The organism is Bacillus sp. 123MFChir2, from assembly GCF_000383235.1.
GTDB lineage: Bacteria > Bacillota > Bacilli > Bacillales > Bacillaceae_G > Bacillus_A.
Window position 1 is genome coordinate 1 of the sequence record NZ_KB910944.1, and the last position, 57671, is coordinate 57671.

The 57671-nt window shown below is 37.8% G+C and carries 59 protein-coding genes (1 of these 59 running past the window's edge); 56 read left to right on the forward strand and 3 right to left on the reverse strand.

All coding sequences use genetic code 11. From position 1 onward, the window contains the following. Positions 1 to 434: 434 nt before the first annotated feature. Positions 435 to 1043 carry a flavin reductase family protein gene (locus H280_RS0112280; protein WP_020061425.1) on the reverse strand — a complete coding sequence of 203 codons (609 nt, stop codon included), beginning with the start codon at positions 1041 to 1043 and terminating at the stop codon, positions 435 to 437. Between the two features lie 159 nt (positions 1044 to 1202). Continuing rightward, on the reverse strand, positions 1203 to 1589 hold the full coding sequence (locus H280_RS0112285; RefSeq protein ID WP_020061426.1) for a DoxX family protein: 387 nt from the start codon (positions 1587 to 1589) through the stop codon (positions 1203 to 1205). Positions 1590 to 1998: 409 nt separating this feature from the next. Here H280_RS0112285 and H280_RS0112290 point away from each other — a divergent pair, with 409 nt between their 5' ends. From H280_RS0112290 to H280_RS0112365, 17 genes are all read left to right on the forward strand, one after another. Next, entirely contained in the window at positions 1999 to 2496 is a 498-nt protein-coding gene (locus H280_RS0112290; RefSeq protein WP_020061427.1) for a PTS sugar transporter subunit IIA, read from the forward strand. 145 nt (positions 2497 to 2641) lie between these two features. Next, a complete protein-coding gene (locus tag H280_RS0112295; RefSeq protein WP_020061428.1) occupies positions 2642 to 3082 on the forward strand; it encodes a low molecular weight protein arginine phosphatase in 441 nt (146 codons plus the stop codon). A 99-nt stretch (positions 3083 to 3181) separates the two neighbouring features. Beyond that, a complete protein-coding gene (rpiB, locus tag H280_RS0112300; protein WP_020061429.1) occupies positions 3182 to 3625 on the forward strand; it encodes a ribose 5-phosphate isomerase B in 444 nt (147 codons plus the stop codon). Between the two features lie 66 nt (positions 3626 to 3691). Beyond that, positions 3692 to 4264 (forward strand): TIGR01440 family protein, encoded by a 573-nt coding sequence (locus tag H280_RS0112305; protein WP_020061430.1) that lies wholly within the window; start codon positions 3692 to 3694, stop codon positions 4262 to 4264. 178 nt (positions 4265 to 4442) lie between these two features. Beyond that, positions 4443 to 5684 (forward strand): serine hydroxymethyltransferase, encoded by a 1242-nt coding sequence (glyA, locus tag H280_RS0112310; RefSeq protein ID WP_020061431.1) that lies wholly within the window; start codon positions 4443 to 4445, stop codon positions 5682 to 5684. Between the two features lie 234 nt (positions 5685 to 5918). After that, a complete protein-coding gene (gene upp, locus H280_RS0112315; RefSeq protein ID WP_020061432.1) occupies positions 5919 to 6548 on the forward strand; it encodes a uracil phosphoribosyltransferase in 630 nt (209 codons plus the stop codon). Between the two features lie 398 nt (positions 6549 to 6946). Continuing rightward, positions 6947 to 6991, forward strand: a complete 45-nt coding sequence (locus H280_RS27015) for a DUF4024 domain-containing protein (protein ID WP_442852821.1) — start codon at positions 6947 to 6949, stop codon at positions 6989 to 6991. Positions 6992 to 7073: 82 nt separating this feature from the next. Then, positions 7074 to 7256 carry an AtpZ/AtpI family protein gene (locus H280_RS0112320; RefSeq protein ID WP_442852822.1) on the forward strand — a complete coding sequence of 61 codons (183 nt, stop codon included), beginning with the start codon at positions 7074 to 7076 and terminating at the stop codon, positions 7254 to 7256. Continuing rightward, a complete protein-coding gene (locus H280_RS0112325; protein WP_020061434.1) occupies positions 7256 to 7648 on the forward strand; it encodes an ATP synthase subunit I in 393 nt (130 codons plus the stop codon). The genes H280_RS0112320 and H280_RS0112325 overlap by 1 nt, the downstream gene beginning before the upstream one ends. Before the next feature lie 7 nt (positions 7649 to 7655). Then, a complete protein-coding gene (atpB, locus tag H280_RS0112330) occupies positions 7656 to 8375 on the forward strand; it encodes a F0F1 ATP synthase subunit A (protein ID WP_020061435.1) in 720 nt (239 codons plus the stop codon). A gap of 57 nt (positions 8376 to 8432) precedes the next feature. Next, positions 8433 to 8651, forward strand: a complete 219-nt coding sequence (gene atpE, locus H280_RS0112335) for a F0F1 ATP synthase subunit C (RefSeq protein WP_020061436.1) — start codon at positions 8433 to 8435, stop codon at positions 8649 to 8651. Positions 8652 to 8777: 126 nt separating this feature from the next. Next, on the forward strand, positions 8778 to 9287 hold the full coding sequence (atpF, locus tag H280_RS0112340) for a F0F1 ATP synthase subunit B (protein WP_020061437.1): 510 nt from the start codon (positions 8778 to 8780) through the stop codon (positions 9285 to 9287). Then, on the forward strand, positions 9284 to 9826 hold the full coding sequence (locus tag H280_RS0112345; RefSeq protein ID WP_020061438.1) for a F0F1 ATP synthase subunit delta: 543 nt from the start codon (positions 9284 to 9286) through the stop codon (positions 9824 to 9826). The genes atpF and H280_RS0112345 overlap by 4 nt, the downstream gene beginning before the upstream one ends. 11 nt (positions 9827 to 9837) lie before the next feature. Next, positions 9838 to 11346 carry a F0F1 ATP synthase subunit alpha gene (gene atpA / locus H280_RS0112350; protein ID WP_020061439.1) on the forward strand — a complete coding sequence of 503 codons (1509 nt, stop codon included), beginning with the start codon at positions 9838 to 9840 and terminating at the stop codon, positions 11344 to 11346. A gap of 328 nt (positions 11347 to 11674) precedes the next feature. After that, a complete protein-coding gene (atpG, locus tag H280_RS0112355) occupies positions 11675 to 12532 on the forward strand; it encodes an ATP synthase F1 subunit gamma (protein WP_020061440.1) in 858 nt (285 codons plus the stop codon). 229 nt (positions 12533 to 12761) lie between these two features. Beyond that, complete coding sequence (gene atpD, locus H280_RS0112360; RefSeq protein ID WP_020061441.1) at positions 12762 to 14156, forward strand: F0F1 ATP synthase subunit beta; 1395 nt, start codon at positions 12762 to 12764, stop codon at positions 14154 to 14156. 20 nt (positions 14157 to 14176) lie between these two features. Further along, positions 14177 to 14578: a F0F1 ATP synthase subunit epsilon gene (locus H280_RS0112365; RefSeq protein ID WP_020061442.1), complete on the forward strand. Its 402-nt coding sequence runs from the start codon at positions 14177 to 14179 to the stop codon at positions 14576 to 14578. A gap of 162 nt (positions 14579 to 14740) precedes the next feature. On the opposite strand, the gene H280_RS23575 is transcribed toward H280_RS0112365, so the two are convergent. Then, a complete protein-coding gene (locus H280_RS23575; RefSeq protein ID WP_034303800.1) occupies positions 14741 to 16642 on the reverse strand; it encodes a sensor domain-containing diguanylate cyclase in 1902 nt (633 codons plus the stop codon). Between the two features lie 841 nt (positions 16643 to 17483). On the opposite strand from H280_RS23575, the gene H280_RS0112375 reads away from it, so the two are divergent. The 39 genes from H280_RS0112375 to H280_RS0112565 all read left to right on the forward strand — a co-directional run. After that, positions 17484 to 18725, forward strand: coding sequence for a hypothetical protein (locus H280_RS0112375; protein ID WP_155895005.1), 1242 nt, complete (start codon positions 17484 to 17486; stop codon positions 18723 to 18725). Continuing rightward, positions 18718 to 19419, forward strand: coding sequence for an ABC transporter ATP-binding protein (locus H280_RS0112380; protein WP_020061445.1), 702 nt, complete (start codon positions 18718 to 18720; stop codon positions 19417 to 19419). Before H280_RS0112375 ends, H280_RS0112380 begins: the two co-directional genes overlap by 8 nt. Positions 19420 to 19773: 354 nt before the next feature. Next, the gene (locus H280_RS0112385; RefSeq protein WP_020061446.1) at positions 19774 to 20142 is read left to right on the forward strand and encodes an NADH-quinone oxidoreductase subunit A; all 369 of its coding nucleotides are present in this window, start codon (positions 19774 to 19776) and stop codon (positions 20140 to 20142) included. Continuing rightward, entirely contained in the window at positions 20133 to 20651 is a 519-nt protein-coding gene (gene nuoB / locus H280_RS0112390) for an NADH-quinone oxidoreductase subunit NuoB (RefSeq protein ID WP_020061447.1), read from the forward strand. Before H280_RS0112385 ends, nuoB begins: the two co-directional genes overlap by 10 nt. Beyond that, on the forward strand, positions 20648 to 21748 hold the full coding sequence (locus H280_RS0112395) for an NADH-quinone oxidoreductase subunit C (RefSeq protein ID WP_020061448.1): 1101 nt from the start codon (positions 20648 to 20650) through the stop codon (positions 21746 to 21748). The genes nuoB and H280_RS0112395 overlap by 4 nt, the downstream gene beginning before the upstream one ends. A 3-nt stretch (positions 21749 to 21751) precedes the next feature. Beyond that, positions 21752 to 22852, forward strand: a complete 1101-nt coding sequence (nuoD, locus tag H280_RS0112400; protein ID WP_020061449.1) for an NADH-quinone oxidoreductase subunit NuoD — start codon at positions 21752 to 21754, stop codon at positions 22850 to 22852. Continuing rightward, positions 22852 to 23853, forward strand: a complete 1002-nt coding sequence (gene nuoH, locus H280_RS0112405) for an NADH-quinone oxidoreductase subunit NuoH (RefSeq protein ID WP_020061450.1) — start codon at positions 22852 to 22854, stop codon at positions 23851 to 23853. Before nuoD ends, nuoH begins: the two co-directional genes overlap by 1 nt. Positions 23854 to 23875: 22 nt before the next feature. Next, entirely contained in the window at positions 23876 to 24295 is a 420-nt protein-coding gene (gene nuoI, locus H280_RS0112410) for an NADH-quinone oxidoreductase subunit NuoI (RefSeq protein WP_020061451.1), read from the forward strand. Beyond that, positions 24292 to 24816, forward strand: coding sequence for an NADH-quinone oxidoreductase subunit J (locus tag H280_RS0112415; protein WP_020061452.1), 525 nt, complete (start codon positions 24292 to 24294; stop codon positions 24814 to 24816). Before nuoI ends, H280_RS0112415 begins: the two co-directional genes overlap by 4 nt. Then, entirely contained in the window at positions 24809 to 25123 is a 315-nt protein-coding gene (nuoK, locus tag H280_RS0112420) for an NADH-quinone oxidoreductase subunit NuoK (protein WP_020061453.1), read from the forward strand. Before H280_RS0112415 ends, nuoK begins: the two co-directional genes overlap by 8 nt. Before the next feature lie 32 nt (positions 25124 to 25155). Then, a complete protein-coding gene (nuoL, locus tag H280_RS0112425; RefSeq protein WP_020061454.1) occupies positions 25156 to 27021 on the forward strand; it encodes an NADH-quinone oxidoreductase subunit L in 1866 nt (621 codons plus the stop codon). After that, entirely contained in the window at positions 27018 to 28520 is a 1503-nt protein-coding gene (locus H280_RS0112430) for an NADH-quinone oxidoreductase subunit M (RefSeq protein WP_020061455.1), read from the forward strand. The genes nuoL and H280_RS0112430 overlap by 4 nt, the downstream gene beginning before the upstream one ends. A 7-nt stretch (positions 28521 to 28527) precedes the next feature. Beyond that, positions 28528 to 30048 carry an NADH-quinone oxidoreductase subunit NuoN gene (gene nuoN / locus H280_RS0112435; protein ID WP_028411212.1) on the forward strand — a complete coding sequence of 507 codons (1521 nt, stop codon included), beginning with the start codon at positions 28528 to 28530 and terminating at the stop codon, positions 30046 to 30048. A gap of 125 nt (positions 30049 to 30173) precedes the next feature. Beyond that, positions 30174 to 30410: a DUF1146 family protein gene (locus H280_RS0112440; RefSeq protein WP_020061457.1), complete on the forward strand. Its 237-nt coding sequence runs from the start codon at positions 30174 to 30176 to the stop codon at positions 30408 to 30410. Between the two features lie 79 nt (positions 30411 to 30489). Continuing rightward, entirely contained in the window at positions 30490 to 31179 is a 690-nt protein-coding gene (locus H280_RS0112445) for a YwmB family TATA-box binding protein (RefSeq protein WP_442852823.1), read from the forward strand. A 34-nt stretch (positions 31180 to 31213) separates the two neighbouring features. Then, complete coding sequence (gene murA / locus H280_RS0112450) at positions 31214 to 32518, forward strand: UDP-N-acetylglucosamine 1-carboxyvinyltransferase (protein ID WP_020061459.1); 1305 nt, start codon at positions 31214 to 31216, stop codon at positions 32516 to 32518. A gap of 510 nt (positions 32519 to 33028) precedes the next feature. Beyond that, on the forward strand, positions 33029 to 34051 hold the full coding sequence (gene spoIID, locus H280_RS0112455; protein ID WP_020061460.1) for a stage II sporulation protein D: 1023 nt from the start codon (positions 33029 to 33031) through the stop codon (positions 34049 to 34051). A 208-nt stretch (positions 34052 to 34259) separates the two neighbouring features. Then, positions 34260 to 35870: a long-chain fatty acid--CoA ligase gene (locus H280_RS0112460; protein WP_020061461.1), complete on the forward strand. Its 1611-nt coding sequence runs from the start codon at positions 34260 to 34262 to the stop codon at positions 35868 to 35870. Positions 35871 to 36027: 157 nt separating this feature from the next. Continuing rightward, positions 36028 to 37029 carry a LytTR family transcriptional regulator DNA-binding domain-containing protein gene (locus tag H280_RS0112465; RefSeq protein WP_020061462.1) on the forward strand — a complete coding sequence of 334 codons (1002 nt, stop codon included), beginning with the start codon at positions 36028 to 36030 and terminating at the stop codon, positions 37027 to 37029. A gap of 297 nt (positions 37030 to 37326) precedes the next feature. Next, positions 37327 to 38169: an ABC transporter ATP-binding protein gene (locus tag H280_RS0112470; protein WP_020061463.1), complete on the forward strand. Its 843-nt coding sequence runs from the start codon at positions 37327 to 37329 to the stop codon at positions 38167 to 38169. Then, a complete protein-coding gene (locus H280_RS0112475; protein WP_020061464.1) occupies positions 38169 to 38876 on the forward strand; it encodes an ABC transporter permease in 708 nt (235 codons plus the stop codon). Before H280_RS0112470 ends, H280_RS0112475 begins: the two co-directional genes overlap by 1 nt. A gap of 162 nt (positions 38877 to 39038) precedes the next feature. After that, complete coding sequence (locus H280_RS0112480) at positions 39039 to 40091, forward strand: M23 family metallopeptidase (protein WP_020061465.1); 1053 nt, start codon at positions 39039 to 39041, stop codon at positions 40089 to 40091. Between the two features lie 141 nt (positions 40092 to 40232). Then, complete coding sequence (locus H280_RS0112485; RefSeq protein ID WP_020061466.1) at positions 40233 to 40367, forward strand: hypothetical protein; 135 nt, start codon at positions 40233 to 40235, stop codon at positions 40365 to 40367. Between the two features lie 315 nt (positions 40368 to 40682). Continuing rightward, on the forward strand, positions 40683 to 40955 hold the full coding sequence (gene spoIIID / locus H280_RS23580; protein WP_020061467.1) for a sporulation transcriptional regulator SpoIIID: 273 nt from the start codon (positions 40683 to 40685) through the stop codon (positions 40953 to 40955). A 159-nt stretch (positions 40956 to 41114) separates the two neighbouring features. After that, positions 41115 to 42116: a rod shape-determining protein gene (locus H280_RS0112495; protein WP_020061468.1), complete on the forward strand. Its 1002-nt coding sequence runs from the start codon at positions 41115 to 41117 to the stop codon at positions 42114 to 42116. 475 nt (positions 42117 to 42591) lie between these two features. Further along, positions 42592 to 43026 carry a 3-hydroxyacyl-ACP dehydratase FabZ gene (fabZ, locus tag H280_RS0112500; RefSeq protein ID WP_020061470.1) on the forward strand — a complete coding sequence of 145 codons (435 nt, stop codon included), beginning with the start codon at positions 42592 to 42594 and terminating at the stop codon, positions 43024 to 43026. A gap of 527 nt (positions 43027 to 43553) precedes the next feature. Next, positions 43554 to 44231, forward strand: a complete 678-nt coding sequence (locus H280_RS0112505; protein ID WP_020061471.1) for a CpsD/CapB family tyrosine-protein kinase — start codon at positions 43554 to 43556, stop codon at positions 44229 to 44231. A 283-nt stretch (positions 44232 to 44514) separates the two neighbouring features. Further along, the gene (locus H280_RS0112510; RefSeq protein WP_020061472.1) at positions 44515 to 45258 is read left to right on the forward strand and encodes a YveK family protein; all 744 of its coding nucleotides are present in this window, start codon (positions 44515 to 44517) and stop codon (positions 45256 to 45258) included. Next, positions 45248 to 45952, forward strand: coding sequence for a CpsD/CapB family tyrosine-protein kinase (locus H280_RS0112515; RefSeq protein ID WP_020061473.1), 705 nt, complete (start codon positions 45248 to 45250; stop codon positions 45950 to 45952). The genes H280_RS0112510 and H280_RS0112515 overlap by 11 nt, the downstream gene beginning before the upstream one ends. A gap of 65 nt (positions 45953 to 46017) precedes the next feature. Then, positions 46018 to 46785, forward strand: coding sequence for a tyrosine-protein phosphatase (locus H280_RS0112520; protein WP_020061474.1), 768 nt, complete (start codon positions 46018 to 46020; stop codon positions 46783 to 46785). A 266-nt stretch (positions 46786 to 47051) separates the two neighbouring features. Further along, the gene (gene galU / locus H280_RS0112525; RefSeq protein WP_020061475.1) at positions 47052 to 47933 is read left to right on the forward strand and encodes a UTP--glucose-1-phosphate uridylyltransferase GalU; all 882 of its coding nucleotides are present in this window, start codon (positions 47052 to 47054) and stop codon (positions 47931 to 47933) included. Between the two features lie 134 nt (positions 47934 to 48067). Then, positions 48068 to 49876: a polysaccharide biosynthesis protein gene (locus H280_RS0112530; RefSeq protein ID WP_020061476.1), complete on the forward strand. Its 1809-nt coding sequence runs from the start codon at positions 48068 to 48070 to the stop codon at positions 49874 to 49876. Between the two features lie 61 nt (positions 49877 to 49937). Continuing rightward, the gene (locus H280_RS0112535) at positions 49938 to 50540 is read left to right on the forward strand and encodes a sugar transferase (RefSeq protein WP_196810724.1); all 603 of its coding nucleotides are present in this window, start codon (positions 49938 to 49940) and stop codon (positions 50538 to 50540) included. A gap of 35 nt (positions 50541 to 50575) precedes the next feature. Then, a complete protein-coding gene (locus H280_RS0112540; RefSeq protein ID WP_020061478.1) occupies positions 50576 to 51793 on the forward strand; it encodes a glycosyltransferase family 4 protein in 1218 nt (405 codons plus the stop codon). Beyond that, entirely contained in the window at positions 51780 to 52817 is a 1038-nt protein-coding gene (locus H280_RS0112545) for a polysaccharide biosynthesis protein (protein ID WP_020061479.1), read from the forward strand. The genes H280_RS0112540 and H280_RS0112545 overlap by 14 nt, the downstream gene beginning before the upstream one ends. Before the next feature lie 16 nt (positions 52818 to 52833). Further along, a complete protein-coding gene (locus tag H280_RS0112550; RefSeq protein WP_020061480.1) occupies positions 52834 to 53943 on the forward strand; it encodes a capsular polysaccharide biosynthesis protein CapF in 1110 nt (369 codons plus the stop codon). 3 nt (positions 53944 to 53946) lie between these two features. After that, a complete protein-coding gene (gene wecB / locus H280_RS0112555; RefSeq protein WP_020061481.1) occupies positions 53947 to 55071 on the forward strand; it encodes a non-hydrolyzing UDP-N-acetylglucosamine 2-epimerase in 1125 nt (374 codons plus the stop codon). Positions 55072 to 55583: 512 nt separating this feature from the next. Then, positions 55584 to 56666: a glycosyltransferase gene (locus tag H280_RS0112560; protein WP_020061482.1), complete on the forward strand. Its 1083-nt coding sequence runs from the start codon at positions 55584 to 55586 to the stop codon at positions 56664 to 56666. Positions 56667 to 56741: 75 nt separating this feature from the next. Then, positions 56742 to 57671, forward strand: partial view of a glycosyltransferase gene (locus tag H280_RS0112565; RefSeq protein WP_020061483.1) — the 5' portion only. It continues 306 nt past the right edge of the window; the window shows 930 of its 1236 coding nt (coding positions 1–930); it begins with the start codon at positions 56742 to 56744; its stop codon lies off the right edge, out of view.

The following is a 57671-nucleotide window of genomic DNA, read 5'->3' on the forward strand; positions in this document are numbered from 1 at the left end:
AAGGTAAAAAGCACCTTCTGTGGGAAAGAACCTTAGCCAGCGGGGCTGAACAGTCGCCTCCGCTTTTAGTTATATCCAGCTCCAGCGGCTAGAACAGTCGGTGGCTTCGCGTCTTCCGCCGAGGCAAAAGCGCCTCTATGTCAGAAGCTCCATCCCCCTCTTGTTCTTGGCGAGCCGCTTCCGCTTTTAATTATATCTAGCTCCGGCTCCTAGCCCCTTCCGTCTAAGAACCTTCCCCATGAGAAGGTAAAAAGCACCTTCTGTGGGAAAGAACCTTAGCCAGCGGGGCTGAACGGTCGCCTCCGCTTTTAGTTATATCCAGCTCCAGCGGCTAGAACAGTCGGTGGCTTCGCGTCTTCCGCCGAGGCAAAGAGCGCCTCTATGTCAGAAGCTCCATCCCCCTCCTGTTCTGAGCGAGCCGCTTCCGCTTTTAATTATGGCCTTACAAGTTCAAATTGCTCTCCAAGTTTTGCGTAGTTATGCCCAGCTAATCGGCTTATTGGTTTTAGTTGTTCGGCATGAATGCGTCCATTTTCATATAGGTGCTGGGCGATATGGAATCGTACGATGCGACCGATTAATAGATCGCATGCCGGGGAATTTTCTGTTCCGCCTAATTGAATCGCGCGCTCTAATACACATTCCATACGAATACTTGCTTCTTTTACCCCTGGTACAGAAATGACATCGCTATCAATTGGTGTTAGTTTGGCAAGTTCAATTTCGCTTTCATTCGGAGGAAGATTGGCTGCGGTTTCGTTAATGGCTTCTGCATAAGATTCATCAGAAATGTGAACGACAAATTCTTCTTTTTCCATCGCATTTCGTGCTGTATCTTTTGGTTTTCCCTCTTTTCGTTGTACAGAAACGGAGATAAGAGGCGGATTCGCCGCAACAATATTAAAGTAGCTAAACGGGGCACCGTTTAGGACCCCTTCATTTGTAACAGTTGTGACGAATGCGACTGGACGCGGAATAATGCTTCCCGTTAGTAATTTGTAATTATCTTTTTCAGTTTGTTCATTTGGATTAATAGACAGCATATATGTAATCTCCCTTCTTAACATGTGTAGCACTTCTTTGTTTGTTTACAAGATAAAAGGGGGAAACTCCTGCTGGAAAAATATATTTTTGTAAAGGGGATGAAAAAATCCCCCACGGTTGTGAGGGATCGGGAAATATCTTGAATTCAAGATATTTAGTTAAATTAAAGTGTAAGCACCAGGTCCAATAAGCGCTACGCCAACTGCAACTGCAATTAAAATAAGGTTATACTCAAAGCCGTTTTGTGTAACCCAGTATCCGTTTTTACCGTGAACTGTGATGATGGCCACTAACATCGTGCTGACAATAAATAGAGCTCCTACCCAAGTGAAAATACCAGCAGCAAATAAGAAACCGCCTAGTAATTCAGTTGCTCCGGCCATAAATGCCATAAATACGCCTGGTCGTAAGCCGATTGATTCCATCCAGCCGCCAGTTCCTTTTAAACCGTAACCACCGAACCAGCCAAATAATTTTTGAGCGCCATGTCCCATGAAAGTAATCCCGATAATAAGACGAATAATAAGAAGACCGATGTTCATCATTTTATAAAACCTCCAAAAAGTTTATTTACTTATCTTATGTAAGTAATGATAAAATAGTTACTTACTTTAGTCAAGTTAATTATTTAAAAAGAGAAAATAAATTTTATAAATAATAAATGAAAAGATAATGATGTTGTTAGTGGATTTATACAATTTATGGAGAAAAATGAAGAAAGTTCACTTCTTTGTTAATCGAATTCAGACAGTCTGAATTGACTAGAATTTTCCAAGGCGATACAATAAAAGTCTGGTTGACAACTTCACTTTTATCCCGCATTCGGGGAATCAGAGGGGAAGAAAACTGCCCGTAAAAGCCCGATTGGTCGAGCTAACCATCACTGATGGAAGTTTCACTTTATGGAAACGTTTTTATACCGCTAAAGCGGTGAATGATAAGGAGGATTATCCTATGTTTAAAAAATTATTTGGTTTTGGCTCTAAAACAAATGTAGAAACAATCGTATCTCCATTAACTGGAGAAGTGAAAAATATCGAAGAAGTGCCAGATCCAGTATTCGCTGGTCGTATGATGGGAAACGGTGTTGCCATTGAGCCAACTGAAGGTGTAGTAGTATCTCCGGTAGATGGCGAGATTGTGCAATTATTCCATACAAAACATGCTGTAGGGATTAAATCGAAAAACGGCGCAGAAATCTTAATCCACGTTGGATTAGAGACTGTAAAAATGGAAGGTGAAGGTTTCGAAACGCATGTATCGGAAGGACAAGCTGTTAAAGCTGGCGATAAATTAATCTCTTTCGATTTAGAATTAATTCGTGAAAAAGCTAAAAGTACAATTACACCAATTGTTATTACAAACACAGATGCAACAGAATCTATTGAAACAACTGTAGGTGTAACAGCTACAAAAGGTTCAACTGGAGTAATGAAAGTAGCAATGAAATAATCGTTTGATAAACCCGGAATCCATTCCATAATTGAAATGGATTCTTTTTTTATGTCAGTTTTTCAACATATATGTACACTTCTTTTTTTCGCTACCATTGTGAGTTATGATGAAAATAGATATTCATCATAAGGAGTGGTGTTTGGTGAAGCGAGTATTATTCGTTTGTACAGGAAATACGTGCCGTAGTCCAATGGCAGAGGCGCTATTACGTCATCATGGTAAGGGGCAGTTTGATGTGCAATCTGCTGGTGTTTTTGCGGCGGTTGGCACTGATGCATCTCTTCATGCTAAAAATGCGCTAGAAGAAAAAGGTATCCTGGTTGCGCATTCTTCAAAACAAGTGACAGAAGAGTTGTTAGAGTGGTCGGATGTTGTATTGACGATGACCGCAGGACATCGTCAACTTTTATTAGCGCACCATCCAGAAGTAAGCGAAAAAGTGCATACATTATACGAATTTGTAGAAGGTACAAATAAGGATATTTCTGATCCTTTTGGCGGTTCGCTTGCTGTCTATCAAGCGACACTGGAAGAAATGCAACAACTTGTGCACACTTTGGTGAAAAAACACTCAGAAAGCTAATGTTTCGTGTATAATACGGTATTGGAGATTATGCCGATTTAATGGAAAGAAGAAATTTCCACTAATAGAAGTTTCATTTTATATTTGGAGGGGTTTAGAATGAAAGTAGTTGTAGCATCTGATCATGGCGGATTGAATATTCGTAAAGAAATCATAAGTCTATTAGAAGAATTGAACATGGAATATATTGATTTAGGTTGTGAGTGCGAAGCAGGTTCTGTAGATTATCCTGATTTTGCATTCCCAGCAGCAGAAATGGTTGCAAATGGTGAAGTAGATCGCGGTATTTTAATTTGCGGAACAGGCATTGGTATGTCAATTGCGGCAAATAAAGTACACGGTATTCGCTGCGCATTAGTGCATGATACATTTAGCGCAAAAGCAACTAGAGAACATAATGATACGAACATGTTAGCAATGGGTGAACGTGTAATTGGAGCTGGATTAGCACGCGATATCGCTAAAATTTGGTTAACAACGGATTATGAAGGCGGCCGTCATGAAAATCGTGTAGGAAAAATTAAAGCGTACGAAGCGAAGTAATTGTATTCTAACTTCTAGTAAGAAGTAATATAATTTGTTGAACCTACCTGCGAAAGGAAGAGCGTAATGAGTGAAATATCACAATTAAAAGAGCAGTTGCAAACAGCGCTTTTTGAGTTTCAAGAGCAAGCCACGCTGCGGAATGGGAACCTTTTTGTTGTGGGATGTAGTACAAGTGAAGTGCTTGGTGAAAGAATTGGAACATCGGGAACGATGGAAGTAGCAGAGGCGATTTTTTCTGAGTTAACACATTTTCAAGAGCAGTATGGCATTACCTTAGCATTTCAGTGCTGTGAACATTTAAACCGTGCTTTAGTGGTAGAAAGAGAAGTCGCAGAAAAGCATCAGTTCGAGATTGTAACTGTTACGCCTGTCAGATCAGCGGGTGGGGCTCTTGCAACATATGCATATCATAATATGAAAGACCCCGTTATCGTGGAATTCGTAAAAGCAGATGCAGGTATTGATATTGGAGATACATTTATTGGTATGCATTTAAAACATGTAGCTGTTCCGGTCCGTACACGAGTGAAAGAGATTGGGTATGCTCATGTAACGATGGCAAAAGCGCGTCCGAAGTTAATTGGCGGAGCGCGTGCAGTATATGCAATAAAAGAGGAAACGTTTACTTGTAGTTAAGTAAGAAAAAAAGACCGGATTCGGTCTTTTTTTCTTTTATCATGTGTGGAGTCGTGTTAGAATGTATTTGAAAATGTGAAGATTTAATAGAATTACAGCTAGAACTTTCGTTTTTTCTTAGGAAATGAAGGGGAAATATCGGAAATAGGTGTAGTTCGTTCAGAAAAGGGGGATTTTGGTGGAGCATTTAAAACGTCAAGATGAAAAGGTGTTTGCTGCGATTGAATTAGAATTAGGAAGACAGCGTTCAAAAATTGAGCTTATTGCATCTGAAAACTTCGTAAGCGAAGCAGTAATGGAAGCACAAGGTTCTGTATTAACGAACAAGTATGCAGAAGGATATCCTGGGAAACGTTATTACGGTGGTTGTGAGCATGTAGATATCGTAGAAGATATCGCACGTGATCGCGCAAAAGAAATTTTTGGCGCAGAGCATGTAAACGTTCAACCACACTCTGGTGCACAGGCAAATATGGCTGTATACTTCACAATTCTAGAGCAGGGTGACACTGTGCTTGGTATGAACTTATCTCACGGCGGTCACTTAACACACGGAAGTCCTGTTAACTTTAGTGGTGTGCAATACAACTTCATTGAATACGGTGTAGATCCTGATACACATCACATCAATTATGAGGACGTATTAGAAAAAGCGAAAGAGCATAAACCAAAATTAATTGTTGCCGGTGCTAGTGCATATCCTCGTGTGATTGATTTTAAGAAATTCCGTGAAATCGCTGATGAGGTTGGCGCATATTTAATGGTAGATATGGCACATATCGCAGGACTTGTAGCAGCAGGCTTACACCCAAACCCAGTACCATACGCTGATTTCGTAACAACAACAACTCATAAAACATTACGCGGACCACGCGGCGGCATGATTTTATGTAAAGAACAATTTGCAAAGCAAATTGATAAATCCATCTTCCCTGGTATTCAAGGCGGACCACTTATGCATGTAATCGCAGCAAAAGCAGTTGCATTTGGAGAAGCATTGCAGGGCGACTTCAAAACATATGCACAAAACATCATTAACAACGCAAATCGTTTAGCTGAAAGTCTGCAAAAAGAAGGGATTACTCTTGTTTCTGGCGGAACGGACAACCACTTAATTTTAATTGATGTTCGCAATTTAGACATTACAGGAAAAGTTGCAGAACATGTATTAGATGAAATTGGTATCACAGTAAACAAAAATACAATTCCATTTGATCCAGCTAGTCCATTTGTAACAAGTGGCGTTCGCATTGGAACTGCAGCTGTAACATCAAGAGGTTTCGGATTTGCTGAAATGGATGAAATCGCATCAATTATGGCTCACACATTAAAAAATCATGATAATGAAGCAGCGTTAGAAGAAGCGCGCGTGCGTGTAAATACCTTAACTGATAAATTCCCAATGTATAAAGAGCTATAAGATAGAGAAAAGAGATGGTGAGCGCACCATTTCTTTTTATTTTTGTAAGATAAGAAATTCTGTGGAGAAAAGGTATGGTGTTTGTCTAAATAAGAAAAATAAATAGAAATGATGGCTGTTTTACACCTATATTCCAAATTCGCCCTTGAATATTAGAAGCGTTTTCTTTACAATCGTACATAGTGTAAAAACAGGTGCTTTCACGCATCAATATCATCTGAAGGAGCGATTCACATGGGAAAACTGTATGTTTTTGATCACCCTTTAATTCAACATAAGATTACATATATCCGCGATAAGAATACAGGTACGAAAGAATTTCGTGAACTAGTAGATGAAGTAGCAAGTTTGATGGCGTTTGAAATTACACGCGATCTTCCGCTTGAAGAGATTGAAATTGAAACACCTGTAAGTAAAGCAAAAACAAAAGTGATTGCGGGTAAGAAGCTTGGTTTAATTCCAATTTTACGTGCAGGATTAGGAATGGTAGATGGAATTTTAAAATTAATTCCAGCAGCGAAAGTAGGTCATATCGGTTTATACCGTGATCCAGAAACATTACAGCCTGTAGAATATTATGTGAAGCTTCCAACTGATGTAGAAGAACGTGATTTTATCGTACTTGATCCAATGTTAGCGACAGGCGGCTCTGCATCAGAAGCGATTACTTCATTGAAGAAGCGCGGAGCGAAACATATTAAATTAATGTGTATTGTTGGTGCTCCAGAAGGCGTAAAAGTTATTCAAGAAGACCATCCTGATGTAGATATTTACGTGGCTGCGTTAGATGAAAAATTAAACGATCATGGATATGTTGTACCAGGTCTTGGAGATGCTGGCGACCGTTTATTTGGAACGAAGTAAGACAACAGACGAGAGGGCATCCTTCTCGTCTGTTTTTTTATGTAAACATAATATGAATTGAAATTGCATATAATATAGAAACTTCTTGATTGAGAAAGTTATATTAAATGTGAAAATTTATATATCAAGAAAGTATAATAGTGACAAACTTGTGAACAAATTTCTTCTATTATAAAGAGAAAAGGTCTAGAAGTTAGACGACTTTTAACATTTTTTTGAAGGAGAACGTTTTCAGTTATGGGAATAAATAACTAATACTCAAATTTTTTGATTTTTTTCGATTTGACGTTGACACTGTTTAACACCCTATTGTATGCTAACAACGGGGATAGATGGTAGGGTTTTCATTGACAAATTTTCGTCTATTCTTTGACAAAAAAAATAATTTTCTCATTTAAATAAGATTTATGCAAAAAAATGAGTTATTATTAACACATTCTTAAAACATAGTGAATGAGGCATTACATATGGAGGGATGAATCCTTGGAGGGAAACAAGCGTAATCCATTTAAGGCGTATGCTTTAATGACCGGAATTCTTGCTCAGCTCGTTGGTTCGATTTTAGTTGGGATTTTTGGTGGGCAATGGATTGATAGTAAGCTTGGAACGTTTCCGTTATTTCTAGTAATTGGTTTATTACTAGGGCTTGGAACAGGGGTTTATGCCATGATTCGACTCATTCGACAATTTTATTCGGGAGAGCAATGATGATAGAAGTACATGAACTTGTCCAAAGACAAAAGAAATATATGTACAACCTTCTCGCACTCTTTGTATTAGGATGGGGCTTTACCTCATACAAAGATGTCTTTTTAGGACTGATTATCGGAACGATTTTCGGTTTTCTTAGTTTGCGCATCGTTGCACATAAGACGGACAAGCTGTTAGATCGCGTTACACAAGGTGAAACAGTGAAGTATAAAGCGACTGCAGTGAGTACATATTCGAGATTAGCCGCGATAGGGCTATTAATTTTATTTGCAGCAAAATATCAACATTTAATGGCGATGTGGAGCTTAGCATTAGGATTGCTGACAGGATATCTTGTCATGATCATAGATTTTCTTTATCTACAGTATAAGAGCAGGGAAGAGAGGTGAATTACTAGTGGAACACGGTAAATTAGTTGAATTTCTAGGTTTAACGTTCGACTTGTCCTCTGTTATGATGACGACTGTTGCGGCAGTAATCGTATTTATCGTTGCTATGATTGGTACACGTAGCTTAGCTCTGCGTCCAACAGGAATGCAAAATTTCTTTGAATGGATTGTGGACTTCGTGAAGGGTATGATTAATAGTACGATGGATTGGCAAACAGGCGGACGCTTTTTAACGCTTGGAGTTACACTCATTATGTATATCTTTGTAGCAAACATGCTCGGTTTGCCGTTCATGATTGCGACGGCTGAAGGCGGAGAGCATATTGCATGGTGGAGATCTCCAACGTCTGACCCAGCAGTTACTCTAACATTAGCCGTGATGGTAGTTGCCCTCACTCATTATTATGGAGTTAAGATGAAGGGTACGAAAGAATATTTAAAAGGCTATATTCAACCAATGAAATTCTTATTCCCTTTAAAGGTAATTGAGGAATTTGCGAATACATTGACGTTAGGTCTGCGTTTATTTGGTAACATTTATGCGGGTGAGATTTTATTAACGTTACTTGCTCAATTAGGAGCAAGCGGTGCGTTTGGCGCATTAGGTGCTGTTCTGCCGATGTTAGCATGGATGGGCTTCAGTATTTTCGTAGGTGCTATCCAGGCGTTTATCTTTACAATGTTAACGATGGTATACATGGCTCATAAAGTAAGCCACGACCATTAATATATTTAAAGTAAGTACAAAATTTATTTTTTATTGATAAAAAGGAGGACTTTTAAAATGAGTTTAGGTGTAATCGCAGCTGCAATTGCAATTGGTTTATCTGCATTAGGTGCTGGTATTGGTAATGGTCTTATCGTATCTCGCACAGTTGAGGGTGTTGCTCGTCAACCAGAATTACGTGGTGTACTTCAAACAATCATGTTCATCGGGGTAGCGTTAGTTGAGGCGCTTCCAATCATCGGTGTAGTAATCGCGTTTATCGTATTAAACAAATAAGGGATAGCTCCCCTTACAATAAGTGGCGAAGATCGTTTTGGGACCTTCTTCGCCATTGCTTTATGAATGAAACATTACTTGTCTTTTCATTTGTTTAATTTAGATTTTTGAAGGGAGTGAATCCTTGTGCCAACTCTATTATTAGGAGCTGCTGCTGTACCATACGGAACAGTAATTTATACAATTGTTGTTTTCCTAATTCTATTAGCATTACTTCGTAAATATGCATTTGGACCTTTAATGGGAATTATGAAGGAACGTGAAGATCATATTTCTAGCGAAATCGACGCTGCGGAAAAGAATCATGCAGAGGCGAAAAAGTTAGTAGAAGAACAACGTGAAATGTTAAAACAATCACGTATTGAAGCGCAAGAATTAATCGAGAGAGCGAAAAAGCAAGCAGAAGATCAAAAAGAAAGTATTGTTGCTGCTGCTAAAGAAGAAGCGGTATCTATTAAAGATTCTGCTGTACAAGAAATTCAACGCGAAAAAGAGCAAGCAATTGCTGCTCTTCAAGAACAGGTTGCTTCTTTATCTGTCCAAATTGCTTCTAAAGTTATGCAAAAAGAACTTAAAGAAGAAGACCAAGTTCAATTAATTCGCGATTATATTAAAGAGGTAGGAGAAGCGCGATGAGCAATGAGATTGTAGCTAAACGTTATGCTGTCGCTCTTTTTCAAATCGCAAAAGAAAAACACGTACTAGAAATGTTTGAGGAAGAGCTGCGCCTTGTGCAAAGCGTTTTTGTAAGTAGTAAAGAACTACATACTTTTTTAGGACAACCAAACATTTCAGCAGAAAAGAAAAAACAATTTCTTTCTAACGTATTTTCTACTGTTTCTCAGCCGATTTTAAGCACGTTATATATTTTAATCGATAATCATCGCGAAACATTAGTACCTGAAATTGTAGATGTGTATGTTGCACTTGCCAATGAAGAGCGTAACGTAGCTGATGCAACGGTTTACTCTACTCGTTCTTTATCAGAAGATGAGAAACTTAGCATTGCAGAAGCATTTGCAAAGAAAACAGGAAAAGATGCAATTCGCGTTCAAAATGTTGTAGATGAAGATTTACTAGGCGGTATTAAAGTACGCATTGGAAACCGCATTTACGACGGCAGTTTACAAGGAAAGTTAGCACGTATTCAGCGTGAACTTATGAAGAATAGATAGGGGTGAAGCGCATGAGCATCAGAGCTGAAGAAATTAGCGCACTGATTAAGCAACAAATTGAAAACTATCAGTCTGAGATCGAAGTTAGCGATGTTGGTACAGTTATTCAAGTTGGTGACGGTATTGCACGTGCTCATGGTCTAGATAACGTTATGGCTGGTGAGCTTGTTGAGTTCGCTAACGGCGTTATGGGACTAGCACAAAACTTAGAGGAAAATAACGTAGGTATCATTATTTTAGGACCTTATACTGAAATTCGTGAAGGTGACGAAGTACGTCGTACAGGTCGCATCATGCAAGTGCCGGTAGGGGAAGAATTAATCGGTCGTGTTGTAAACCCACTAGGACAACCAGTAGACGGTTTAGGTCCAATTAACACAACAAAAACTCGTCCAATCGAAAGCCCAGCACCAGGTGTAATGGATCGTAAATCTGTTCATGAGCCACTTCAAACTGGTATTAAAGCGATTGACGCTCTTGTACCAATTGGTCGCGGACAACGTGAGTTAATCATCGGTGACCGCCAAACTGGTAAAACAGCTGTGGCACTGGATACAATCTTGAACCAAAAAGATCAAGATATGATTTGTATCTATGTAGCAATCGGACAAAAAGAATCTACAGTTCGTAATGTAGTTGAAACGTTACGTAAGCATGGTGCATTAGAGTACACAATCGTTGTAACTGCATCTGCTTCTCAGCCTGCTCCGTTATTATACCTAGCTGCATATGCTGGTGTAACTATGGGTGAGGAATTCATGTACAATGGCAAACACGTATTAGTTGTATATGATGACTTATCAAAACAAGCGGCTGCATACCGTGAATTATCATTACTATTACGTCGTCCTCCAGGTCGTGAAGCGTATCCAGGGGATGTATTCTACTTACACTCTCGCTTACTAGAGCGTGCGGCGAAATTAAGTGATGCAAAAGGCGCTGGTTCTTTAACAGCACTACCTTTCATCGAAACACAAGCAGGGGACGTATCAGCTTACATCCCAACAAACGTAATCTCTATTACAGATGGACAGATCTTCTTACAATCTGATCTATTCTTCTCTGGTGTACGTCCAGCGATCGACGCAGGTACTTCTGTATCTCGTGTTGGTGGTGCGGCTCAGATCAAAGCGATGAGCAAAGTATCTGGTACACTTCGTCTTGACCTTGCATCTTATCGTGAATTAGAAGCGTTCGCTGCGTTCGGTTCTGACCTTGATAAAGCAACACAAGCGAAATTAAACCGTGGTGCACGTACAGTAGAAGTATTAAAACAAGGCTTACATAAGCCATTAAAAGTAGAGAAGCAAGTTATGATTCTTTACGCATTAACACGCGGATTCTTAGATGATATCCCAGTAGTAGATATCACTCGTTTCGAAGACGAGTTGCATGCTTGGTTAGATACAAATGCTGCTGAATTATTAACTGAAATTCGTACAACAACAAAACTTCCTGAAGACGAAAAAATGGCAACTGCTATTAACGGCTTCAAAAAAGTTTTCGTGGCTTCTGAGTAATAATAAAAAGCGGAAGCGGCTCGTTCAGAAAGGGAGGGGATGGAGCTTTTGACGTAGAGGCGTTCTTTGCCTCGCAGGAAGAAGCGAAGCCACCGACCTTTCTAGTCGCTGGAGCTGGATTAATTAAAAAGCGGAAGCGGCTCGTTCAGCCGCTCCACTTCTATATAAACAGGGCTCTTACATAGAGTGCTAACGGATATGAAGAGGAAAAGAGTAGGTGCACCTATTCTTTTCCTTCAATCATGAACAAGTATAACGATTAGGAAGATCAACAAAATGGAGCTCTTTCTGATCATGCCAACTTCCGGAAAAAAGGTGGTGAAAACCTGTGGCATCTTTACGCGATATAAAAGCGAAAATTAACTCGACAAAGAAAACGAGTCAAATTACGAAAGCGATGGAGATGGTATCTGCATCGAAGTTAAACCGTGCAGAACAAAATGCTAAATCTTTCGTTCCGTATATGGATAAGATTCAAGAAGTAGTAGCGAGCATAGCGCAAGGTAGCGGGGTAAATCACCCAATGCTAACAGCGCGTCCTGTAAAGCGAACAGGATACATCGTTATTACATCGGATCGCGGACTAGCAGGTGGATATAACAGTAACGTTTTACGTGCAGTAAGTAACGTAGTGAAAGAGCGTCACAACATGGATGCAAATCAGTATGCAGTTATTGTGCTTGGACGTCTAGGTCGTGATTACTTAAAACGTCGTGGTTTTAATATCATTGATGAAGTACTTGGATTATCGGATCAACCAGTATTCGCTGATATTAAAGATATTGCTTCAAGAGCAATTTCTATGTTTACAGATGGCGCTTATGATGAATTGTATATTTACTACAATCATTATGTAAGTAAGATCTCACAAGAAGTAACGGAGAAGAAAATTTTACCGCTTACGGATGTGGCATCTGAAAAAGCAACAACTTCATATGAATTTGAACCATCTGAAGAAGAGATTTTAAAAGTATTATTGCCACAATACGCAGAGAGCTTAGTTTACGGTGCATTGCTAGACGGTAAAGCAAGTGAGCACGCAGCGCGTATGACAGCAATGAAAAGTGCTACAGACAACGCAATGGAAGTTATCGATACACTTACACTTTCTTTCAACCGCGCTCGTCAAGCAGCGATTACGCAAGAAATTACGGAAATCGTTGGTGGTGCAGCAGCGTTAGAGTAGAAAGAAAGGCGGAAGCGGCTCGTTCAGAAAGGGAGGGGGATGGAGCTTTTGACGTAGAGGCGTTGTTTGCCTCGCAGGAAGAAGCGAAGCCACCGACCGTTCTAGCCGCTGGAGCTGGATTAGAGAAAAAGCGGAAGCGATAGTCTTCATGTGAGATAAAATAAAAAAATGTAAAGCCGACTGTTCGCAGAAAAGCCGGTTAATTTAAAGAAAGCTAGGAGGGAACCCGATGAATAAAGGGCGCGTTACGCAAATCATGGGTCCGGTTGTAGACGTTAAGTTTGACGGCGGAAAGCTACCTGAAATCTACAATGCCCTTAGAATTAAAGAGAACGCAATGGACTTAACTTTAGAAGTTGCGATTCATCTTGGTGATAATACAGTTCGTACAGTAGCAATGTCTTCTACAGATGGACTTGTTCGTGGTACAGAAGTAGAAGATACTGGTAAACCAATTTCTGTTCCAGTTGGTGATGCAACACTTGGTCGTGTATTTAACGTATTAGGTGATGCAATTGACTTAGGTGAAGAAGTGGCAGCGGATGTACGCCGTGATCCAATTCACCGCCTTGCACCTGCATTCGAAGAGTTATCTACAAAAGTAGAAATTCTTGAAACTGGTATTAAAGTAGTAGACTTATTAGCTCCTTATATTAAAGGTGGTAAAATCGGTCTATTCGGTGGTGCCGGCGTAGGTAAAACGGTATTAATCCAAGAGTTAATTAACAACATCGCACAAGAGCACGGCGGTATCTCTGTATTCGCTGGTGTAGGTGAGCGTACTCGTGAGGGTAACGACTTATACCACGAAATGAGTGATTCTGGCGTAATCAAGAAAACAGCGATGGTATTCGGACAAATGAACGAGCCACCTGGAGCACGTCAACGTGTTGCGTTAACAGGTTTAACAATGGCTGAACATTTCCGTGATGAGCAAGGACAAGACGTACTTCTGTTCATCGATAATATCTTCCGTTTCACGCAAGCTGGTTCTGAAGTATCTGCCCTTCTTGGACGTATGCCATCTGCGGTAGGTTACCAACCAACACTTGCAACAGAAATGGGTCAATTACAAGAGCGTATTACATCAACAAATAAAGGGTCTATCACGTCTATCCAAGCGGTATATGTACCAGCCGATGACTACACTGACCCGGCACCAGCAACAACGTTCGCTCACTTAGATGCAACAACAAACTTAGAGCGTCGTTTAACGCAAATGGGTATTTACCCAGCGGTAGATCCATTAGCATCTACATCTCGTGCACTATCTCCAGAGATCGTTGGAGAAGAGCATTATGCAGTTGCTCGTCAAATTCAGCAAACTCTGCAACGTTACAAAGAACTTCAAGATATCATCGCCATCTTAGGTATGGATGAGTTATCTGAAGAAGATAAATTAGTTGTACATCGCGCTCGTCGCGTTCAGTTCTTCTTATCACAGAACTTCCACGTAGCAGAACAGTTTACAGGTCAAAAAGGATCTTACGTACCTGTAAAAGAAACAGTTCGTGGATTCAAAGAAATTCTAGAAGGAAAACATGATGACCTTCCAGAGGACGCATTCCGTCTTGTTGGTGGTATTGAAGAAGTTGTTGAAAACGCGAAGAAAATGATGGCATAAGGCCTTAGGAGGGACGAATTATGAAGACATTTCCAGTCAGTATTGTAACTCCTGATGGACCGGTTTACGAAAACGAAGTTGAAATGGTAAGCGTAAAAGCAGAGAGCGGGGAAATGGGGATCTTAGCAGGTCACATTCCGACTGTTGCACCACTTAAAATTAGTGCAATTCGCTTAAAAAATGGTGGGCATACAGATTACGTAGCAGTTAGCGGTGGCTTTATTGAAGTTCGCCCTGAGAAAGTAACAGTATTAGCACCATCTGCTGAAACAGCAAATCATATCGACGTTCATCGTGCAAACGAAGCGAAGCGCCGCGCTGAGCAACGTATGCAAGATAAACAAGCACATGTTGACTTCAAACGTGCAGAAATGGCACTTAAACGTGCGATTAACCGTTTAGACGTTTCAAATCTTAAGTAAAAAAAAGCCGTGAAGGGATGAACCTTTGCGGCTTTTTTTAAATGGTCGAGAGGGACTGGCGATGCATAGGAGCGGTCAAGGCCTGTTCCCTGCCACGTGCAAGGTTTAAAACAAAGAGAGAAAGCAAGTAGCGGTTCGCTAAAGTAATAACTTTGCATATATTCACAGCCGTGCTTTTGTGTAAATTGAAAAGCCGTTTTTTCCTTTATTTTTCGTTTCATACATTGCCATATCAGCATGCTGTAGAAGTGACATAGCGTCGTCTCCTGCGTCTGGATATATGGCGATTCCAATACTCGGTGTAATTTGTAACGTATGATTTTCTAATTCAATTGGTTTGTTCATGGTTCGTAAAATAGCATTTGCGATACTTTCAATTTCTGAAAGGGTTTCGTATTTTTCAATTAAAATGGTAAATTCATCGCCTGCGAACCGGGCGACCGTTCCGTTTTGTCCAACCGCAAGTTGCAAGCGCTTTGCAACTTCAATTAAGAGAACATCTCCGGTTTTATGCCCAAGTGTATCATTAATAATTTTGAACCGATCTAAATCGAGAAACATAATAGCGAGCTTTAAGTTTTCTTTCTTAGCGTGAAGAATGGCATGATTAAGTTGTTTCTCAAAGGCACGGCGATTGATGAGCTGTGTTAATGTATCGTGATACGCTAAGAAGCTAATTTGCTCTTGCTGTCGCTTTCCTTCTGTAATGTCTTTTACCATTAAGTAAATACCAGTGATGCGTGCTTGCAATATGATTGGCACTACCGTTACATGCAAATAATAAATATCTCGGTTTTGATGATACGCTCTTATTTCTAAAGTTGTAGAGTGTCCTTCCTTCACATAACGAAAAGCATGAATGGCTTTTTCTAAATCTTCCTCATATACAAGAGAGCGATAAGACTTATGTAAAAGGGCATCTGTTTGATAGCCAAGTAATATAATCCCAGCATTGTTTACATTTAAGAAATTTCCATGCAAATCTAATGTGAAAATGGGGTCGGGGTGATGCTCATACAATGATTTAAACATTTGTTGGCTCTTATATAATTCATTTGTTTGTTCTACTAAGTCTTCTGTACGTAGTTCAATTTGCTTTTCTAACTCTAAATTAAACCGTTGTTGCTTTTGTAATAACCGTTTATTTTGATGGCGTACTAACATATGGCGAATAAGTACGAAGAAAAATGTTAAAAATACGCCTTTTTCCAAAATAGGAGAAAAGTTTTTTTCATATAAGGTAAATAGAATTAATGCCGCAACTGCTAAATAAGGGAGTGATAATCGAACCTTTTCACCTATTTCAGGATTGGAAAAATGTTGTTCATTTTTGTTTTCTTCGTGCAGTAGACAAGCGATTGCAACTAGTCCTAAGACAATTTGGAAGAAAGGCGTTATCGTGAATAAAGAGTGGTCTGTCCGAAAATATTTAATATATCCATACATAGAATCAAGCAGTGCATATAAAATGAGTGAACCGCTTAGTAACGCAACAACGACTCGAGAAACAAATGATAAGGGACGAAACAATAAACGAATGCCCATGATTAAAAATAATAAATCTGTAATTGGATATACAAGTTGCATAAATTTATAAGTATTAGATATCGTGCTTGGATGGACAGTGTTTTTTAAGAACATATAGTAATGTAAGGTAAATGCAGCTGTAACAATGATACAAACATCGCATAACATAAAGATTTTTTCCCAATTTGTGCATTCATACATATTCTTATAGAAAAAAGCTAGCGTATAGAAAAGTAAAAACAATAAATAGAATAGATCTGAGGAATCTATAATTGCTTTGTAACTATGCAAAATGAGATGTTGATACATAACAATCGTGTCACCAATAAAGTAAAAGAATGAGCCAATTGTTAAGAGTATCCAAAATGTATAGGCATGTCCTTTTTTACGGGAAGTAGAATACAATAACGAGCCACATATAACTCCATTAAGAATGAAAGTTCCGATACTCATTTGTAATTGAAACGGAAATGAGTATGCATCCCATATTTGCAAAGCTATATAATGAAACGCGATGTAAATCAATAAAGAATACATAAGAAAAAACAAATGGGTTTGTTCATGTTTCACAATAATAAATCCCCCATGAAATAAGTTGTCATTTATAGTATGTCGTTTTTTAAAAGGAATAGTATTTTCAAAATATATCGGCCCACATAATAAAAAAAGTCCGATTCTTCCTTAGCGTAGGGAGAGCGGACTTTTTACTATGTTATTGATATTTGCGTCGTTTTATCATTTTGCTAAAACATCATTACGTTCAATTTGGCTCTTCGTAAAAGGGCGTAGAGGGAATTACTGAATTACTTTTGAACCTTCCTAAGTAAATCTAAAAGCTGTTTTTGATCCTCATGATTTAGATTGGAAAATTGTGTTACATGAAAGTGTTCTTAATTTGGAACGACTTCATGAAATAACTTTTTTCCTTCTTCAGTTAATGAAAGGTATTTTGTTCTCCATTATTCCTCTCATTGAATCTATGGCTAAACTGATGAAATGTCAATATTACATTTGTTTTCCTTTTTGTGTCTTTATTCATTTATACAAAATGTTTTATACTCTCTTAAGAATTATTTATGAGATAATTATAATATATAAATTCAAGTTGCTTTTTTAACATCTAAGTCGCTGCTATGCAGAATAAAATATGGCCGCTACTTGCGTTCTACCTTTGTTTTAAACCTTGCACGTGGCAGGAAAAGGAATTGACGGCCTCTATCCATGGCCAGTTTCCCTAGTCTCCTCCCCTAAAAAGTGGTTTTTATGTCACTTTTTCAATTTGTATTTATATATTAATATTTATGTATTTATTTAAAAAGGAGAAATATATATTGGGGTAACTAAAAATTTATCTATTACCATTGGCTTATTTAAAATTTTGTTAAGGGGAAGAATAAGAAGAGCATATAAAACATCTGATGTTCTTATTTTATTACTTGGAATTTTTATCACAGCATATGCTATAACTGGATTTTATCCATTTATTGAAGGCTTGCATCAATCTATTAATGTAGATTTTATTTGTTTATTGCTTGGTGCCATAATGGGGATAACTATTGCTTTAAGTCAATACAATAAAGAAGAAATACAGTTTTTATTTCTTCAGACTTATAATATACAGGTTATTTCTTGGTATCATATTTTAAAAATGCTCATCCCTTTATTAGGAGTGAGCGGTATATTATTTATCTCATTATTTTGGTGTCACAGTTCTTCTATTATTAATATGTTAGAACTTCATATCGAAATAATATCAGGATATTTCCTAGGAGTAAATTTGTCATTTCTTTTTAACTTAAGTAAACAACATAGGGTATTTAGCCTTATAAGTAATTTATTAATTTTAGTTCCGGGTTGTTTTAAAGAATCCTTGGTTATTAAAATGATTACAGGTTTATTGTTTATTTATTTTTTTCTAAAGTTCTCTAAATATAATTGGAAAGGATATCTTTATCATACACGTAACCTAAGACAACAAAAAAAGAGATCCTTTATTTCCAAACACCCTATATTAAAAAAAGAATTAGTAGTTATGTTCGGATTCCAAAGAATCTTTCTTTTACTAATCTTATTAGTATGTGGACAATTTTGTTTTTATGTTATACATGAATTGAAGCTTGATGCTTTTGTAGTTATAACAATGGTATTAATTGCGTTGATGCATGATACATGGACTCTGAATAGTATTGGTTTAGAGGAATCTACAATTAATTTATATATTTATTCTAGATTGCCTTTAAAAAAATTAGTTTTTACTAAATGGGTTATTTGTTTTTCACTGGTATCGTTTATTGGTATATGTGATTATATTTTTTGGAGTATATATTATAGTGATCATATAGTAAAAATGTTGCAAAATGTATTTGTTTTGCTCTTATTTAGCTTTTTAACAAGTATGTTATATATATTTATTAGCATTTGTTTTTCTGATTTTAATCGTCAAACATACTATCGTATAAATGTAAAGGGTATCGTAGTATCAGGAGTATGTGTGATAGTCGTGCTTTCTAGTTATTTAATTTCAGTAAATTTATTAATTGTAGAGGTGTTGTTAACAAGTTTCGCATTTATAAATTTATTAAATTCAGAAGAAAAATTAAGGAGTTTTTTTAATGCTTGATAAATTTAGTTTACAAATACGTAATCTATCTTACTCATATGATAATAAAATTGCTTTGAATAATATAAATTGGACTTTAAATTTTGGAAATATTTATGTTCTTTTGGGACCGAATGGAGCAGGAAAAACAACCTTTCTAAATTTATTAGCAAATGCTATTAAGCCTACTTCTGGTAGTATAACTTTGCTAAGTTCAGAAGGGAAAAATATTAATGAATTTTTACAAGGAAATATAGGATATTTAACAGAATTTCCATATTATTATCCTTTTTTAACTACAACGGAAATGATTCGATTGGTAGGACAATTAAAGGGGATAGAAGAAGATTTTTTAGAAGATCGGATTAATAAATGGATTGATTTGTTTAACTTACATGAATATCGAAATCAAACAATGGGGTCATTGTCACAGGGGACAAAAAAGCGAGTTGCTTTTATAAGTAGCATTATTCATCAGCCTAAAATTATATTGTTAGATGAGCCAACAAATGGCCTAGATCCAGAACAAATAGTCTTATTTAGAAATGTATTAAAAGAATTATCTAAAGCTGGTGCTTTAATTTTACTTTCAACACATATTATGGATTTAGCTGAAAAGTTAGCTGATAATATTGGGATTATCCGTAACAACAATTTGATTTATACGGGTGAGAATATCAAGGATTTAGAAGAATTGTATCTTAAGGTTCAATGAAAGAATAATTTCTTAGAATAAAGACGACTTTATATTGGTCGTCTTTTGTTTTTTCCATAGAAGATATGAAAATAAAGGTTATCTAAAAATTCATATTCAAGTTAGATGAGAAATGAGGGGGAGTGTATAGATATTTTTGTTTTGAAGGTAATTCAAAAGCTTAGGTTATTGGGCATGCGGCAGACTCTCTTATTTTCATTCCTTTTTTTCCAATGTATCGACATAAGAATTTGAAATTTGCTATAATATCTATAATCGCATTATTTAGAAAAATTAAAAAATAATAAATAATGCAATTGAATCATAACTTGTACTGAGTGAACTTGTTTTTATGAGGGGGGAGAGGGTTTCGCAATGGTAAATGTATATGAAAATAGTTATATGATTGTCGGTATTTTTTTGCTATTAGGTATATTGTTGCCGGTTGTCGCACTCACCTTGGGGAAATTACTACGTCCACATAAACCAAGTGCAGCGAAGAAAACAACATATGAAAGTGGAATTGAGCCGTTTCATGATGCAAACGTCCGCTTCCATGCCCGCTATTATATTTTTGCATTGCTTTTTGTCATCTTTGATGTGGAAACTGTGTTTTTATATCCGTGGGCGGTAGCGTATGACAAACTGGGGTTATTTGCATTAGTGGAAATGCTCATTTTTGTTATTATGCTACTTATTGGTCTTGCATATGCTTGGAAAAAGAAGGTGTTACAATGGCTATAAATTTTGAAGATATTCATCCACAGGAACGTGCTGAGTTAGAAAGAAATATATTTTTTACGACGCTCGAACAAGTAAAAGGGTGGGCACGCAGTAATTCATTATGGCCAATGACATTTGGATTGGCGTGCTGTGCAATTGAGATGATGGGAGTCGGTTCTTCACATTATGATTTAGATCGATTTGGTTCGTTTTTTCGTACATCTCCGCGTCAATCGGATGTCATGATCGTATCTGGAACGGTAACGAAGAAAATGGCTCCAATTGTTCGGCGGTTATATGATCAGATGCCAGAACCGAAGTGGGTCATTGCCATGGGATCTTGTGCAACGGCGGGTGGACCGTATGTAAATTCATATGCCGTTGTAAAAGGGGTAGATCAAATCGTACCAGTGGATGTATACATTCCTGGTTGTCCACCAAATCCAGCAGCTTTAATTTACGGGATTAATAAATTAAAAGAAAAGATTCGTTACGAAGCAAAGACAGGGAAGCAGGTGACGAATAAATGAGCAATCAAGATAAAAATATAGATGATCTGAAAAAAGAAGCAGCAAGACTTGCAAAGGAAGAGGCCAAAAAGCGGCTCGCGGCACGTCAGGAAAATGAGGGTCATCATGTAGAAGAAAAAGAGAAAGCGCTATCAAGTAAGGGTGAAATAGATATAGCAGAAGCAAAGCGCCGCGCAGCAGAGGAAGCGAAAGCGTCGGCGAAGGCGAAAGCAGCGGCAGCGGCAAAGGCAGCTGCACTAGCGAAGCAGAAAGAAAAGGAGAACGCGTCTGACACAGAAAATAATGAGAAAGAAAAAGGAATTGCAGCCGCGAAGGCAAAAGCAGCGGCGGCAGCAAAAGCAAAGGCGGCCGCACTAGCGAAGCAGAAAGAAAAGGAGAACGCGTCTGACACAGAAAATAATGAGAAAGAAAAAGCAATTGCAGCCGCGAAGGCAAAAGCAGCGGCAGTAGCAAAAGCAAAGGCGGCCGCGTTAGCGAAACAGAAAGTATTAGAAGGCGGAAGCGTAGACGCTGAGAAGGAAAAAGCAATTGCGGTTGCAAAAGCGAAAGCAGCAGCTGCAGCAAAGGCCCGCGCTGCTGGAGGGAAGAAAGAGGAAGAAGAAAAAGTAGAAAAACCTTCTCAAAATCAGCCGCATTTAGATGCGTATGTTCAGGCAGTGACAGCAAAGCTTGGCGAAGGTGTGCTAGAGGATTTCTATATTAATAGGTTGTCTAAGGATGTTCCAACGCTCGTTGTGAAAGTAGTCCATTACTATGATGTGATGGAGATTTTAAAGAAAGATCCTGAATTGGTATTTAATTATATGTCGGAGTTGCATGCAACAGATTTTGCTACGCATATGGAAGTGTATGTGCATTTATTTTCATACGGCAAGAAGCAATCCGTAGCGGTGAAAGTAAAACTTGACCGGGAAGAGCCAAGATTGTCTTCTATTGTACCGCTTTGGAGCGGGGCAGATTGGCCGGAGCGCGAGGCGTTTGATTTGCTTGGCGTTGTGTTTGAAGGGCATCCAAATTTAAAGCGGATTTTGATGCCAGACGATTGGATCGGCTATCCGCTGCGAAAAGATTATGAGCCTTTTGATGCGGGGGTGTAAAACATGATTCGTACAGAAGAAATGCTTTTAAATGTAGGGCCGCAGCATCCGAGTACGCATGGTGTATTTCGGCTCGTTATTAAAATTGATGGGGAAATCATTAAGGAAGCTACACCTGTAATTGGTTATTTGCACCGCGGCACGGAAAAAATTGCGGAAAGTTTGCAGTATACGCAAATTATTCCATACACAGACCGAATGGATTATTTAGCGGCCATGACAAATAATTATGTCATCTGCCACGCAGTGGAGACGATGATGGGGCTGGAAATACCAGAGCGCGCTGAATATTTGCGCATACTTGCAATGGAGCTTGGGCGCGTGGCAAGTCACCTTGTTTGGTGGGGGACTAATTTGCTTGATATTGGAGCGGTCAGTCCATTTCTATATGCATTTCGCGAACGCGAGATGATTATTAACTTACTGAACGAATTATGCGGAGCGCGTTTAACGTTTAATTATATGCGTGTTGGCGGGGTAAAGTGGGATGCGCCGGACGGTTGGATTGAAAAAGTGCAGGAGTTTGTTCCTTATATGAGAGAGCAGTTAGAGGGGTATCACGACCTTGTGAGCGGCAATGAAATTTTCTTAAACCGCGTAAAGGGAGTCGGTACTTACTCGGCAGAGGATGCCCTGCAATATTCGTTAAGCGGAGCAAACTTGCGCTGCACAGGTGTGAAATGGGATCTTCGGAAAGATGAGCCATACTCTATTTATGACCGTTTTGATTTTGATGTTCCTGTCGGTGAGGTGGGAGATGCCTGGGATCGTTACGTTTGCAGAATGGAGGAAATTGAAGAGTCGCTGAAAATTATTGAACAAGCGGTAGAGCAGTTTCCGAAAGAAGGAGCAATCTTAGCAAAGGTGCCAAAGATTATTAAACCACCAAAAGGTGAAGCATTCGTGCGAATTGAGTCACCGCGCGGCGAGATTGGCTGTTACATTGCAAGTGATGGAAAGAAAGAGCCGTATCGCTTAAAGTTCCGCCGCCCATCTTTTTATAATCTGCAAATCTTACCGAAGCTTTTGAAAGGTGAGAATATCGCAAACTTAATTACAATTTTAGGCGGCATTGATATTGTACTTGGGGAGGTTGATGGGTGATGATACAAAACCTCTTAGAGTCACCCGCAAGCTGGACGAATTTTCTTATCTTTTTCGGATTGGCGACGTTGTTGTTGTTTGTCGTTCTTGGCTTTGTTACATATGGGATTTTAGCAGAACGAAAAGTAATGGGATTTATGCAGGGACGTATCGGACCGAACCAAGTGGGCGGCCGGTTTGGACTGCTGCAAACAGTAGCAGACGTATTAAAACTTTTGCTAAAGGAAGATACGATTCCCAAAGCAGCCGATAAACCGCTCTTCATATTAGCACCGGTCATTGCGTTTGCTCCGGCATTCATGGTACTAGCGGTCATTCCGTTTACAGATAAGTTGCAGTTTGCCGACATTGGCGTTGGCCTACTGTATTACATTGCAGTCTCAGGGATTACGACAATTGGTGTTGTAACTGGGGGCTGGGCATCTAACAATAAATATTCATTACTTGGCGGAATGCGCGCCGCAGCACAAATGATCTCCTATGAAATTCCACTTGTGATGAGCGTAATTGGGGTCATCCTTCTAACAGGCAGCTTAAATTTAAATGATATTGTAGAGGCGCAAGAAGGGATTTGGTACATTTTCGTGCAGCCAATTGGTTTTATCGTCTTTTTAATCGCAGCTGTTGCGGAATTGAACCGAACGCCGTTTGATTTACCGGAAGCCGAATCAGAGCTCGTCTCTGGATATCACACGGAGTATTCGGGATTTCGCTGGGCGTTCTTTATGCTTTCTGAGTATGTGTATTTCTTCGGAATGGCATCGCTTATGACAGTATTATTTTTAGGAGGGTGGCAGCCAATTCCATTTCTAGCGTTTATTCCAGGGGCTGTTTGGTTCGCGCTCAAATTTAGTGCGGTTGTCTTTCTATTAATTTGGTTCCGCGTAACGTTCCCGCGTATACGAGGAGATCAATTAATGGAGTTTGGCTGGAAAGTATTACTGCCGGTAGCACTTGCGAATATTTTCTTAGCGGCATTGATAAAAGAATTGTTCTTCTAATCTAAAAGGGGGCAGGAGTACAATGAAGGGATTATTTAAAGGTTTAAAGTATACACTTAGCAATTTAAGTAAGAAAAAAGTAACGTACGACTATCCAAATCAGCCACTACCACTCCCAGATCGCTTTCGCGGTATTCAAAAATTTTATCCAGAAAAATGTATCGTGTGCAATCAATGCGCAAATATTTGTCCGACAGACTGCATTCAACTAACAGGGAAAAAGCACCCAGATCCAGAGAAGAAAGGGAAAATCATTGATACGTATGATATTAATTTCGAAATTTGTATTCTTTGCGATCTTTGTACGGAAGTTTGCCCGACAGAAGCCATTGTGATGACAAATAACTTTGAACTAGCCGAATATTCGCGAGATGATTTATTTAAAAACTTACAGTGGCTTGATGAAAATGATCAACATGTGAGAAGGGAGAATAAAGCATGAGCGGCGAGTTAGTAGCGTTTTTAGCATTAGCCCTGCTTGCGATCATGGGCGGTGTACTTATGCTGAACTTAACGAAAGTGATGCATATGATGCTCGCTCTAGTATTTACATTCCTTAGTATCGCCGGGATTTATTTCATGCTATCAGCAGAATTTGTCGGGGTTGTCCAAATTTTGATTTATTCCGGTGCGATTACGATTATTATGATTTTTGGCATTATGTTAACAAATCATAATGATCAAGAAGAATCACATTTTGGCTGGCGTAAACTCATTGTTTTTCTTGCTGTGGTCGTCTTCGGATCGGTGCTGTATTTTGGGGTGAATAACGTCGACTTTGAGAGTGGGCGTGTTCAAGATGGTCCGGTGCTTCATGAACAAAATACACGTCAGATTGGGGAATTGTTGTATTCGAAATATATAATACCGTTCGAATTAACGTCTGTTGTATTACTGGTTGCCCTTGTGGGAGCGATTGTACTTGCGAAGAAGGGCAAGAAAAAGGGGGATTCGCATGAATAGTATTCCAGCTTCTGCGTACCTGACGCTTGCGATTATACTGTTTTGCATCGGTTTATTTGGAGCATTAACGAAGCGTAATACAGTAATTGTATTCGTTTGTATTGAACTTATGTTAAATGCGGCGAACTTAAATTTAGTTGCCTTTAGTAAATTAGGGATGTTTCCAAATTTAAAGGGACAAATTTTTGCATTGTTCACAATGTCCGTTGCTGCAGCTGAAGCAGCGGTTGGTTTGGCGATTTTAATTGCTTTATATAGAAACCGAGCAACTGTTAATACAGATGAAATGGATTCGTTAAAGCATTAAGGTGATGACCGAAAAGGGGAGGGGATTTCGTGATGGGTGAGTATGCATGGCTAATACCGCTTTTCCCGCTTGTGTCTTTCGTTTTACTCGTGATGTTTGGTAAGAAGTTAAAAGAAGGAAGCAGCTGGATTGGCATATTGCTTACTTTTCTTTCATTTGCATCTGCGGTAGTTGTATTAATAGAACGGCTATCATCAGAAACGGTAAAGCAGCAATGGACTTGGCTCCAAATTGGGGATATGAACATTTCTTTTGGTTTTGAAGTCAATGCATTAAACGCATTAATGCTCTTTATTGTCTCACTTGTCAGTTTGCTTGTTCATTTGTATTCGAAAGGATATATGCACGGCGATGAAAGACTTCATATCTTTTATGCATACTTAGGATTGTTTACATTTGCAATGCTTGGGCTCGTCATCTCGACTAACTTATTACAGCTTTATATATTTTGGGAGTTAGTAGGACTCGGTTCTTTCTTATTGATTGGTTTCTATTTCTTTAAAGAAGGAGCAAAGGCGGCTGCGAAAAAAGCGTTTATTATGACGCGTATCGGTGATGCCCTATTGTTTATCGGGATGATTCTATTATTCTGGCAAGTTGGAAGTTTTGATTACGATGTCATTTTTCAAGCCGTACAAGCTGGAGAAATTTCACAGGCGATGATTACATTAACGGCGATTTTAATCTTCGTCGGCGCAATGGGGAAGTCAGGTCAGTTTCCGCTCCATACGTGGCTTCCAGATGCGATGGAAGGTCCGACGCCAGTATCAGCGCTGATCCACGCGGCGACGATGGTCGCTGCTGGGGTATATTTAGTTGCCACGATGTTCCCGCTTTTCGCAGCGAGCGAGGCAGCGATGCAAACTGTTGCAGTTGTTGGCGGTATTACGGCAATTTTTGCAGCATCTATTGGTATTGTGCAAACGGACATTAAACGTGTATTAGCCTACTCTACGGTGAGCCAGCTTGGTTATATGATGCTTGCGCTCGGTTCTGCTGGGTACGTGGCTGGGGTGTTTCATTTAACGACGCACGCTTTCTTTAAGGCGTTATTGTTCTTAGCAGCCGGCAGCGTCATTCATGCGGTGCATACGCAAAACATCGAAGAAATGGGTGGCCTGTTTAAGAAGATGAAAGTGACCGGCATATTGTTTTTAATTGGAACGTTTGCGATTAGCGGTGTTCCGTTATTTTCGGGTTTCTTTAGTAAGGATGAAATTTTAGCGGCGACGTGGGAGCGCGGCAATTACGGTTTATTCTTTCTTGCGGTAATCGCAGCTTTCTTCACCGCTTTCTATATGTTTCGCTTGTACTTCCTTGTCTTCACGGGAGAGGCGCGCGGAGAGCAGAAACATGTGCATGAGTCTCCGAAGGTAATGACAGTGCCAATGATGGTTCTTGGCGTCCTGGCGATTGGGGCTGGCTATGTGAATACACCTTGGTTTGGAACGTTTCTTGGGGATTGGCTTACAAAAGACGCGGCGTTTCAAGTGAGAGAGGCTCATGGCCCGGTCTGGATTATGATTGTGGCAACGTTCGTTTCATTGGCTGGGATTGCTTTAGCATATTTGATCTATGGAAAGCGCACCATTTCAAGGGATTGGCTTGGTGGGAAGAATGCTGCCGTGCACGGCTTGCTAAAGGAGAAGTATTATATTGATGAATTGTATAGCGTAACCGTACTTCCGCTTGTGAAAGGCATTGCATCTGTTCTATATTTCTTTGAAACGCATATTGTGGAAGGAACAATGCAACTTCTTGGCGGTATCGTAAAAGGTGTGAGTACGATTGGTTCGAAACTACAAAACGGACAAGTGCAAATGTACGGCACAGTTACAGCGGTTTGCTTAGCTGCACTCGTGGTGATTCTGTTATTGACAGGGGGGTATGGACAATGAGTTCCTTTCTATTATCTTTCTTCATTTTTTCCCCGCTGCTTTGTATCATCTTGCTGGCATTTGTACCAAAGAAAGAGGAAAGAGCAGCGAGAATTGTTGGCCTGTTTGGAACATTACTTCCGCTCGGATCCGCGCTCTTTATCGCAAGTACATACGCATCAGGAAAAAGTTTAACGATGTTTGCAGAAAAGGTAAAGTGGATTCAATTTGGCAACTTTCCAAGTCTAGAGAAAGAACTGTTTACCATTTATTACGAACTTGGCATTGATGGCTTCTCGCTCGTTATGATGTTTCTTACGGCATTATTGGCGACATTGGCAGCTATTACGGCCTTTTCCGTTACAAAGCATGTAAAAGGTTTCTACATGCTCTTGCTTATGCTTGAAATCGGCATGCTTGGCGTCTTCGCTGCGGAAAACTTGCTACTGTTCTTCGTGTTTTTTGAAATTACACTGCCAGCTATGTTTTTACTTGTTGGGAAATGGGGGAAATTTAGCAGTGAAAAAGCGGCGTACAGCTATTTAATTTATAACGGCATCGGTTCCGCAATCTTGCTTATTGCTTTTTCCGTTTTATTTGCAAGAGCAGGTACAACGAATATTGCTGAGCTGCAAGTCGTTTTAGCAGGAAAAGAAATGACAACGGTTGGTGAACTGTCTAACTCCTTGCAGTTTGGTTTATTTCTAGCGATTATGATTGCATTCATGATTAAACTTCCAGTCTTTCCGCTGCACCGCTGGATGGTGAATGTCCACGTGGAGGCGCACCCAGCGGTAGTTATGCTGCATGCCGGTGTCCTCTTAAAGATTGGAGCATACGGGATTGCCCGTTTTGGAATGGGACTTTTCCCGGAGTACTTTGAAAAATTTGCAATTGTTTTAGGAGTTCTAGGAGCTATTAACTTGCTGTATGGTGCACTCATAGCACTTGTTCAAACAGATTTTCGAAAGGTGCTCGCATATTCTAGTATTTCGCATATGGGAATTGTATTACTCGGTTTAGCCGCGCTGAACGCGGCGGGAGTGAAAGGGGCATTGTTTCAAGTCGTTTCCCATGGCTTAATTGCGGCGCTGTTATTTTTCTTGCTTGGTATAATCGAGCAGCGGTTTTATACTTCTGATATTACAAAGCTTGGCGGCTTAGCGAAGCAAGTGCCGGTGCTTAGCGGATTCTTATTAGCGGGGAGCATGGCCTCGCTCGGACTGCCTGGAATGTCTGGCTTTGTAAGTGAATTTCTCGCATTTCTTGGCTTGTTTCAAGAGCACCAGGTATTAGCAGCGGTCTCGGCAATCGGGATTATTTTAACAGCCGCGTACGTACTTCGAGCGGCGATGCAAGTTATATTTGGAAAAAGCGAGTGCGAAGCGAAGAGCGATCTACACGGATTTGAGTATATTCCAGTGGTGATCTTGCTAGCGTGTATTCTTATGATCGGTATTTTGCCAGATGTACTAGGTGAACCGCTTCGTGACACATTACAGTCGTTAGGGGGTAGATAGAATGGACATGAAAACATTACTAGGCTTATCATGGCATTTGATGACGCCGGAATTTATCTTGCTTGGCGGGGCTATTCTTCTATCACTTCTCGATCTGTTTGCAAAACAAACGTTTCGGCGCCGGAATTTAGCATACGGGGCAATTGGAACGGCTGTGCTCGCACTTGCGCAGCTCGTGACATTATACGGTGCACCGGCTGGAGAGATTTTAGATGGATCGTTTATATTGGACGGATTTTCAAAAGCATTTAAAACGCTCTTATTACTCGGCGGTATTCTTGTATTACTCCTTGCGGTGAGCGATGATGATAAGCAGCCGATTGAAGACATAGGAGAATATTATTACTTATTTTTAACGGCGCTGCTTGGCGCGGTGTTTATGGCATCTAGCAGTGATTTTATTACACTGTTTGTCGGTCTTGAGTTATTGTCATTGTCTTCGTACATTTTAGTCGGTATTCGTAAGAATCATAAAGTTTCGAATGAAGCGGCGATGAAGTATGTCATAAACGGTGGTATTTCTACGGCCATTACGTTGTTTGGAATGAGCTACCTGTACGGACTGACAGGCTCAACAAATATTTTAGATATGCAGCGCTTGTTCGTACAGGGTGTGAGCGGTGATATACAACTTTTGCTGTCGCTTGCGTTTATCCTGCTTTTTGTCGGTTTGTCTTTCAAAATTGCGACTGTTCCATTTCATATGTGGGCACCTGATGTGTACGAAGGAGCGGCAACGCCTGTTACGGCATTCTTAGCAACTGTATCAAAAATTGCTGGGTTTGTAATGATTGTGCGCATTTTCTTAATCATTTTCGGAGCAATTCCTGTGCAAGACGGGGCAGCATCCCTATTTAGTAATATGAGTATCTATCTTGCCGTTCTTGCTGGGATAACGATGATTGTTGGGAATAGCGTTGCTTTAAAGCAATGCAGTATAAAGCGGATGTTTGCATATTCAGGGGTGGCGCATGCTGGGTATTTACTCGTACCGCTTGTTGTAATGTCGCCGTTTCTTATAGATAGCATGTGGTTTTATATGCTTGCTTATGTGCTGATGAATATCGGAGCATTTGCAATTATCCACGGTATAATCTTACAAACGGGACAGGAAAATACGACCGCTTTTGCTGGTTTGTATAAACGATCACCGTTTACGGCGATTATGATGACAATTTTTATTCTGTCACTTGCTGGTATTCCTGGGACAGCCGGATTTATTGGGAAGATTAACATCTTTTTAGGAGCATTTATCGTCCAGCCAGCTCATTACGTGTTAGCCTCAATTATGATGGGGACAACGGTTATCTCCTTCGTTTACTATTTTCGCATTTTGCAGCAAATGTTTTTTCGCCGGGGAGAAAGCGAGGAGCGCATCGTTCTTCCGGTTAACCTAAAAATCGTTGTAGGCCTTTGTGCGATTGCAACAGTTGTACTCGGTGTATTACCAGCCGGCGGTTACAATTTCTTTTATAATTATTTTCCAATGATGAAAGATTTCTTCTTTCTTGGGAACATGGTACAATAGTACAAACTGAAAGTGTAGAGCCTAAACTCTGCACTTTTTGTTTTGGTAAATTTTCGTTTACTACATGAGTAGTAAACAAGGTTCATACGGGCAGCTTCCCGTTAGAGCAGGAGGGTCGATTGGTTATGGCACAAATTTTAGGGCAACAAGCACTCATTGCAATTGTGTCGCATTTACTGTTTATTACCATCACGTGGTGGGCGCTGCAAGGTCTTCATCTAGAGCGATTAATGAAGCCGGGAAAAGTCATGCAAACGAGGGTGCTTCTTATTCTTGTAACGATTGCCATCGGTACATCTGTAAGTAACTTTTTTCTTGATTATTTAGGTTATTCAAAGAGTTTAACGTACCTTGTAAAGTAGAAAAGTACAACGTATAGAACCATCCTTCTCCGTCAACAATGGGGACTAGGAGGGGATGAACGTGAAAAAAATACAAGCCATGATGTTGATTGTCGTGAGTGTAGTTATATTTTTAGTTGGATATCGAGAAATGAAACCTGTGAGCGATCAAGAAAAAATGGAAAGTATGATTGCTGCTTTAGAAAAGAACGGTGCTACTGTTCAGCGTTGGTCTTGGTTAGCAAGGGAAACAAAGACAATTTCCGATATACATACGTTTGAAAAACTATTAAGGCAAGTGAAGGAACGTGCAAATGTAGCAGAATGGGAAATTGAGCAATCTAAAGATGGCTACAAAGCAACTGCGCAAAAAAAATTTTCTTCTCATGAAGAAAGGCTAGTAGTTACGTGGGCAATGGAAAATACTAAAGAAAACACTTTTATTATATATGAAGTGAGCGGGACGAAATGGAACCCTGAACATACAGATAAAACGATTAGAATTTTTGATACAAAACCAAAAATTTATACTTGTATTCAAGGTGCGCTCAGTGATAAGATTGAAGGTGTTTTGCAAGATAAAACCAATGAAGTTTTGAAAGATCTTTCAGCAAGAACGATTGAAAAAATAGAAGAAAGAGCATTTGTGTCAGTCTCCGCATATAATAAAAAGTGGAATGACGCTCTTTCAACAAATAAAGAGAAAATCAATGTGCAAATAGCAATACGTTCTACGAACAACAAGAATACAATTGTGGTTGGCACACCGATCATAACTTCTGAGTATTGAATAGATGTGAAAAAAGGACACGGAGGGGAATAACTTGGAAAAGATCATCGTCCGTGGCGGAAAGCGGTTGAACGGCACAGTGCGCGTAGAGGGCGCAAAAAACGCTGTATTACCTATAATCGCTGCAGCCCTATTAGCGAGTGATGGAAAGAATGTACTATCTGAAGTACCAGAATTATCAGATGTATACACAATTAATGAGGTATTGCGTCATTTGAATGCAGAAGTATTTTTTGCAAACAATGAAGTAACAATTGACGCATCAAAAGAACTAAACATCGAAGCACCATTTGAATATGTACGTAAAATGCGAGCGTCCGTTCTTGTAATGGGGCCGCTTTTAGCACGTAATGGCCGTGCACGTATTGCGCTTCCTGGTGGATGTGCAATCGGTTCACGTCCAATTGACCAACATTTAAAAGGCTTTGAAGCAATGGGAGCAAAAGTAAAAGTTGGTAATGGATTTGTTGAGGCGTATGTAGACGGTAAGTTAACAGGTGCAAAAATTTACTTAGATTTCCCAAGTGTAGGGGCAACAGAAAACATCATGTCTGCTGCTGTATTAGCAGAAGGGACAACAGTTATTGAAAATGTAGCAAAAGAACCAGAAATCGTAGACTTAGCGAACTTCTTAAATGCGATGGGAGCAAAAGTACGTGGTGCTGGAACTGGTACAATTCGTATCGAAGGTGTCGATAAATTATATGGTGCAAACCATTCTATTATTCCTGATCGTGTTGAAGCAGGAACATTTATGGTTGCAGCAGCAATTACAGGCGGAAACGTGTTAATTGAAAATGCTGTACCAGAACATTTACGCTCTATTACAGCGAAAATGGAAGAAATGGGAGTTACGATTATTGAGGAAAACGAAGGTATTCGTATTATCGGTCCTGAGAAGTTAAAAGCGGCTGATATTAAAACGATGCCACACCCAGGATTCCCAACAGACATGCAATCACAAATGATGGCATTATTACTGAAAGCAAATGGCACAAGCATGATTACAGAAACAGTATTCGAAAACCGTTTCATGCATGTGGAAGAGTTCCGTCGTATGAATGCAGATATTAAAATCGAGGGCCGTTCTGTAATTATGAATGGACCAGGTAATCTGCAAGGTGCCGAAGTAGCAGCAACAGACTTACGCGCTGCAGCAGCATTGATCTTAGCTGGTTTAGTATCTGAAGGTCATACACGTGTAACAGAATTAAAACATCTTGACCGCGGATATGTAAACTTCCACGGTAAGTTAGCTGCACTAGGTGCAGATATTGAACGTGTAACTGAACAAGTGGCGGAAGTAGTAGAACAACAAGTATCTGATCTTCACGCTTAATCAAGGTAGCTTCTATGCAAAGGCATGGAAGCTATTTTTTCATGTACTCTTATTGTTATAGTCAAGAAACATAATATTTATGCCTGTTTTGTGGAAGATTCTAAAAATTTGATTTTGTTCCATGTTATATAAATCGCTGTTATGCAGAAGAAATGAGCTTGCTCTCGCTGAAGGCATTGAAAAAGTCATTGCTTTGAAAAATAAGAAGTATTTTATCGATATGCTGAAAATAGAAAGGGCCCATCACTTGTATATAGTATGGCCTCCTCTTGCTTTACTCTTTGTTTGAACTTCGCGCGGGGCAAAAAAGGCTCTGACCGTTACTATGCATCGCCAGTCCCTCTCGCCCATTTAAAAAAATGCTTTTCTGCCTTTTTTCATAAAATAACTAAGTGCTTACGCTAGTTTTTCAATTTGCATTTATATAGAAAGAAGCAAAAGACCGTGTTCTAAATGCTTGTCTTACTCCATAAGAATGAAATGAGTCTAATTTCATAGTGGAGGAAGATCATGAAAACAACAAAGCCCATTATCGTCATCATAACGTTGTTGATAGCGTTAGTGATTATCGTACCAAGCATACTTGTTTTTCCGTTTGGGAAAATGAAAGAAGGAAAGGATCATTCACCTTCTGCTCCTAAGTCCGCACAAGACGTACCGGCTCCCTCAAATGCAAAAACTGATGTGCAAGTATCTGTGTATCGCAGTCAGCAAAAAAAGATTGAAAAGGTTTCAATTGAAGACTATGTTGCCGGCGTTGTTGCGGCAGAAATGCCAGCAAACTTTGAAATGGAAGCATTAAAAGCACAGGCATTAACAGCGCGTACATTCGTTGTAAAGCGTATGTTAAGTGAACAAAAGCTTCAAAATAAAGCGGACGTAACAGATACGGTAGAAAATCAAGTGTACAAAAGTAAAGCGGAGCTAAAAGAACAATGGGGCAAAGAGTATGAAGGAAAAATGAAACGGATTGAAGAAGCGGTAGCAAAGACAGCCGGACAAGTTTTAACATATGAAGGAAATCCGATTACAGCGTCATTTTTCTCGACAAGCAATGGCTATACAGAAAATGCCGCAGACTATTGGGGCAGTGACTACCCGTACTTAAAAAGTGTAAATAGTCCTTGGGATCAACAAGCACCGAAATTTACGAGTGAACAAAAGTTTGCTGTTGCTGACTTTCAAAAACGTCTTGGTGTAAAAGTATTAGCAAATGGGAAGGTTGGCGATATTAAAGATCGTACAGAAGGAAAACGTGTGAAGGAAGTTGACTTTCAAGGGAAAACATTAACAGGGAAAGATGTAAGAGAAAAATTAGGTTTACGTTCCTCCGACTTTATGTGGAAGCAGCAAGGTGATCAAATTGTCATCACAACGAAAGGCTATGGTCACGGCGTCGGAATGAGCCAATACGGTGCAAATGGAATGGCTAAGGAAGGAAAGGTGTATACAGACATTGTGGCTCACTATTATAAAGGTGTGGCAATTGCAACGCTGAATCAATATGAGGGAAAATTGACAGCGAAGAAGTAAAGGCATAGTGCGGCGGCGCTGTGCTTTTTTATGTTGTGCCGAATCGCCGGTAAACGGTGCCCCTGATGCGAATACATCACTTTTGTTATGGGATTATTTGTCATACTTTGTAGAAAAGGAAAGAACGGTTGTTAGTTTTTGCCTAGGTTTGTCGTGTTATAATACAGTTGTATCTATAGGTATACAATGATGATAGGGGGAACGAAAGATGATGATGGATGTACCACTTCTCATTCCGGCAATGCTGGAACGGGCAGAGAAATATTTTTCCAAAAAGGAAGTTGTCTCACGTACAGCATCACGTATTCAAACATTAACATACGGAGAAATCGCAAAGAGGACAAGAAAGCTTGCAAGTATGCTACAGAAAATGGGGATTAGGACAGGGGATAAAGTAGGAACAATTGCCTGGAATCACCATCGCCACTTAGAAGCATATTTTGCAATTCCAGGAATCGGAGCGGTATTACATACGATTAATTTACGGCTTTCCGCAGAACACATTTCCTACATTATTAACCACGCCGAAGATGAAATTATTTTAGTAGATGAAGATATGGTTCCTGTATTAGAAAGTATTCAACACGAAATTCCTCATGTGAAAGCATTTATCATTATGACAGATAACGATGCACTACCTCATACAACACTATCACCAGCATATCACTATGATCAACTCCTTGAAGAAGGCGATGAAACATTTCAATTTATAACAGATTTAGATGAGAAAGCAGATGCCGGTATGTGCTATACTTCCGCAACGACAGGAAAACCGAAAGGCGTCGTGTACACGCACCGTAGTATTGCGCTACATAGCTATACGCTTGGACTTGTAGACGGAGGGGGCATATCAGAAGCAGATACTTGTATGCCTGTTGTTCCGATGTTCCATGTCAACGCGTGGGGACTTCCATTCGCAAGTACATGGTTCGGTACAAAGCTTGTCTTACCAGGGCCGCACTTTACCCCGGAAATTTTAGCGGAGTTAATTGAACGTGAGAAAGTAACGATTACGGCCGGTGTCCCAACCATTTGGATTGGCTTACTACAAGAACTTGAAAAGCATCCATATGATATTAGCAGTGTTCGTACGATATGGTCAGGTGGATCAGCAGCACCAAAAGGTATGGTTCGCACCTATGAAGAAAAATATGAAATTGCGTTCAGACAAATTTACGGCATGACGGAAACAAGTCCGGCTGTTGTCATTAACTGTCCGAAGTCGTATCAACGTGATTTGCCGAAAGAAGAGTATTATGAGTTACGCTCCCGCCAAGGTTATTTACTCCCAGGTCTTGAAATGAAAGTCATCGGTCAAGAGGGTGAAATAAACTGGGACGGTGAAGAAATGGGAGAACTTTGCCTCCGCGGACCATGGATTGCCGGCAGTTATTATCGTGACGAACGCACTGAAGAATCGATGAAAGATGGGTGGCTGCACACAGGCGATATCGTAACAGTCGACCCGGAAGGTTTTATTAAAATTGCTGACCGTACGAAAGACCTGATTAAAAGCGGCGGCGAATGGATCTCTTCCGTTGATTTAGAAAATGCTTTAATGACGCACGAAAAAGTATTAGAAGCATCTGTCGTTGCTGTTCCGCACGAAAAATGGCAAGAGCGCCCTGTTGCGTGTGTCGTTTTAAAAGAAGGAGCAGTGGTCAAGCAAGAAGAGCTATATGATTTATTAGAAAATCAATTTCCAAAATGGTGGATGCCAGATGATATTTTATTTGTCGAAGAAATTCCGAAAACATCTGTCGGAAAGTTTTTGAAGCGAGCACTTCGCGATCAGTTGAAGAGTTATATGGTGAAGTAGAAAGACAAAAGTGGGCTACCTTTATGTGAGGTAGCCTATTTTCATGAAAGGAGTATGTTACGTGTGAATTGCAATCTTCCAATATTGGATGTTTAATCATAAATTTCTATAAAGTGTCTGATATAATGGAACAAAAAACCAACATAGGGGTGAGGGGATGGCGTTGTTAGAACTGAACCAATTAGCAAAGACGAATGTTTTGCCATCTATTCAGTTAAAAATTGAGAATGGACAGTGCGTTGTTCTCCAGTGCAACAATCATATTGGTAAAACGCTGCACCGTATTATTATGGGAGAAGAAGAGGCATCGACGGGGACAGTGTTATTTGATGGACAGCCGCTTGGGAAGCAGTGTTTTTCTCGAATCGGTTTTTGTTTTTTAGCTGATGAGGCGTACGAACGTTTAACGGTAAAAGATTATTTTATTTTTTTGCGAGGATTATATGATAATGGATTATCGGTAGATGAAGTTGTCCAGTTTGTAGGTCTTCTAGATAAGAAAGAGGTACGGATAGGGGAGTTAACCTTTTCTGAAAAACGCCGCCTTCATATTGGGAGAAGTATTATACATAATCCAGAGCTTGTTATTTTGGAAGAACCAGAACAAAACGTAGATATTGAAAGTACGATTATTATTCGAAATGTCATTACAAAGTTAAAAGAACAAGGAAAAGCAATTTTTATTACTTCTGCCTTTCTTTCAGACGCTTTATCTTTAACGGAGGATGTGTATGTGTTACATCCAGATGGCGTGAAAAAAGTGGAAATTGAACAAGAAGAACAGGTAGAAGACGAAAAAGTGATCAATATGATTCCGCAAATGAAATTAGAACGTATCCCGGCAAAAGTAAACGATAAAATCATTTTATTGGATCCGATGGAAATTCAATTTATTGAAACGCAAAATGGTACTACACATATTCATGTGCGTGAAGGTGACTTTATTTGTGCACTTACGTTAAGTGAATTAGAAGAACGTCTAAAAGGATTCGGATTCTTCAGATGTCATCGCTCTTACCTTGTGAATTTACAACGTGTACGAGAAGTGATTACATGGACGCGAAATAGCTATAGTTTAATCCTTGATGATGAACGAAAAACATCCATTCCGCTGTCAAAAGGAAGAATGGATGAATTGAAGGATGTAATTGGACTGTGAATGTATATAAAAACCCCTTTCTTTTTAGGTAGGCGAGAGCATCTGGCTATGCATAGCAGGGATTTACATGTTGAAAATATATGTTGCATTATCCCGAGTATTATTCCACTCGCCTCTTATGGTGTTTCAATGAGCTAAAATTACGCTCCATTCACCGGTAAAAATACTCCTTTTACCGGTATTTTACTGCAAGGGCCCTTTGTTTTTCATATGATTGACTCAAGAAAAGCGAAACGAACAAACGAAATTCGCTGAAGCGAGTTTCAACTATAAATGAAAAACAAAGGGGATGAAGAAATGGCATTGGCAATTGAAATGAAAGATGTGATGAAAACTTTCGATAGTAAAACAGCGCTTCGCAACGTAAATATTGAAGTGAAGCAAGGTGAAATTTTTGGGTTCCTTGGACCGAGCGGATCGGGGAAAACAACAACGGTAAAAATTTTAACGTCTCAGTTGCTTCATAGTGTAGGAACAGTAAAGGTACTAGGAAAAGATATTACAGGTCCAGGAAGTATTGATTATAAACGAATTGGTATTTTAACAGATAACAGCGGTCTATATGAAAGACTTAGCATTTATGATAACTTACTATTATTTTGTGACTTATACGACTGTAAAAAAGAACGAATTGATGAAGTGTTAGCAGAGGTAAACTTATTAGACGATAAAAAAACACAGGTGAAAAAGCTTTCAAAAGGAATGAAACAACGGGTGACATTAGCAAGAGCAATTCTTCACAAGCCAGACATGCTCTTCTTAGATGAACCAACGTCAGCGCTTGATCCAGTGAATGTTCAAAACATTCATAACATCTTAAGGGATTTAAATAAAGAAGGAACGACAATCTTCTTAACGACGCACAATATGGATGAGGCAGAAACACTTTGCGACCGCATTGCGTTCTTATGCGGTGGGGAAATTGTCGCGCTTGATACGCCAGAAAATCTCCGTTTACAATACGCAAAAGACAAAATTGAAGTGGTGTTGAAAGATAAGAAAAAAGAAACAGTGCAAAAAGACGAATTAGGAGCAAAACGTATTTCGGAATGGATGAAAAAAGGTGAATTACTATCGATTCATTCTTATGAGCCGACGCTCGGGGATATTTTTATTGAAGTAACTGGGAGGGGATTATGATGACATTTTCTATGAAGCGGTTTTCGGCGATTGTAAGGAAGGAAATGTATGATGCGGGGAAAAATTCTCAAATTTTGATTATGGCTTTATTTCCAATTATAATGGCCCTGTTCTATGGCAACATGGATACAGATAAGGGTTTTATCGCTAGCTTTACGATTGCAATGGCACTTACAATGATTGGGAGTTTCGTGCAAGCAATTATTATTGCTGAAGAAAAAGAAAAGAATACATTACGCGTTTTAATGCTGTCCCCGGCTAATCCATTAGAGGTTATTTTTGGGAAAAGTGTATTAACGATATTTTTTGTAATAGTATCGAGTTTCATTAGTTTACTCATTTTAGGAGTGTTAAAAGGAAACATTGGGATGTTAATTGTGATTCTTCTAGTAGGTACATTGTTATGTATTATATTAGGTACGATTGTTGGATTGTTATCGCAAAATATCGCGCAGACATCTGTTATCGGTATGCCAATCTTCATATTATTTTCATTTGGGCCGATGCTACAAGCATTTGTAAAAAATGAAGTTGTAATAAAAGCGGTTAGGCTTCTTCCGACAACTCATATTGTAGAGGGTCTGAATAAAGCGTTACATGGAAAGGGCTTCTTTGCCATTCAAGGGCATCTGATTAATAACGCTATTTGGATGGTAGCGCTGATGATAATTTGTATCTTCGTCTACAAAAAGAAACAACTAGACTAAAAAACTGAGCATTTTGGCTCAGTTTTTTCTTTTTTTTATCATTTCCTCGGAAATTTTGTAATTCCGATGCATATTTTTACAAATTTTGTCGAAAAGTAATCAGTTATAGATTGTATAGGATGGATGAATCTTGTTCAAAATGATTGCTGAGGTGATGATAGAATGAGAGAGAGGGAAAACAAGAAGTCTTCTCGAAAAGTAGTCCATTTGTTTCAAAAGCGTTGGGTATTCCCGACACTATACATTGTGTGTGCAGCAGTCATTTTAACGGTTGCACTATGGTATCAAGCAACGAATACGAAAAAGATGCCTGACAAAAATGAAGCAACGCAGCAAAGTCAAGGTGAAAATCCAACAATGCCAGTAATCAAGTCTTCAGAAGTTGTGAAGATGCCAACTGCAAGTGGCACAGAAGTTGTTGTAAAGAAGAAGTTTTACGAAGATAAAGCAGCAGCTGAGGAGCAAGAACAAGCACTTGTTTTTTATAACAACACATACTCTGCGAATACAGGAATCGATATAGCAGCGAAAAATGAAAAAGAATTTGATGTAACAGCGGCATTAAGCGGGACAGTTACAAAAGCGGAAAAAGATCCACTTCTTGGCTATGTTGTAACAGTTGACAGCGGTAATGGTATTACAACGTTTTACCAAAGCTTAGGAAACACAAAAGTGGAAAAAGGCGCGAAAATTAATCAAGGTGAAGTGTTAGGGAAAGCAGGATTAAGCGAAGTGAATAAAGATGCAGGATATCATGTTCATTTCGAAGTTCGTAAAGATAATGTTGCTGTAAACCCAGAGAGCTTCTTTAATAAGTCTGTTGCGGATATTAAAGCTGAAAAGCAAGAAAAGAAAAAAGAAGAAAAATCAACAAACGGCTCAGCTAATGATAAGCAAAAAGAAGAAAAATCAACAAACGGTCAGGCTGATGATAAGCAAAAAGAAGAGAAATCAACAAATGGCTCAGCTGATGATAAGCAAAAAGAAGAGAAATCAACAAACGGTCAGGCTGATGATAAGCAAAAAGAAGAGAAATCAACAAACGGTCAGGCTGATGATAAGCAAAAAGAAGAGAAATCGACAAACGGCTCAGCTGGCGATAAGCAAAAAGAAGAAAAATCAACAAACAGCTCAGCTGATGACAAGAAAAAAGAAGAGAAGTCAACAAATGGTCAGGCTGAGAACGAAACGACATCTTCTGAACAAGCTGAATAATGTACAAAACCATCAACTCTCGATACGAGAATTGATGGTTTTATTTTTATATAAAAATAAAATATTTTTAAAAACCTTGTAACGGCAAGGAAATTGGACAGAATTCTCGAATATATATATTACTAAAAGGAGGGGATTGTTTTGTCTTTATTATTTGTTGTGTCAATTGCAATTATTTTATTATTTGTTTTGTTTTCCTTATATTATTTGATTACGAGCAAGCGAGAGGTCCCCCGTCAAAGCCTTTTGGAAGAAGAATTTGATCGAGAGGAATGACGCTTTTTAGAAGGCGTCATTTTTTTGCCTTTTCAAAGAAAAAACTTTCATTTTTCACCGATTTCTCAAAAAAAATGTAATTTTTGTCACTGTAGTCCGCAAAAATAGAGAACTTGTAGCATATAAATACAATGCGGGCAATACAATGGTTATAAACCAAAGCAAAGAGAGTGTTTGAGGTGAGAAATCGTGGATCATTTTATTATAAATCCTAGAAAGTATAACGCTTACAAACGGCACTCGGACCTACAGCTTAGTCACATGCAGCGAGTCTCATTTCACCCTTCTCACATCCAATTTAGGGAGGCGAGTGGTGTGCACGATTACATCAAAGAGAGAACAATCAAGATTGGCAAGTATATCGTGGAGACAAGAAAAACAGTTCGTGTTATTGCGAAGGAATTTGGTGTATCAAAAAGTACTGTGCATAAAGATTTAACAGAACGTTTACCAGAAATTAATCCAGAGCTCGCAAATGAAGTAAAGGAAATTCTTGATTATCATAAGTCAATTCGTCATCTCCGGGGCGGCGAAGCGACGAAACAGAAGTATCAAAAAGAGGATACAGAAAAAATCGTGCGTCAATAATCTGACATGAAGCAAACATTCCAAAGAAAAGTAACTTTTTTTTCAGCATAATTCATTTCTTCAATATTACGTTTCAGAAAAGAATATGATAAAATTAGGAATTAGGTGTAAAGAATTCGGGTTTAACCTGATTTAGATATTGAGGAGGAAGACACAGGAATGTTTGCGAGAGATATCGGAATTGACCTAGGCACGGCCAACGTATTAATTCATGTAAAAGGTAAAGGAATTGTATTAAATGAACCGTCTGTTGTGGCAATTGACCGCAACACAGGAAAAGTATTAGCGGTAGGGGAAGAAGCAAGACGTATGGTAGGGCGTACACCTGGAAACATTGTAGCGATTCGTCCGCTTAAAGATGGTGTAATTGCTGACTTCGAAATTACAGAAGCGATGTTAAAACATTTCATCAACAAACTTGACGTAAAAGGCTTTTTATCAAAACCTCGCATTTTAATTTGCTGTCCAACAAACATCACGTCTGTAGAACAAAAAGCAATCCGTGAAGCTGCTGAAAGATCTGGCGGTAAGAAAGTATACTTAGAAGAAGAACCAAAAGTAGCTGCTGTTGGTGCTGGTATGGAAATCTTCCAACCAAGCGGAAATATGGTTGTGGATATTGGCGGAGGTACAACAGATATTGCAGTACTTTCTATGGGCGATATCGTTACCTCCTCTTCCATTAAAATGGCGGGCGATAAGTTTGATATGGAGATCTTAAACTATATTAAACGTAAGTATAAGCTATTAATTGGAGAACGTACATCAGAAGATATTAAAATTAAAGTAGGTACAGTGTTCCCAGGTGCACGTAGTGAAGAACTTGAAATTCGCGGTCGTGACATGGTAACAGGTTTGCCTCGCACAATTACAGTATGCTCTGAAGAAATTACAGAGGCACTAAAAGAAAACGCAGCTGTTATTGTACAAGCTGCAAAAGGTGTATTAGAACGTACACCGCCTGAATTATCTGCTGATATTATTGACCGCGGTGTTATTTTAACAGGTGGCGGTGCATTATTGCACGGTATTGACATGCTTCTTGCAGAAGAGTTGAAAGTACCTGTATTAATTGCGGAAAATCCAATGCATTGCGTAGCAGTTGGAACAGGTATCATGCTTGAGAACATTGATAAATTACCGCGACGCGCTCTTCGATAGGAACGTACTGGAATCAGTGGAAATGAAAAAAACGTTAGGTATACATCCTAACGTTTTTTTAAATCACAATATCAATTTATTTATTTTTAAAAATATAACGTTTTTACAAAAAATAAAGAAAAATGAAGAAAAAAAGAGAAAAATAGATTATTATGGGGAAAAATGTTGAAATTTGTCGTTTCCATCTCGTATATAAATATATTATAATGAAATCGAATACGACAAATGAGGTGAATATGCCTTTGGTATATTGACTTCCCCTAACTTGGGCATATACTTTTTCTATCTCCGTGTGAACTGTATTTATACTTGTTATACCAAAAATTGTACAGAAGAAAGAGTATATGCATTTTTTTAAAAATGACACGAAGCAGATATTTCTGCTTCGTTTTTTTGTAATGACAAATAATAAACAAAGTGGGATAATATATATAACCTAGTACTAAGACTAATGTCTAAAAAGGAGCGAAATGTGATGTTAAACATAGAGCAAATTAAAGAAATTATCCCGCATCGCTATCCATTTCTACTTGTTGACCAAGTTCTTGAAGTAGAAGAAGGAAAACGTGCGGTAGGGATTAAAAACGTATCTGCAAATGAAGAATACTTTAACGGTCATTTCCCTGACTACGCAGTAATGCCTGGTGTGCTTATTGTAGAAGCATTAGCACAAGTCGGTGCAATCGCTGTTTTAAAGAAAGAAGAAAACCGCGGCCGTCTTGCTTTCTTTGCTGGCATTGACAATTGTCGCTTTAAAAGACAAGTACGCCCAGGTGATCAGCTTCGCTTAGAAGTAGAAATGACACGTGTACGCGGTCCGATTGGCAAAGGAAAAGCAGTCGCAACTGTAAATGGTGAAATTGCATGTGAAGCGGAAATTACATTTGCGCTTGGAGATAAGAAAGAGTAAACCGTCATGATGATGACGGTTTTTTTATTTATTTGTAACTACTCCGTTACTTTATGAAAAAGGCAGAAAAGCATTTTTTTCATGGGCGAGAGGGACTGGCGATGCATAGAGCGGTCAGGGCCTTTTCCGTCCACGTGCAAGGTTTGAAAACAAAAGTAGACAATCCGTACAGGTCCCTGCCGTGTTTGCATGACAGCAGTCTATATGCCGAAAAATGAATTTACAAGTAATAGAGAGGCACATCTTCACTAGAATCATCCCCTTTTCTAAATCTCAAAAAGGTATAGGTAGTTACATTTATTCCAAATAGGTTTACAGCATTTGTATATTCCAAATTTACAGTATATGTAAAAAAACATTTTCAATATAAGTGAAATACTGTATGATTTTCTATGTGGTATTTTTTAGGGGGTTTTAATTTCTTGTATTAGAAAGCGTATAATCTCACGCCTTTTAAGAATCTAGCCTGTACTGCTGGCTAGTAGTCACTTATAAAGGTTTCACTTTATATAAGGAGGATGTCGTCTATGTTTTTTCGTAAAAGTATGCAATCGAAGCGAAAACTCATTGCATACGAAAAACCGCAATCGGTTCTTGCTGAACAATATCGTAATATTCGAACGAACATACAATTTGCTTCTGTTGATCAAAAGATTCGTTCTCTTGTCGTGACGTCGGCAAATCCAGGAGAAGGAAAAACAACGACGACTGCCAATCTTGCTGTTACCTTTGCGCAACAAGGAGAAAAAATCTTGCTTGTCGATGCGGACTTGCGAAAACCAGTTCTTCATCAGCTACTTCAAGTTGATACCGTTTGGGGATTAACGAATGTATTATCGAGGCAGCGGACACTGCAGGAATGCATTGTAAAAACGGATGTAGAAAACGTACATCTGTTAGCATGTGGACCTATCCCGCCGAATCCAGCAGAATTACTAAGCTCAGAGATGATGGGGGAGTTATTGAAAGAAGCAGAGAAGCACTATGATCTCATTATTTTCGATACACCACCAGTTCTTGCTGTTACAGATGCTCAAGTTGTTGCAAATCAATGTCAAGGTACGATACTCGTACTATACAGCGGAAAAACGGAAAAAGAGCAAGCACTAAAAGCGAAAAATGTATTACACAATACAAACACAACATTACTCGGTGTTGTGCTAAATGGGAAACCACAGTCCGAACATACATATGGGTATTATTAATTAAAAAAAATAAAAAACCTAAGGGAAATTTGTTGACTCTTAGGTTTTTTATATATATAAATGTTTTAGATGTATAAAAATACACGATTATTGATTTGGTGTTTTTAGTAAATTAACGACAGGCTGTTGTCATATTTAGTTGTATTATGTAATATTAAATTAGGTTTTTTAAAAAAATGAATATAAGTACTATGAATAGCTAGTGAAATCAGGTTTTGTAAAAACCTTACATTTTTTATGCTATACTTTTTGTTATGTAAAATTATGAGAGCTGGGGGAGCTTATGGAAGAAACGATTAGTTTAAAAGAGTTATTTCAAGTTTTACGAAAACGCTTCGCGATGATTCTTACGATTACATTTGGAGCAGCAATCATTAGTGCGATTGTGAGCTTTTTCTTTATGACACCAATCTATCAATCTTCAACGCAGATTCTTGTTAACCAAAAGAAGCAAGAAGGAGCAATGATTCAAGCTGGTGAAGTTCAGACAAACATTCAATTGACTAATACATATAAGGTCATTATTAAAAGTCCTGTTATTTTAGATCAAGTGAAGGAAAAGTTGGGTTTAAATATAACAACGCAAGAATTAAATAATAAGGTTGAAGTTGTGAATGAGAAAGATTCGCAAGTGGTAACGGTAAAGGCACAAGATAAAGATCCAAAAGTAGCCCGTGATATTGCCAACGCAACAGCAGAAATATTCAAGGTTGAAGTTGCCAAAATTATGAGTGTAGATAACGTAACTATTTTATCAAAAGCAGAGTTAGTAGAGCATCAAGCTCCAATTAAGCCGCAGCCAACGTTGAATATTATGCTGGCGCTTGTTGTAGGGTTAGTGTCATCTGTTGGATTAGCATTCTTACTAGAATATTTAGATAACACTGTAAAGAAAGAAGAAGATGTAGAAAAATTATTGGGATTACCAGTTCTCGGTATCGTTGCGCGTATGGATGAAGAAGAAGTAGGAAACAAATCACGTGCAGCGTCAGCGAAGAAAGTGAGGGGACAAACAATTGGTTCTTAAAGGCTTATTTAAGAAAAAGAAAAATTATCGTCAACGCCGTCAATTAATTGCATATGACCAGCCAAAATCACCAATTTCTGAGCAATATCGAAACATTCGTACAAATATTGAATTTGCCTCAGTAGATCGAAAAATTCATTCCTTAATGGTGACGTCTGCGAATCCAAGTGAAGGGAAAACGACGACAACATCAAATATTGCTGTTGTATTTGCCCAGCAAGGAAAGCGTGTCCTACTTGTCGATGCAGACTTACGAAAACCAGCAACGCACCAAATGTTTCAAGTTGACAACATTTTTGGTTTAACAAATGTTTTAACAGCTGGTGAACGATTAGAAAGATGCATTCAAAAAACAGCAGTAGATAAATTAGATTTTCTTTCATCTGGTCCAATTCCGCCAAATCCTGCAGAATTGCTTGGATCAAAGGCGATGAAAGAACTGCTTAGTCAAACTTACAGCTTATATGATCTAGTAATCTTTGACTTGCCGCCAATCTTACCAGTAACGGATGCACAAATTATGGCAAGCCAATGTGATGCATCTGTACTTGTTGTACGTAGTGAACAAACAGAAAAAGAAGCAGCAGTAAAGGCAAAAACATTATTAGAATCCGCAAAAGGTAAATTACTAGGTGTTGTTCTAAACGATCGTGAACGTGAACAGAGCCTATATTACTACTACGGTGCAAACTAAAGAGATGTGCGCATGGCGCACTTCTCTTTCATCTTGAAAATACATAAGAAAAGAGGGTGAGCACAATGATTGATTTACATTGTCACATTTTGCCTAGTATCGATGACGGGGCCGGGACGTTAACGGATAGTCTCGCGATGGCACAAAAAGCAGCGGCAGAAGGTATTCACACAATCGTCGCAACTCCGCATCATCAAAACGGTAAATATATAAATGAGCGTGCAGAGATTCTTCATCAAGTAAAACAATTAAATGAAGCGCTCCAAGAACATGATATTCCTCTAATTGTATTACCAGGTCAAGAAGTTCGTTTATACGGGGACTTATTAGCAGATTATGAAGCTGGTAAAATTCTCACATTAAATGAAACGAATAAATATATACTAATCGAATTTCCATCCAATCACGTACCGCGTTATGCTGAACAAATGTTATATGAATTACGAGTAAAGGGTATGATTCCTATTATTGTTCACCCTGAACGCAATGCCGAGTTAATCGAGCGGCCAGATAAGTTATATAACCTCGTAAATAAAGGTGCGTTAACACAGGTAACAGCTGGGAGCTTACTTGGGAACTTCGGTAAGAAAATTAAAAAGTTCTCCATGCAGCTTGTTGAACATAACTTAACGCATATGATCGCGTCAGACGCGCATAACACAACGACAAGAGCATTTCATTTACAAGCTGGTTATGACGTTATCGAAAATGAATTTAGCGCAAATACGCTCATGGAATTTAAGGAAAATCCATATTTGTTGATAAGTGGTAAAACGGTCTATAAAGAGGATCCACAACAAATTCGCCGTAAAAAAATATTTGGTATTTTTTAAGGTAAACAATGGTGATGTCTCCTGACCGTTATCAACGGAGGCACTCGGTTGTGCTGTGGGTAGAAATTATATTTCAACCTACCTTAGACGCTTGTCGTCGGGAGCATGGCGTGAGGATGGGTTAGATGCCCAATATAATTTATAAAAACTCTAGCTATGGAGTTGTGTAGAAGGACACTGTAGCTAGGGTTTTTATTATTTTAAAATCTCTATAAATAGATATATATAATATAAAGAGTGGTAAAATGTAGTTAGGGGGATTTGTTATGAAACAAGTAAGAAAAGCAATTATTCCAGCAGCTGGACTGGGAACAAGATTTTTACCAGCAACGAAGGCAATGCCAAAGGAAATGTTACCAATTGTAGACAAGCCGACAATTCAATACATCGTAGAAGAAGCAATTGAATCTGGCATTGAAGACATCATTATCGTAACAGGAAAAGGAAAACGTGCAATTGAAGATCATTTTGATCACTCCTTTGAACTGGAAGAAAACTTATTATCAAAAGGTAAATATGAAATATTAGAAAAAGTACAAGAGTCTTCGAAGATTAACATTCATTACATACGTCAAAAAGAACCAAAAGGGTTAGGGCACGCAGTATGGTGTGCGCGTAAATTTATCGGAAACGAACCATTTGCGGTATTACTTGGTGACGACATTGTACAAGCAGAAACACCGTGCTTACGTCAGTTAATAAATGAATGCGAAGTAACAAGCGCTTCTGTCATTGGCGTTCAAACAGTACCAGACAGCGAAACACACCGCTATGGCATTGTCGATCCAACTATGCAAAATGGCCGCCGTTACCAAGTGCGTAAATTTGTAGAAAAACCAGCACAAGGAACAGCGCCGTCCAACTTAGCAATTATGGGTCGTTACGTATTAACACCAGAAATCTTCATGTTCTTAGAAGATCAGCAAACAGGTGCAGGCGGAGAAATTCAATTAACGGATGCAATTGGGCGTTTAAATGAAATTCAAAGAGTGTTTGCTTATGACTTTGAAGGAACACGCTATGATGTTGGAGAGAAGTTTGGTTTTATTAAAACGACAATCGAAATGGCACTTCAGCATGATGAATTAAAAGACGAGTTGATGAAGTATATGAATGAATTGGTACAGAAAGAGAATGTGCAATTATAAAAAGAAAGGTGTTTTATGTCGCTAGTAATATGTACATTGCATAGGGAAAATGAACAATCTAGCTGTCTATTTTTGAAATGAAAAGGAAGAGTTAGAACTTTCATTTAAACAACGTAAAGAAAGGAACATGTATATTGAGTTATCCAAAACGGCTCTCATTGTTAGTTTTCTTAGATTCATTTATTGTTTTAACTGCCGTGTACTTAAGTTATTGGTTTATACATCCGAATGCATTAAGCGATATTCCTATTACAGTAATCATTAGCTCGATTACATTACTTTGTAGCCATCATATTTTTGCATCTATTTATAAGTTGTATAAAAAAGCTTGGGAGTATGCAAGTATTGGAGAGTTAAAGCAAATCTTTAAAGCAGTTACTTTTTCTATTCTAGTAACTGCAATTGTTCAACAAATTATAAACCACGATATTTATGTGCGTATTTTAGCAATTGCTTGGATGCTACATCTATTGTTAATTGGTGGTTCACGCTTTGTTTGGCGTTTGTTCCGGGATACTTATATTACTCAAAATACAAATCAAACAAGAACACTTATTGTTGGTGCGGGTGCAGCAGGAACAATGGTTGTAAGGCAGTTGCACCAAAACAAAGAGGCTGATTTACATCCAGTTGCATTTGTGGATGATGATAAAAATAAACAGAGATTAGAAATTTATAATGTACCGGTGGTAGGTTCAACAAAGAATATTAAAGAGATAGTAGAACAATATAAAATTGAACAGATTATAATTGCTATTCCTTCTTTGAGCCGTAAACAGATCAATAAAATTTTTCAAGAGTGCGCAAAAACAAATGCAAAAACTCAAATTGTACCGATGCTCGAGAGTATTTTAGAAGGAAAAGTCTCTGTAAATGAATTTCGTGATGTACAAGTGGAGGATCTACTTGGCCGTGAGCCGGTTAAATTAGATGATGCTGGAATAGCAGAAACAATTACTGGCCGTACAATTCTTGTAACGGGCGCAGGAGGATCTATTGGGTCTGAAATTTGCCGTCAAGTTATGAAGTATAGTCCTGAAAAGATTGTCTTACTTGGACATGGTGAGAATAGCATTTATGGTATTGAAATGGAATTAAGAGAGATTTACAAGAATCGAATTGAGATTGTAGCAGAAATTGCAGATGTTCAGGATAGAAATAAAATATTTTCTATCATGGATAAGTATCGTCCGTATATTGTATATCATGCAGCTGCACATAAGCATGTGCCTTTAATGGAACACAATCCTGAAGAGGCCGTAAAAAATAATATTTTTGGTACTAAAAATGTAGCAGAAGCAGCTGATACGTTTAAAGTAAATACATTTGTCATGATTTCTAGTGATAAAGCGGTAAATCCTCCGAATGTCATGGGGGCAACAAAACGTTTTGCGGAAATGATTATACAGCACATGGCGGCAGTTAGTAGCACACGCTTTGTTGCCGTTAGGTTTGGGAATGTACTTGGGAGTAGAGGAAGTGTAATACCGTTATTTAAGAAACAAATTCAAAAAGGTGGACCTGTAACAGTGACCCATCCTGATATGACTCGTTATTTTATGACAATACCGGAAGCCTCAAGATTAGTTATTCAAGCCGGTACTTTAGCTAAAGGTGGAGAATTATTTGTGCTTGATATGGGAGAACCGGTAAAGATTGTTGATTTAGCGAAGAACCTTATTAACCTTTCGGGTTATTCTATTGAAGAAATTGGAATTGAGTTTACTGGTTTGAGACCGGGAGAAAAGATGTATGAAGAATTATTAAATGAAGGTGAAGTTCATCCGGAGCAGATATTTCCTAAGATTCATGTAGGGAAAGCGGTTTTAATGGATAAGGATATTTTACAGCAATTTATGAATGATTTTGAACAGATGAGTAAAGAGAGTATAAGAGAGAGATTGCTGGCAATTGCTAATAATAAAGTTTTAATTAAAAACTAATTAAGTGTTAAAAGTAACCTAAAAAACCTATGTTGGTAGAATTGGGGTGGTAATAAAAGTGATGTATAAAATGTATGTGAAACAAGGAATAGATTTTATTTTATCAATAGTAGGATTAGTATTGTTATCGCCAGTATTTTTACTATTAATTTTATGTATAAAGCTTGATTCAAAAGGTCCTGTATTATTTAAACAACGCCGGATCGGCAAAGATAAACAGGAATTTTACATTTTAAAATTTAGGACAATGAGAATCGATACACCAAAAGACATGCCTACGCACCTTTTGGAAAATCCAGAAGCCTATATTACAAAGGTCGGTAAGTTTTTGCGTAAGACAAGCTTAGATGAACTTCCGCAAATTATCAATATTATTAAAGGCGAAATGAGCATAATTGGTCCGAGGCCTGCACTTTGGAATCAATATGATTTGATAGAAGAACGTGACAAATATGGTGCAAATGATGTTTCACCAGGTCTTACAGGGTGGGCACAAATCAATGGTCGAGATGAATTGCCAATTGATATAAAAGCAGAACTTGATGGAGAATATGTTAAGAGAATGAGCTTTATTTTTGATGTTCAGGTGTTTTTTAAGACAATATTCAGTGTAGTTAGAAGTGAAGGGGTTAAAGAGGGGAAAAATCAAAAAAAAATCTCCTAATTTAGTGAGATTGAGAGTTTAGGAGTAGAGTAATAATGAAAATACTTGTAGTTTGTCAATACTTCTTCCCTGAACAGTTTAGAGTTAATGATATATGTTCTGAACTAGTAAAAGAAGGGCATGAGGTAACTGTTTTAACAGGGCTTCCTAACTATCCTAGTGGAATTGTAGATGAAAAATATAAAGCATTTAAAAATAGAAGAGAAGAAATAAATGGGGTTAAAGTAATACGTTCATGGCTCCTTGGAAGAGGTGAAGGGACTAAAAGATTGGCTTTAAATTATGTTAGTTTTGCCATATCTTCTACTTTAAAGTCCATGTTTATAAAGAAAGATTTTGATTTGATTTTAGTATATCAGCTTTCGCCTGTAACAATGGCTTTGCCAGGCATATTATTAAAAAAAATAACAAAAAAACCTCTTGTATTATACTGTCATGATTTATGGCCAGAAAGCATTGCTTCGGCCGGCATTTCATCGGATAGTAAAATATATAGCGTTTTATTAAAAATAAGTAAATGGATTTATAAGAGTGCAGATGAAATATTCACAAGCTCTAAGTTATTTGAAGAATATTTTAAAAATACATTAGATATTCATGAAAACATTACCCATCTCCCAGTATATGCAGAAGCATTATTTGAAAATATTAAATTTATTAATGCGAGCGATAATGTTATAAATCTAGTATTTGCTGGAAATATAGGGGAAATGCAAAGTGTAGAAACAATTATCTATGCTGCAAATGAACTTAAAGAAGATCAATATATAAAATTTCATATTGTAGGAAACGGATCTTCGCGTGAAAAGTGTGAAGCCTTAACCAATCAGCTGAAACTTAATAATGTTATATTCCACGGTCAACATCCAATTACAGAAATGCCAAGGTTTTATGAAATGGCAGATGCTTTTTTAATTACGTTGAAAGCAAATAAAGTTATATCATATACGTTACCGAATAAAGTTCAATCCTACATGGCAGCCGGTAAGCCAATTATAGGAGCCATAGATGGAGAAACTCAAATAGTAATAAATGAGGCGAAGTGTGGACTGTGTGCTTCAGCAGAAAATTACAAAGAACTTGCTGATAACATAAAGCAATTTGCTATAGAAAAAGACAAGCATGCTTTATATGGTCAAAATGCAAGGAATTACTATGATAGTAACTTCTCTAAGCAGATATATATGGAGAGATTGAATAAATTACTAACAAAAATAAATGTAGATGGAGATGTTAATCATGTTCAAAGATAAAACTTTATTAATTACTGGAGGAACAGGTTCTTTCGGTAATGCAGTTATGAAAAGGTTTTTAAATACCGATATAAAAGAAATTCGTATTTTCTCACGTGATGAAAAGAAGCAAGATGACATGAGAAAGCTATATAAAAATGATAAACTAAAGTTTTATCTTGGGGATGTAAGAGATTTAGCAAGTGCTAAAAATGCTATGCATGGTGTAGATTATATCTTTCATGCTGCTGCATTAAAACAAGTTCCATCGTGTGAATTTTTCCCACTAGAAGCAGTAAAAACTAATATTTTAGGAACGGACAATGTACTCACTGCTGCTATCGAATATGGTGTTAAAAAGGTAATTTGTTTATCTACGGATAAAGCAGCTTATCCAATTAACGCAATGGGAATTTCAAAAGCGATGATGGAAAAAGTTTTTGTAGCAAAAGCAAAAACAGTATCACCAGATAGAACGCTTATTTGTGGTACAAGATATGGTAATGTAATGGCTTCACGTGGATCAGTTATCCCATTATTTATCGAACAGATTAAAACAGGACAACCTTTAACAGTAACTGATCCTAATATGACGAGATTTCTTATGAGTTTAGAAGAAGCAGTTGAATTAGTTGTATTTGCCTTTCAAAATGCTGAAGCGGGCGATATTATGGTTCAAAAATCTCCAGCAAGTACTATTGGCGATCTTGCCCAAGCTGTAAAGGAACTGTTTAACGCAGATAATGAAATCAAAGTAATCGGAACAAGGCACGGAGAAAAGCGTTACGAGACTCTTCTTACTAAAGAAGAATACGTAGTTGCAGAAGATTTAGGCGGTTTCTTTAGGGTTCCTGCTGATCAAAGAGATCTTAACTATGATAAGTATTTTGCTGAGGGAGATCAAAAACTTACTACCGTAGAGGAATATAATTCAGATAATACACAGATGCTTGATGTAGAACAAATTAAAGAGAAATTACTTGAATTAGATTATGTTCAAAAAGAACTTGAGGAATGGAATAAAAATATTCACGTAATGAACTAAAGGACGGTATTAGCTAATGAATATTCTTGTTACAGGTGCAAAAGGGTTTCTTGGAAAAAATCTTGTCGCTGAACTTAGAAATAGAGGATATAACAATATATTTGAGTTTACTAAAGAAAGTGATCCTACATTGCTTGATAAATATACAAAAGAAAGTGATTTTGTCTTTCATTTAGCTGGTGTAAACAGACCAGAGGATGAAAATGAATTTATGGAAGGCAATGTTGGATTTACGTCTCAATTACTAGAGTTATTAAAACGGCATGATAATAAAGCTCCAGTGCTTATTACTTCATCCATTCAGGCAGAAAAGGATAATCCTTACGGAAGAAGTAAAAAGGCAGGAGAGGAATTATTATTCAATTATTCCAAAGAAACCGATGCAAAAGTTTATGTATATAGACTTTCAAACTTATTTGGTAAATGGAGCAAACCTAACTATAATACTGTGGTAGCTACATTTTGTCACAATATAGCTAGGGGCTTGGATATCCAAATAAATAATCCAGATGCAGGACTTAATCTTTGTTATATAGATGATGTACTGGAGGAGTTTTTAAGAGCTGTAGAGTTTAATCCGACTATGCAAGATGATTACTGTGTTGTACCCGTGGTATATACAATTAAACTTGGAGAGTTAGCTGAACTTATAAAAAGCTTTAAGGAAAGCAGGACAAATTTAAGTATTTCAAATATGAAAGATGATTTAACTAAGAAACTTTATAGCACGTATTTAAGCTTTCTGCCGGAAGATGAGTTCGCTTATGATCTCAAAATGAATAGCGATCATAGAGGATCTTTTACAGAGTTTATTAGAACATCTGAAAGAGGACAAGTTTCTATCAATGTATCTAAGCCAGGAATTACAAAAGGAAACCATTGGCACCATACTAAAAACGAAAAGTTTCTAGTAGTTAGTGGGGAAGGTTTAATTCGATTTAGGAAAATAGAATCAGACGATATTATTGAATATAGAGTAAGCGGTAAAAAGTTACAGGTTGTAGATATACCTACTGGATATACTCACTCAATTGTGAATGTAGGAGAAAATGATCTTATAACGGTAATGTGGGCAAATGAATGTTTTAATCCAGAAAAACCGGATACTTACTTTTTGGAGGTATGATTCATGAAAAAACTAAAAGTCATGACAGTTGTTGGTACTAGACCAGAAATTATAAGACTATCAGCTGTAATTAATAAATTAGAAGAATCAAGTGCAATAGAACATATTCTTGTTCATACAGGACAAAATTATGATTATGAATTAAACGAAGTGTTTTTTAAAGATTTTAATTTGAAAAAACCAGATTACTTTTTAAATGCAGCTACTGGAACTGCGGTAGAAACTATCGGTAACATCCTGGTTAAGATAGATCCTATTATGGAAGAAGTACAACCAGATGCTTTTTTAGTGTTGGGAGATACAAATAGTTGTTTATGTGCTATTGCAGCAAAGAGAAGACATATTCCAATTTTCCATATGGAAGCAGGAAATAGATGTTTTGACCAAAGAGTGCCAGAAGAAACTAACAGAAAAATTGTTGACCATACAGCTGATATTAATTTAACTTACAGTGATATCGCAAGGGAATATCTCCTTAGAGAAGGGGTCCCAGCAGATAGAATTATTAAAACAGGAAGCCCGATGTTCGAAGTTCTCAATTCAAGAAAAAATGATATTGAGGAATCAGATGTATTAGAAAGATTAGGGCTTGAGGAAGAAAAATATTTTGTAGTGTCAGCTCACAGAGAAGAAAATATTAATTCGGAAGTTAATTTCCTAGATTTAGTAGATAGCTTAAATGCAATTGCAGAAAAATATAATATGCCTGTAATCGTAAGTACGCACCCTAGAACTAAAAAAATGATTGATGCTAAAGGAATAGAGTTTAATCCGTTAGTAAAAACGATGAAACCTCTAGGATTTAATGATTATGTAAAACTTCAAATTAACTCTAAAGCAGTTCTTAGTGATAGTGGAACGATTAGTGAAGAATCTTCTGTTCTTGGGTTTAGAGCTTTGAATATTAGACAAGCCCATGAAAGACCAGAAGCAATGGAAGAATCAGCGGTTATGATGGTAGGTTTAAGGAAAGAACGAATATTACAGGGATTAGGGATATTAGAAATACAAGAAAAAAATACATTAAGGCTTGTTGGAGATTATAGCATGCCGAATGTATCAGATAAGGTACTTAGAATAATTTTGTCATATACAGATTATGTTAATAGAGTTGTTTGGGGAAAGTAAAAGCAGTAATTTTTCATGATTCCAAACGGATAAAAATAACAAATCTCTTATGTTATTTGTAATTCTTTTTTTGATTTGGTTAAGTGACATCCCGTGCATTAAGTGTGAGAGTGTTTAACACGCGCGTTGAAAATAAAACAGAAGTCTTTAATTTACAATGTTTTTGTAGGCTGGAAGCTTGATGTGATAGTGATAGCACGTTCGTAGGACAAATCCTGTTCTGTTGGATAGATGATTGAAAGTTTTCGTTCTAAATCCAATTGGCGGATTTGTCTTTTTTGTTTTTATAATTTGGAAAACATTTGAGGTAAATGTACTTACACGAGTTTATATATTAAATCTTATAATTAAAGAAAAGCATTGTTCGATTTGTAGAGTTAAGTGTGAGAGTAATGAAAAATTTTATTTAACAAATGATTATCAAAATGAGAATGTGTAGCTAAAACTTGTAAGGGTTATTAAGAACTTCTCTAAAATTATTAATAGTATTGCTTGGAGAAAGGAATAAAAATATGAACATTATGGTTTTTGATGTTCCAGCAGAAAGCGGAGGAGCACTATCTATCTTAAATGACTTTTATAATGAAGTGGTTGAAAGTAAAAATAAAAGTATTAATTGGTTTTTTGTAGTAAGTACACCTAAGTTAGAAGAAACAGATAATATAAAAGTACTACAATTTCCTTGGATCAAGAAAAGTTGGGGGCACCGTTTTTATTTTGATCAGGTTATAGCTCCAGAACTGGTGAAAAAATATAAAGTGGATAAAATATTTTCACTTCAAAATGTTATAATTCCACGTACAAATTGTAATCAAGTTCTTTATGTGCATCAACCTTTACCATTTGTGGATTATAAATTTTCAATTAAAGATAATAAACTGTTCTGGATATATCAAAATATAATAGGACGCAATATAATTAACTCAATAAAGAAAGTGCAGCATGTTATTGTTCAAACTCAATGGATGAAAAAAGCTTGTATACAAAAAGCTCAAATTCAAGATAATAAAATTGAAGTTATACCACCAACTATTAATATAACAATGAAAAATTATTTTGAGCCCAATGAAAAATCACTATCAACCTTCTTTTATCCTGCTAGTAACAGTGTATATAAAAATCATAAAATTATTGTAGAGGCGTGTCGGCAGTTAAAAGTTTTAACGAATATAGATTATGAGATAATATTTACATTGGATGGAAATGAAGATCAATATACGATAGATTTATATAGTCAGATACAAGAAGAACAATTACCTATTCGCTTTGAAGGCTCGAAGACAAGAGAAGAAGTTTTTGAGCTATATACTAAATCAATCTTACTTTTCCCTTCTTATATTGAAACCTTTGGTATGCCTATGCTTGAAGCAAGGATGCACAAAGGAATTATAATTGCAGCGGATACATCATTTGCAAAAGAGATACTTGAAGGTTATGAAAATGCAAAGTTTTTTGAAGCATTTGATTCAAAAGAGTTGAGTTTGTTAATGTATCAGTATCTTCAAAAACAAAATCAATATAATACAGTGCTTGAAGCTCAAGATAAAGGAAGTAAGACAAAACAATTAATCGATATTTTAACAAATGAACAATAAGCAGAACAATTATTGATTTAAATATAAGAATGACATCAAAAGTCATTGAAAAAACTAATTTTATAGGTGTAGAAAATGAAAATTTTATATTTTGGAAGTCTTTGCGATGAAGAATGGCTTGAGTCTATATCCAATACTAACGGAATACCATCCCGTGTTGCACAATATTCTTTTGAGAAAGCGTTAGTTAGTGGTTTTTCTGAAATTGAAGATGCCGATATGGAAATATATTATCTCTATCAAGAGCAATATTATCCAAGGGGAAAATTCTTAAAATTTAATAAGAGAAGAAAGCAATTAAATGATAGATATATGGTGAGATATTTATCTAATATTAATTTACCGCTTATTAAAGAAATATATTCTTTATTTCAAGGTATGTTTTTAACTTTGAAATGGGGAATAAAAAACTTTAAGAATAAGGAGAAGATTATCTTAACACCATTTAACTATACACCGCTGTCCCTTGGTATTTATGTAGTTTCAAAGCTATTCAAAATAAAACGAGTGAATATTTTCACGGATCTTTCAAGTGATATAATGAATTCTAAAAGACAAAAGGAAATGCATTGGCTTAAGAAAATGTCTTTATCTTATTATGTAAAATTAGTAAACTTTATCGAACATAATTACGATGGTTATGTTCTTTTTACTGAACCAATGAAAGAAAGAGTAAATTCGTCGAATAAACCGTACATAGTCATGGAAGGTATTTTTAATAATGATCTAGATTTGTCTGAGGTACCAAAGAGTAAAGCTATTATGTATGCAGGGACTTTGGCTTTTGAATATGGGATCAAAAATATTTTAGATGCTTTTGAGCAAATAGAAGATGATGAACTTGAACTTTGGCTCTTTGGTGATGGAGACATGAGAGAATATATAGAAAATCTATCCGTAAAGGATACGAGGGTTAAATATTTTGGTTTTAAACCAAGAGCGGAAGTTTTTGAATATGAAAAAAAAGCCGCGATATTAATTAACGCAAGAAATCCAGAAGATGAA

Coding starts and splice junctions, on each gene's coding strand:
- H280_RS0112440 (WP_020061457.1), top strand. CDS start 30,174: ATGGCACAAATTTTAGGGCAACAAGCACTCATTGCAATTGTGTCGCAT.
- H280_RS0112380 (WP_020061445.1), top strand. CDS start 18,718: ATGCTTGATAAATTTAGTTTACAAATACGTAATCTATCTTACTCATAT.
- H280_RS0112510 (WP_020061472.1), top strand. CDS start 44,515: ATGGAAGAAACGATTAGTTTAAAAGAGTTATTTCAAGTTTTACGAAAA.
- H280_RS0112480 (WP_020061465.1), top strand. CDS start 39,039: ATGAGAGAGAGGGAAAACAAGAAGTCTTCTCGAAAAGTAGTCCATTTG.
- fabZ (WP_020061470.1), top strand. CDS start 42,592: ATGTTAAACATAGAGCAAATTAAAGAAATTATCCCGCATCGCTATCCA.
- H280_RS0112540 (WP_020061478.1), top strand. CDS start 50,576: ATGAAAATACTTGTAGTTTGTCAATACTTCTTCCCTGAACAGTTTAGA.
- H280_RS0112320 (WP_442852822.1), top strand. CDS start 7,074: ATGACCGGAATTCTTGCTCAGCTCGTTGGTTCGATTTTAGTTGGGATT.
- H280_RS0112460 (WP_020061461.1), top strand. CDS start 34,260: ATGATGATGGATGTACCACTTCTCATTCCGGCAATGCTGGAACGGGCA.
- H280_RS0112290 (WP_020061427.1), top strand. CDS start 1,999: ATGTTTAAAAAATTATTTGGTTTTGGCTCTAAAACAAATGTAGAAACA.
- spoIID (WP_020061460.1), top strand. CDS start 33,029: ATGAAAACAACAAAGCCCATTATCGTCATCATAACGTTGTTGATAGCG.
- nuoI (WP_020061451.1), top strand. CDS start 23,876: ATGAAGGGATTATTTAAAGGTTTAAAGTATACACTTAGCAATTTAAGT.
- H280_RS0112345 (WP_020061438.1), top strand. CDS start 9,284: ATGAGCAATGAGATTGTAGCTAAACGTTATGCTGTCGCTCTTTTTCAA.
- H280_RS0112475 (WP_020061464.1), top strand. CDS start 38,169: ATGACATTTTCTATGAAGCGGTTTTCGGCGATTGTAAGGAAGGAAATG.
- H280_RS0112285 (WP_020061426.1), bottom strand. CDS start 1,589: ATGATGAACATCGGTCTTCTTATTATTCGTCTTATTATCGGGATTACT.
- H280_RS0112495 (WP_020061468.1), top strand. CDS start 41,115: ATGTTTGCGAGAGATATCGGAATTGACCTAGGCACGGCCAACGTATTA.
- H280_RS0112545 (WP_020061479.1), top strand. CDS start 51,780: ATGTTCAAAGATAAAACTTTATTAATTACTGGAGGAACAGGTTCTTTC.
- H280_RS0112550 (WP_020061480.1), top strand. CDS start 52,834: ATGAATATTCTTGTTACAGGTGCAAAAGGGTTTCTTGGAAAAAATCTT.
- nuoN (WP_028411212.1), top strand. CDS start 28,528: ATGAAAACATTACTAGGCTTATCATGGCATTTGATGACGCCGGAATTT.
- upp (WP_020061432.1), top strand. CDS start 5,919: ATGGGAAAACTGTATGTTTTTGATCACCCTTTAATTCAACATAAGATT.
- H280_RS0112325 (WP_020061434.1), top strand. CDS start 7,256: ATGATAGAAGTACATGAACTTGTCCAAAGACAAAAGAAATATATGTAC.
- H280_RS0112305 (WP_020061430.1), top strand. CDS start 3,692: ATGAGTGAAATATCACAATTAAAAGAGCAGTTGCAAACAGCGCTTTTT.
- rpiB (WP_020061429.1), top strand. CDS start 3,182: ATGAAAGTAGTTGTAGCATCTGATCATGGCGGATTGAATATTCGTAAA.
- nuoH (WP_020061450.1), top strand. CDS start 22,852: ATGATACAAAACCTCTTAGAGTCACCCGCAAGCTGGACGAATTTTCTT.
- H280_RS0112280 (WP_020061425.1), bottom strand. CDS start 1,043: ATGCTGTCTATTAATCCAAATGAACAAACTGAAAAAGATAATTACAAA.
- atpE (WP_020061436.1), top strand. CDS start 8,433: ATGAGTTTAGGTGTAATCGCAGCTGCAATTGCAATTGGTTTATCTGCA.
- atpD (WP_020061441.1), top strand. CDS start 12,762: ATGAATAAAGGGCGCGTTACGCAAATCATGGGTCCGGTTGTAGACGTT.
- H280_RS0112535 (WP_196810724.1), top strand. CDS start 49,938: ATGTATAAAATGTATGTGAAACAAGGAATAGATTTTATTTTATCAATA.
- nuoD (WP_020061449.1), top strand. CDS start 21,752: ATGATTCGTACAGAAGAAATGCTTTTAAATGTAGGGCCGCAGCATCCG.
- galU (WP_020061475.1), top strand. CDS start 47,052: ATGAAACAAGTAAGAAAAGCAATTATTCCAGCAGCTGGACTGGGAACA.
- H280_RS0112395 (WP_020061448.1), top strand. CDS start 20,648: ATGAGCAATCAAGATAAAAATATAGATGATCTGAAAAAAGAAGCAGCA.
- H280_RS0112520 (WP_020061474.1), top strand. CDS start 46,018: ATGATTGATTTACATTGTCACATTTTGCCTAGTATCGATGACGGGGCC.
- H280_RS0112560 (WP_020061482.1), top strand. CDS start 55,584: ATGAACATTATGGTTTTTGATGTTCCAGCAGAAAGCGGAGGAGCACTA.
- atpA (WP_020061439.1), top strand. CDS start 9,838: ATGAGCATCAGAGCTGAAGAAATTAGCGCACTGATTAAGCAACAAATT.
- H280_RS0112430 (WP_020061455.1), top strand. CDS start 27,018: ATGAGTTCCTTTCTATTATCTTTCTTCATTTTTTCCCCGCTGCTTTGT.
- nuoL (WP_020061454.1), top strand. CDS start 25,156: ATGGGTGAGTATGCATGGCTAATACCGCTTTTCCCGCTTGTGTCTTTC.
- nuoB (WP_020061447.1), top strand. CDS start 20,133: ATGGCTATAAATTTTGAAGATATTCATCCACAGGAACGTGCTGAGTTA.
- H280_RS0112365 (WP_020061442.1), top strand. CDS start 14,177: ATGAAGACATTTCCAGTCAGTATTGTAACTCCTGATGGACCGGTTTAC.
- H280_RS0112470 (WP_020061463.1), top strand. CDS start 37,327: ATGGCATTGGCAATTGAAATGAAAGATGTGATGAAAACTTTCGATAGT.
- wecB (WP_020061481.1), top strand. CDS start 53,947: ATGAAAAAACTAAAAGTCATGACAGTTGTTGGTACTAGACCAGAAATT.
- H280_RS23575 (WP_034303800.1), bottom strand. CDS start 16,642: ATGTATTCTTTATTGATTTACATCGCGTTTCATTATATAGCTTTGCAA.
- H280_RS0112445 (WP_442852823.1), top strand. CDS start 30,490: ATGATGTTGATTGTCGTGAGTGTAGTTATATTTTTAGTTGGATATCGA.
- H280_RS0112505 (WP_020061471.1), top strand. CDS start 43,554: ATGTTTTTTCGTAAAAGTATGCAATCGAAGCGAAAACTCATTGCATAC.
- nuoK (WP_020061453.1), top strand. CDS start 24,809: ATGAATAGTATTCCAGCTTCTGCGTACCTGACGCTTGCGATTATACTG.
- H280_RS0112465 (WP_020061462.1), top strand. CDS start 36,028: ATGGCGTTGTTAGAACTGAACCAATTAGCAAAGACGAATGTTTTGCCA.
- H280_RS0112415 (WP_020061452.1), top strand. CDS start 24,292: ATGAGCGGCGAGTTAGTAGCGTTTTTAGCATTAGCCCTGCTTGCGATC.
- H280_RS0112385 (WP_020061446.1), top strand. CDS start 19,774: ATGGTAAATGTATATGAAAATAGTTATATGATTGTCGGTATTTTTTTG.